This is a genomic window from Curtobacterium sp. MCBA15_007 (genome assembly GCF_001864905.1).
Taxonomy (GTDB): Bacteria; Actinomycetota; Actinomycetes; order Actinomycetales; family Microbacteriaceae; genus Curtobacterium; species Curtobacterium poinsettiae.
In genome coordinates, this window is sequence record NZ_MJGM01000001.1 from 283,338 (window position 1) to 338,928 (window position 55,591).

Consider the following 55,591-nt stretch of genomic DNA (forward strand, 5'->3'; position numbering starts at 1 on the left):
CCGGCGCTGGGTCATCAGCGACCATGGACCCGGATCAGGAACGGGGGGCACGTCGCCCGCCGCTGGAAGGGAACCATGCGTCCTGTCAGGAACGCACTCAGCACCGGGGCGATCGTCGCGATCCTCGCCGGGCTCACCATCACCGCAGCACCCGCCCAGGCGGCGACCCCGGGGACCGGCGCGAGCTGCGCCCCGGGGACCCTGTCGGTGCAGACGCTCGAGAGCGGCTGCACCGCGACGTCCGGCACGGTCGTCACGCCCGACGGCCGCACCTTCGCGCTCCCCGCACCGGGTGAGAGCGTGATGGCGAGCAGCACCTCGGCGCCGGGCGCGCCCGAGCTCGCCGACGTCCTCATCGCGAACAACGGCTCCGCCGGTGTCGCCGTCCGCGTCGACGAGGCCTGGACCGGTTCGGCCCCCGCCGTCCAGCAGGAACGTGCGCAGAGCCAGGCCGCGACCGCGCAGGAGCCCGCCGCGACGACCGCTGCGACCACGAAGTGCACGAGCACGGCGTGGAAGGCGTCCGGCTACAGCTGGGCGAGCACGGTCAAGTGGTACTACAACCAGACCGGCCAGAAGTCGACCTACGCCAAGGACGCCCTGCGCAAGGGCGCGAACGCGTGGAACGGCACCATCTCGGCCTGCGACCGCACGGTGACGTCGACGGCGAAGAACGACTACCTGCGCCTCGCGACCCAGAAGCCGAACCTCACCGACCAGGGCGGCTGCTCGCGCAACAACGGGTACAACGTGATGGGCTGGGGCAAGCTCCCCACCGGCACCCTCGGGGTCACGTGCGTCTGGTTCGACGGCAACGGCAACGCCCGTGAGGCCGACCAGCGCTACGCCACCGGCTTCAAGTGGAGCTCGACGGCCACCTGCTCGGGCGCCCGCTTCGACACCCAGGTCGTCGCGACGCACGAGTGGGGCCACCTGTACGGGCTCGACCACGTCGCCACCGGTACCGGTCAGGTCATGGAGCCGTCCGGCGGCTACTGCGAGCTCGGCGGCCGCACGCTCGGCCGTGGCGACATGACGGGCATCTCGACGCTCTACTGAGCTCGATGCGCTCCTGGGACAACGACGGGGTCGCGGCGGAGAACCGCCGCGACCCCGTTCGTCTGTCTGTGGGGCTGGAGGTCTTGCTCAGACCGCGTCGGCGCGCAGGAACTCCGCCACCGGGGTCGACCCCTCGTTGAACCGGAAGGTGTTGCCGGCCGTGCCCGGGTTCTCGACCGCGTCCGCGACCACGTGCGCCACGTCACCGCGCGGCACCTGGCTCGACGTGCCGTCCCAGTCGACGGACCCGGTCGGCTCGTCATCGGTCAGGGTGCTCGGGGCGACGATCGTCCACTGCAACCCGGAGTCGCGGAGCACGGCGTCGGCGATCATCTTGGACTGCGCGTAGGCGAAGAAGTCCTGGTCCTGCGGGACCCCGTGGTCGAGCTGCGAGCCGGAGAACGACACCATCACGTAGCGGTCGACCCCGGCCTGCTTCGCCCCCTGGATCGAGAGCACCGCGGCGTCGCGGTCGATGGCCCAGGTGCGGTCGACGGAACCGCCACCGGCACCGGCCGACCACACCACCGCGTCGTGCCCGCGCACGAGCTCGGCGAAGTCGTTCAGGGACTGCTGCTGGATGTCCGCGACGTGCGGTTCGCCGCCGTGCGCCCGGATCTCGTCGGACTGGTCGGCGTTCCGGATGACGGAGGTGACGGTGTGCCCGCGCTCGGACAGGATGCGGGTGGCGAGGAGTGCGACCTTGCCGTGGCCGCCGAAGACGATGACGTTGCTCATGGCCCGGACGCTACTCGGGGCGGCTCCGTGCCCGGGGAACGCGGGACGTCCGCTCGTCGCTCGTCGCTCGTCGCTCGTCGCCCGTCGCCCGTCGCCTGCGATGCTCGGAACACCCGGGGGCACCGTGCGTACCGTCGGGGGCAACACGACAGGAGTCACGATGAGCAAGCAGCACGAGCAGCACACCCTGGTCCGCACCCTGGTCCTCGGCATCATGAGCGGCGGCCGGAGCGCCACCCCGCTCGCCGTCCTCGCACTGAACCACGACCGGTCCTCGCTGAAGGGGTCGTGGCAGCAGTGGAAGGTCTTCAGCACCCCGCTCGGCCGTGGGCTGCTCGTGGCGTCCGCGGTCGGTGAGCTCATCGGCGACAAGCTACCGAAGACCCCGAATCGCATCGCCCCCTCTGCGCTGCTCGGTCGCGTCGCGTCCGGTGCCCTCGCCGGTGCGGCCCTCGGCACCACCGGCAAGCGCGACCTGCGCATCGAGGGCGCGATCCTCGGTGGCGTCGGCGCCCTCGTCGGCAGCTTCGTCGGCTGGGGCGTGCGCAAGCTCGTCGGGAGCACGGGACTTCCCGACCCGGTCGTCGCGCTCGCCGAGGACGCCGCGGTCGTCGCGGGCTCGGTGAAGGTCATCACCGCCGACTGAGGGGCGGGAGCGGCGGTCAGGACGTGCCGCTCAGGTCCGTGGGGTGGTCGCGATCTGTCGGTCGCCGGGTCGGTGGCCGACAGTTCGTGACCGGTCGGCATTCGCCTCCCGACGTGTCGTGACCGGCCGACCGACCGGCCGACGGACCGACGGACCGACGGACGGGAGGCGCGGTGCCAGGCCGCCACGGGCCTCCCGGCGGGCAGGTGCGAGCGGTCAGGACGTGCCGCTCAGGTCCGCGGGGTGGTCGCGAAGTGTCGGTCGGCGGGTCGGCGGCCGACAGTTCGTGACCGGTCGGCGTTCGCCTCGCGACGTGTCGTGACCCGCCGACCGACGGCCCGACCGACAGGCCGACAGCGGTAGGCACGGTGCCCGATCGCCACACCCGACCGTTCCTGCTCACGATCCGCAGGCCGCGGCCTACGGTGGCCCCATGCACATCGTCGTCATCGGAGCCACCGGCCACATCGGCTCGTTCCTCGTCCCCCGTCTCGTCCGCTCGGGTCACCGGGTCGTCGCCGTCACCCGCGGCACGAGCACCCCGTACGCCGACGCCCCGGAGTGGCAGCAGGTCGAGCGGATCACCGCCGACCGCGAGCAGGAGGACCGCGACGGCACCTTCGGCAGCCGCATCGCCGCGCTCGGTGCCGACGCCGTCGTCGACCTCGTCTGCTTCACCGAGTCCTCCGCCGCAGCGATGGTCGACGCGCTTCGTGGCACCGGCACGCACCTGGTGCACTGCGGCTCGATCTGGCGCGCGGGTGTCTCGCACGTGCTGCCGATCACCGAGCGGAACGCGACCCAGCCGTTCGGCGACTACGGCGTCCAGAAGGACGCCATCGCCCGGATGCTCAAGGAAGAAACTGCATCAGACGGTTTGGTCACGACGTCGCTGCACCCCGGGCACATCAGCGGGCCGGGCTGGACGCCGATCGGTCCGCTCGGCAACCTCGACACGTCGGTGCTGACGAAGCTGTCCGCCGGCGAACCGCTCGAGGTCCCCGGGCTCGGTGCCGAGACGATGGCCCACGTGCACGCCGACGACGTCGCGCAGGCGTTCCAGCTGGCGGTCGAACACCGCGACGCTGCGGCCGGCGAGGACTTCTTCATCACGGCCCCGACGGCGCTCACCGCGCGCGGGTACGCCCACCTGGCAGCGTCCTGGTTCGGCCAGGAGGCCCGGCTCGACTCCGTCACGTGGGACTGGTTCCGCGAGACCACGGCTCCGGAGCACGCTGACGCCAGCTGGGAGCACCTGTCCCGCAGCCAGGTCTTCAGCACCGAGAAGGCGAACCGGCTGCTCGGCTACGGCCCGGCGTTCACCGCCGAGGAGACCGTGCTCGACGCCGTGCGCTGGCTCGTCGACCACGGGGAGCTCGAGGTCGCGAACCCCCTGGTCCGCTGAGCACCGTGGTCACACCCGCTCCGGCTCGACCACGAGCCCGCGATTCCGGTGCACGACCCAGACCGTCGCGGCGAACCCGGTCAGCACCGCGGCACCGATCGTGACCGCCGTCCAGCCCCCGGCGTTCCACAGCACCGACGCCAGCGCGGAGCCGATCGCGCCGCCGATGAAGTTCGAGGTGACGAAGGCCGTGTTGAGCCGACTCCGCGCGGCCGGGTCGACCGAGAAGAGCCGGGTCTGGTTGAGCACGTTCGCGGCCTGCACGGCGACGTCGAGCAGCAGCACGGCGAGCAGCACCACGACGATCGAGTGCGCACCGATCCCGGCGACGACCAGGGAGACGAGCAGGAGCACGATCGCTCCCCCGGTGACGGGTACCGACAGCCCCCGGTCGTGCAGTCGCCCGACCCGCTGCGCCGCCACGGCACCCGCGAGCCCCACCAGGCCGACCAGCCCGATGCTGCTGGTGGAGAAGTCGTAGGGGTCGCTGCTGAGCAGGAACGTCAGGGCGGTCCAGAACATCGTGAACACGGCGAAGACCGACGAGCTGATCACGAGCGTGACCTGCACGGTCCGGTGGGTCCCGATGGCACGGAACACCGACAGGATGAGCTGCGGGTACCGCACCCCGCCGCGGGCTTCGAGCTCCGGGATGGCGCGCCGCAGCAGCAGGGCGAGGACCACCGCGACGACAGCGGCGAGCACGTAGATCGCACGCCACCCGAACGCGTCCGCGACCAGGCCGCTGATCGTCCGCGACACCAGGATGCCGGTGAGCACCCCGGACGCGATCGTGCCGACCACGCGTCCGCGCTGCGCGGGGTCGGCGAGGTCCCCGGCCAGCGGGATGAGGAGCTGCCCGGCGACCGTGGTCAGCCCGACCAGCGCCAGGGCGACCAGGAGCGTCGCGAAGGTCGGAGCGATCGCGGCGAGCAGCAGCGCGACGGCGGAGGCGACGAGCACCCAGGGGATGAGGCGTCGGCGGTCGAGGACGTCCCCGAGCGGCACGACGAGCAGGATGCCGAGGGCGTAGCCGACCTGGGTCAGCGTGACGAGCAGTCCGGCGAGCGACGCCGAGGTGCTGAGCGACGATGCGATGTCGTCGAGCAGCGGCTGCGACCAGTACAGGTTGCCGACCGCCGCTCCCCCGGCGACGGCGAACAGCAGTGTCCGGCCCGTCGACATCGAGTGCTCCGTGCTCATGCTCCGGGTGCTCCGAGCGAGGCGTTCCGCAGGGTCTCGTCCACGAAGTCGGCGTGGTTCCGGGTGAACTCGGGGTCGGTGTCGACGAACGGCATGACCTCGACGCTAGGGCCGACCGCGGGGCCGTGACAGGTGCTGTCTTCCCCCCTCAGCCGTCACCGCCGCCGGAACAGCTCCCCCAGGTGCCACGGCCCGGGCGCGAGCCGCACCGCTGCCTCGGCTCGGACCCGTTCCTCGAGTTCGCGGTCGCGGGTGAGTTCGTGGATCTCCTGCTCGGCACGCCACCGGAACCGCAGTCGACCGAGGAACCCGGTCGTCGGAGCCTGGACGACGGTCTCGACGGACTCGGTCTCGTTCACGCGTCCTCCCCGGCAGCAGCAGCGGCGGCAGCGCCAGCAGCACCAGCGGAGATGGTGTCCGTCGACACGGCCGTCGCGCTCGTCGCAGCGAGGTTCGCCAGCAGCTGCAGCCGTTCCTCGGAGGACGACCCGGGCTCGGTGCCGTACACGACCATGGTCAGTCCGGAGTCGGTGACGAGCTCCATCGTCTCGTAGGTCATGTCGATGTCGCCGACGTCCGGGTGGTGCACCCGCTTCACGCCGCTCCGGTGCCGCATCACGTCGTGCGCGGCCCAGCGTCGCCGGAACTCGTCGCTGCGGGTGGAGAGCTCCCCGATCAGGTCCGTCAGCCCCTTGTCGTACGGCGAGCGGGCCGCCTCGGCGCGCAGCGCGGCGACCACGTCCCCGGCGACCGAGTCCCAGTCGCGCCAGAACTGCTGCCCCCGCGGGTCGAGGAACGCGAAGCGCGCGGTGTTCGGGGTACCGGAGGGCGAGAGGAACAGCGGCGAGTACACCGCTCGGGCGAGGCTGTTGCCGGCCAGGAAGTCGAAGCGTCCGTTGCGGACCCAGGCGGGCGCGCTGATCGAGTCGAGCACCCGCTGCACGTTCGGCCGCACCTTCGACGTCGGGGTCGTCCGGCGCGAGGCCCCCGAGGCGTTCTGCAGGCGGGCCAGGTCGAACAGGTGCGCGTGCTCGGCGTCGTCGAGACGGAGCGCGCGGGACAGCGCTTCGAGGACGCCCTCGGACACACCGGTCAGGTTCCCGCGCTCGAGGCGGACGTAGTAGTCGACGCTCATCCCCGCGATCAGTGCGAGCTCTTCACGACGCAGTCCCTTGACGCGGCGGACCCCGCCGAAGTCGGGCAGCCCGACCTGCTGCGGCGTGACGCGCTCGCGGCGTGTGCGCAGGAAGTCACGCACTTCGCTCCTGGTGTCCATGCGTCCACGGTACGGCCGGCAGGGTGGCGGAAGCAGGGGCTGCTGGTACCCGTCAGGTGGCGCCCGGCGGTCTGACGCGACCACGAGCGGCCTGGAGGCGCGGTGCGGGCCGCGCTCGGCCGTGCGGTGGTCGCCACCTCCGCGTCAGGCGACCTGGTGCGAGCGAAGGGCCACAAGCCTCCCGTTCACGTGCGCGTGAACGGGACGGAGACGATCCGGTCGTCCCCGCTCGACGGCGTCCCGCGGCCGTCGGTGTTGTTCGTGACGAACCAGAGCGTGTCCGACGGCCCCTCGAGCACCGTCCGGATGCGGCCGAAGTCACCCGCGAAGTACTCGGTCGCGGTGCCGGGCTCGTCGGCGGGGACCGCCCGGAGCACCTCGCCCCGCAGGTTCGCGACGAACACGGTGTCGTCGACGACGGCGAGGCCGCTCGGGGACGCCTCGTCGGTGGACCACTGCTGCACAGGGTCGACGAAGCCCTGGTCCTGGCCGCCGGTGCCCTCGACCTCGGGCCAGCCGTAGTTCGACCCGGGTTCGATGACGTTGAGCTCGTCGTGTGTGTTCTCGCCGAACTCCGACGCGAACATCGTGCCGTCCGACGACCACCCCATGCCCTGCACGTTGCGGTGTCCGAGGCTCCACACCGGTGACCCGTCGATCGGGTTGTCGGCGGGGACGTCGCCGTCCGGGGTGAGCCGCAGGATCTTGCCCGCGAGCGAGTCCTCGTCCTGCGCGTCCGTGCTCGCACCGGCGTCCCCGACGCTCGCGTAGAGCATGTCGTCCGGGCCGAACGCGATCCGGCCGCCGTCGTGGAACGAGTTCTTCGGCAGGCCGTCGATGATCGTCGTCGCCTCGCCGAGCCCCCACGACCCGGTGTCCCCGGTCAGCTCGTACCGCTGGATCCGGTTGCCGTCGTCGGCCGTGGAGTACACGAACAGGTCGTCGTCGTGCAGTGCGAGCCCGAGCAGTCCTCCCTCGCCGCCGTGGCTGACACCGTCGACGGTGCCGACCTGGCGGGTGGTGCCGTCGGACCGCAGCTCGAGCACCCGGGCCGAGTCGCGCTCGCTGACCAGCGCGTCGCCGTCGTCACCGGTCAGGACCACCGACCAGGGGGCCTCCAGGCCGGTGACCACGTCGGTGGTGTCACCGTCGAGCGCCACCTGCCCGGCCGACAGGTCGGCGGGTGCGGTCGCGCGCGCCGACGGCGAGCCGCCGCGATCGGACCCGTCCTGCTCCGTTCCGTCGCTGCTCGTGCAGGCGGTGAGGGCCAGCGCCGCGACGGCGGCGAGGCCGGCCACCGACCAGAGGCGGCGGCTGCGGGGCGTTCCGGCGGGTGTGTCCACGATGATCCTCCCGGGGTCGTTGGTCGATCACACACGCTGCGTTCGGGAAACCCCTGAGGGGGTCTGTCGGCACCTCCCGACGGTGCGCACGGCGGCCTACCGTCGTCGGCATGCAGATCGAACCGAAGCAGCCGACCGTCAAGAACCCGCCCGAGCAGTTCACCGGCGACGTGTACCTCGACGCCATCGCCTCGCCGAAGGAGCCCGGTCAGACGATGACCGTCGCCAAGGTCCGGTTCCTGCCCGGCGCCCGCACCGCCTGGCACTCGCACGCCAAGGGGCAGACCCTGCACGTCACCGAGGGCGTCGCGCGGATGGGCACCCGGGACGGACACGTCATCGAGGTGCAGGCTGGACAGACCGTCACCACGCCGGCCGGCGAGGAACACTGGCACGGCGCGACCCCCACCGACTACATGGAACACCTCGCGATGCTCGAGGCCGCCGACGACCCGGCGACGACCACCACCTGGCTCGAGCACGTGAGCGACGAGGAGTACACCGCATGACCACCATCGCCATCGTCGGGGCCGGCAAGGGCCTCGGCCTCGCCGTCGCCGAGCGCTTCGCCCGCGAGGGCTTCGCCGTCGCCCTGATCTCCCGCAACCAGGACCGCCTGGACGGCCTCGCCGCGGAGCTGCGTGAGCGCGGCCACACCGCAGCCGGGTTCGCCGCGAACGTCCGTGACGGGGACTCCCTGCGCACCGCACTCGAGCGCGCCACCGAGCAGCTCGGCCCCATCGAGGTGCTGCAGTACAGCCCGCTCCCCGCCAAGGAGTACATGCGCCCCGTGCTCGAGACCACGGCGGACGACCTGGTCGGCCCGATCGAGTTCTCGGTCTACGGCTCGGTCAACGCCGTCCGCCAGGTGCTGCCCGGCATGCGCGCGATCGGCCACGGCACGATCCTGTTCGTGAACGGCGGCAGCGCGGTCCGACCGGGCGCCCGCGTCACCGGCACGTCCGTCGCCTTCGCGGCCGAGAGCGCCTACGCGCAGCTGCTGCACGACGCCGTCCGCGACGAGGACGTCCACGTCGGGCAGCTCATCATCCCGTTCGGCATCGACGACGGGCAGCCCGAGCACTCCGGGGAGTCCATCGCCGACCGCCTGTGGGCGATCCACACGGAGCGCGGCGACTTCCGCGCCTACGCGGAGGCGCTGCCCGAGCTCCCGTGAGCGGCATCGAGTGAGCAGAACGCGACGGGTCCGGAGACTCGACCCGTCGCCTTCTGCTCACTCCCTGACGGACTGGAGGCCCGTGGCGACGCCGCCACGGGCCTCCAGTCCGAGCAGCCGCTGGCGGTGGAGCTCACCGAGCAGCACGGTGCCGATCCCGAAGGCGTCGGCCACTTCGTGAGCAGAAGACGTCGAGTCCGAGCAGCCGACTCGACATCTTCTGCTCACCAAGCGAAGCCTCACGCAGCACGCGCGTCAGTGCGCCCGTCGCACCGCCACCCGCCGCCGACCCCGCGACGTCAGCCACGCCCCGGCCGTCACCACGAGGGGCAGGCCGATCGCGAGCAGCGCCAGCACCGGCCAGTCCGGCACGAACGGCATGTGGTTCACCCCGACCGGACTCTCGGTGAACCGCAGGGTCAGGGCGCGGATCGGCAGGAGGCCGAGCAGCGTGCCGATCACCGAGCCGACCGTGGCCAGGATCGCCGCCTGCCAGGTCGACACCCCACGGCGCAGACGCGGAGCGGCACCGATGGCGTCGAGCACCTCGTCGTCCCGACGCCCGTCGGACCGTGCGAGTCCGATCGCCACCGCCGTCGCACCGATGGTCACGGCCGCGGCGAGTGCGAGGACGATCGCCCGGATGAGCGCCTCGTTGTCGGTGGGACCGGCTTCGTACGTGAACGTCGGGCCGCTCCACCGTGCACGGTCGTCGCCGCCGAAGCTCTGCCACGCCGAGCTCAGCTCGTCCGCCTGGGCAGGGTCGAGGTCGTGCGGCAACGTCGTGACGAGCATGCCGTCGACCACGGGGACGCCGTACTGCTCGGCAGTGGCCTTCGTCATGAAGACGCCGACCTGGATCCGCGGGGTCTGCACGTCGAGCACCGCGGGGATCGAGACGCTGGCCGCCGGTCGGGTGCGCTCGGTGATGGGCTCGCTGTCCCACGTCCGGTCGTGGAACGTGTCGATGCGGACCGCGCCGTCGTGGGCGTACTCGGGCCAGAGCGACACGGCCCGACCGCCCTCGAGTGCGCTCCGGACGGCTGCGGACGGCTGGTGTCCGGTGAGCACGGCGTAGTCGTCGACGGTGCCCGTCCAGATGTGCGGCATCGACGCGCTCGCCGTGTCCAGGTAGTACGAGCAGCTCGTCGTGTCGTTCGCCGGGCAGTCGTACGCGCTCCAGCGGTGCGGGATCGTGACGGTCGAGGGGGTGTCGCCCGGCTGCTCCTGCGTGACACCGAGCACCCGGATGCGGTCCTGGTCGAAGACCCCGGACACCACCTTCGCGGCGTGGGCGGTCAGCTCCGCGTCGTGGCGACCGGTACTGCCGCCGTCCTTCGTCTCGGTCAGCACCTCGGACGTCGCCACCCCGACCGCCGTCGTGTACTCGTACCCGCGGACGTACTGGGCGTGGCTCGACGCACTCCACGTGATGACGACCGAGGCCACGAACACCACGCTCATCACGCTGGCGAGCACCGGCACCGTGCGGACCGGGTTGCGGCGGGCGTCGCGGGCGGCCAGTCGCGCAGACAGACCGGCCCGCGAGGTGAGCCGGGTGACCAGGGCGAGCAGCCACGGTGAGCAGATGGCGATGCCGAGCTGCATCAGGCACGGCCCGAGCGCGACACCGGCACCGACCACCCAGGCCCAGTGGTCGTCCTGCACGGGACGGTCGTTGAGCATGAGCACCCCGACGCCGCAGACCATCGTCGTCAGGGCCCCGAGGACCACGAGCAGCGGCCCCCAGATGCGCCGACGTCGGCGGGCCGGACGGCTGACGGGCACCGGACGGAGCGAACCCCGCAGGGCTGCGAGCACGTTGATCCGGGTGGCCGACCGTGCGGCGACGAGCGCGGAGACGAGCCCGGCGAGCACTCCCGCGGCGGCGATGGACAGCAGCAGGAGCGGCGGCACGTGCAACCCGGGGAACGACACCACGTTGCCGTTGTCGATGAGTCGGTAGGCGAGCACGCCGATCCCGGTGCCCACGGCCACGCCGAGGACCGCGCCGACGAGCCCGAGCACCAGGCCGGACCCGGCGACGATCGTGCGGACGAACCGTCTGTCACCGCCGACGCTCGTGACGATGGCGTACGAGCGGGTGTCCGCCCGGGTGCCGACCAGGAACGCCGCACCGGCGAGCAGGGCGACCTCGAACATCGCGAAGACGCCGAGCAGTGCCATCGCGCCGAGGTACCAGCCGATCGTCGAGCTCATCTGACCGCCGGGGAGCCGGGCGTCCGGCGGGTCGAGCACGACCGGACGCGACTGCACGACGATGCCGTGCGCGTTGAGCTGCCGGATCTCCGACCAGGTCGGGGCGTCCGACGGCAGGTACACGGTGACGTCGGTCAGCCCGACGTCGTCGGTGGTGTCGGTCGTCGAGAGCGTCGTGCCCCAGGGCAGGAAGATGCCCTGCGATCCCGGGTCGGTGCCCAGGTCGGTCATGGTGCCGGTGATCGTGAAGCGCTTGGTGACGGGGTCGGTCAGGTCCACCGTGTCACCGATCCGCGCCCCGAGGCGGTCGAGCGTGGCCGGCGTGACCATGAGCTCACTGCGTGTGGTCGGCCGGGAACCCTCGAGCACGTGCCAGTGACCGTCGAGCGACGGGTCCCAGACGCTGCCCTCGACGGCGGTCAGCCCGACCGGACCCTTCGGCCCCTGGAGCACGACGGGCGTGCTGCCGACCGGGATCGACAGCGCACCGTCGGGCACGTGTGCCAGGACGTTCGCGAACGGGGAGTCCTGGTCCGACTTCGTGACCGGGCTGTTCCGCTTCGAGTCGGTGAACTCCCACTGCACCGGGTCCTGCACCATGCCGGGCAGGTCCGGGCCGGACACCCGCATCTGCGCCGATGCGTGCCCGAGGTCGTGGTCGAGCCGCTCGGTGGCGGTGGCCTGCGTCGACTGCACCACGACGGCGACGGCCGCGAACCCCGCGGTGGGGATCCCGATGAGCGCGATGATCAGTGCCGCGCGGCCTGCCTTCGCGAACGCCAGCCGACGCCCCAGACGGAGCGCCGGTCGGAGGGCGAACGGCGTCCGGGCGGTCCCGGAACGCCGGCCCCGGCTCACGACGCGGTCCGGTCCGTCAGCGCGGTCTCGACGCCCGAGTACACGGTCTCGTCGACGACACGTCCGTCGCGCAGGAACACGATCCGGTCCGCCCAGGCCGCGTGCCGGGCGTCGTGGGTCACCAGGAGGGCGCCGGCTCCAGCGTCGACGTGTCGACGGAGCATGCGGAGCACGACCTCGCCGGTCTGCGAGTCGAGGGCGCCGGTCGGTTCGTCGGCGAGCACGAGTCGACGTTCACCGACCACGCCGCGGGCGATCGCGACGCGCTGCTGCTGCCCGCCGGACAGGTCGTCCGGGTAGGCGTCGGCACGGTGCGACAGCTCGACGTTGTCCAGCGCGAGTTCCGCGGCGCGGCGGGCCTGCGAGGCCTTCCACCCGTCCAGTTCGAGCGGCAGCGCCACGTTCTCGACCGCGGTCAACGAGGGGATCAGGTTGAAGTCCTGGAACACGAACCCGATCAGCCGGCGCCGCAGCGCTGCGAGTTCCCTGGCGGGACGGTCGGAGACGAACGCGCCGTCGATCAGGACCTCGCCGCTCGTCGGCGGCAGCAGGGTGCCGGCGCAGGCGAGCAACGTCGACTTGCCCGACCCCGAGGTGCCCATCACGGCCACCATCTCGCCGCGCTCGACCCGCAGGTCGATGCCGGCCAGGGCGGTGACGGCCTTGGCGCCGGAGCCGTAGTGCACGCTCACGGCGTCGAGCTGCAGGAGCGGTGCGGCGGTCACCGTGCGCTCCGGGGAGCGGCAGCGGAAGCGGAGGCGTCGGCACTGGCCGGTGCCGCCGGGTGCTCGTCCGGCCGGTACCGCGCGACACTCGACTCCACGTGGTCGAGCCAGCGCACCTCTGCCTCGGCCTGGAACACCATCGACTCGAGCACGAGCGACCACGCCAGGTCCGACGACGGGTCGGTCGTCCGCTTCAGCCGCGTCAGGTCCTGCAGGTTCCGGATCGCGGCACCACGCTGCACCTGCACCAGCCGGGCGACGTCGACCCCGGGCACGGTCACGGCGAGGGCGAACTTGATCGCCAGCTCGTCGCGGCCGCGCTTCGCCGGCACGGGCTCGCTGAACCAGCGGGCCACCTCCGCCCGCCCCGCGTCGGTCGCCGTGTAGACGACGTGGCCGTCGTCGTCGGCGTCGCCGCGGGCGACCAGGCCGTCGCGTTCCAGGCGGTCCAGGGTCGTGTAGACCTGGCCGATGTTCAGTGGCCAGCTCCCGCCGGTGCGGTGCTCGAACTCCCCCCGGAGCTGGTACCCGTAGCCGGGTCCCCCCACCAGCAGCGCGAGTACGCCCATCCGAACGCTCATGACACTTCCCCTGTCCCGGGCCACCGTGGCCATACCGAGTATGCACATACCCGGTATGCGCACGCAAGCGCGGATCTGGACAGGGCGAAAAACGGACGGGAGGCGCGGTGCCAGCTGGCACCGCGCCTCCCGTCCGTCGGCTGGTCGCGTTCGCGACCCGCGTTCGCGTCCGAAGGGTCAGTGACCCAGCTTCGCCAGCTCCTCGAACTCGTCGTCGGTCAGCTCGACCGTGGCACCCGCCAGGTTGTCCTCGAGGTGCGCGACGCTCGACGTGCCGGGGATCGGCAGCATCACCGGGGAGCGCTTGAGCAGCCACGCGAGCGCGAGCTGCGCCGGGGTGGCGCCCTTGCGCTCGGCGATCTCGGTGAGCGGCGAGTCCTCGCCTGTCAGGCCACCCGTGGCCAGGGGGAACCACGGGATGAAGCCGATGCCCTGCTGCTCGGACCAGTCGAGCAGCTCCTCGGCGTCACGCTTCTGCAGGTTGTAGAGGTTCTGCACGGAGACGATCGTGGCGATCTGCTGTGCGGCCTTGACCTCGTCGACGGAGACCTCGGACAGGCCGATGTGGCGGATCTTGCCCTCGTCCTGCAGCTTCTTCAGCTCGCCGACCTGGTCCTCGAGCGGGACCTTCGGGTCGATGCGGTGCAGCTGGAACAGGTCGATGCGCTCCAGGCCCAGGCGGCGGAGGCTCATCTCCGCCTCTTGCCGCAGGTACTCGGGGCGGCCGACGGGCGGCCAGACGTTCGGGCCGGTGCGGGTCAGGCCGGCCTTCGTCGCGATGACGACGTCGTCGCCGTAGGGGTGCAGGGCCTCCTTGAGGAGCTCCTCGGCGACGTAGGGGCCGTACGAGTCGGCGGTGTCGAAGAAGTTCACGCCGAGCTCGACGGCGCGCTTGAGGACGCGGATCGCCTCGTCGTGGTCCTTCGGCGGTCCCCAGACGCCGGGGCCGGTGAGCTGCATGGTGCCGTAGCCGAGCCGGTTGACCTCGAGGTCGCCGCCGATGCGGAAGGTGCCGGAGGACGCGGCCGGACGGTTCGTGGTGTCAGTGCCTGTGGTCATGTCCCCGGTCTACGCCCGGTGCGTTGCCGGTCCCTGAGTCGGTGTCCCCCGACCGCTTGCCGTGTTCGCAGAGTCCACGGACGGGTTCGTGCGCACCGTGGCGTTCGGAGCGGTGGTGCTGCCGTTCAGGCCGCGCTGCTGCTGATCCGGGTCGCGCTCGCCCAGTCGTGCACCCAGTCGGGCAGGGTGAGGTCGCGGTCCGCGCCACCCGCAGCCTCGAGCAGGTCCGCGGTCGGCACGGTCCCGCCGGCACGCCGCAGGAACCGGGCCTGCACCACGGCGCGGGCCATCACGGCACCCTGTCGCACGAACGTCTGCTCCAGGTACACGGCACGGTCGTCGACCCCGAGCACGTGGGTGCGGAGCTCGAACCGCTGCCCGAGCGTCAGCGACCGCTTGTACGTGATCGTCTGCGCCGACACGACGGGGTACCAGCCACGTTCGGACAGCACCGCCCAGTACCCGGAGCGGAGCATCAGGTCGAGCCGACCCAGGTCGAGCATCGACAGGTACTTGCCGTTGTTGACGTGCCGCAGCGGGTCGAGGTCGGTGGGAGCGACCCGGAACGGCGTCCGCACCTCGTCCCAGAGCGAGGCCCGGCGGCGTCCACCGACCCGAGCGCGCAACCGGGTGCGCAGCTGCAGCAGGAGCAGTCGGAAGTACAGGTTCACGGGACGATCACACCAGTGGACCGCGTGCTCGTGCCAGCACCTTGGAGGAACCTCACCAAGCGCGCGGGCGACCGGTGACCCGGAACGCCTGGTCCCGACAAGCGGCGCGAACGGCGGCGCGCAGCCCAACTCGGCCGGTTCAGCCGGGGATGCCGCCGCCGGCGCCGGTGATGCCGGGGTGCGCTGACTTGGCGAGCCCCTCGGTCCTGGAGTGCGCCGCATCGGCTTCGGCCGCGGCGCGTGCGCTGTCACGCGGATCCGACAGGTCTTCGATCGATTCGAGCGCCCGCCGACGACGACGGTTCTGCACCTCGAGCACGGTCAGCAGGGCGCCGATGACGACGACCACGGCGATGACGATCCACATGACGACCACGACACTCCCCCGAACCCGGGGCCCCTGCCCCGTCCCTGGCAGCGTAGCGATGACGAGGCGGGTACAGCCAGTGCCTCCCGCCGTCCCGGGGACCGGGAGTAGACCTGCAGCATGCACACACGCAAGCTCGCAGACCTCGAGGTCGGACCCATCGGCCTCGGAACCATGGGCATGAGCGCCTTCTACACGGGCGCCGGCACCGACGACGACGAGTCGATCCGCACCATCCACCGCGCGATCGACCTCGGCGTCACCCTGTTCGACACCGCCGAGGCGTACGGCCCCTACACGAACGAGGAACTCCTGCGCCGCGCGCTCGAGGGCCGTCGCGACGACGTCGTCATCGCGACCAAGTTCGGCCTGTACCGCCACGAGGCCGGTGAGGAGACCCCGACGCAGCAGCGCGGTCTCTCCAGCCAGCCGGAGTCCGTGCGCGAGGCGCTCGAAGGCTCCCTCCGTCGCCTCGGTACGGACCACATCGACCTCTACTACCAGCACCGCGTCGACCCCGCCGTCCCGATCGAGGACGTCATCGGCCAGCTCGCCGGCTTCGTGCAGGAGGGCAAGATCCGGCACATCGGGCTGTCCGAAGCCGGAGCCGAGACCATCCGCAAGGCCCACGCCGTCCACCCGATCACCGCACTGCAGAGCGAGTACTCGCTGTGGACGCGGGACCCCGAGGGCGACGTGCTCGACACCCTGCGCGAGCTCGGCATCGGCCTGGTGCCGTACTCGCCGCTCGGCCGCGGGTTCCTGACGGGTGCCATCACGAAGCCGTCCGACCTGGACTCCGACGACTTCCGCCTGGCGAACCCGCGCTTCCAGCAGGAGGCGTTCGCGCAGAACATGCGCATCGTCGACGCCGTCAAGGACATCGCAACCGAGGCCGACGCCACTCCGGCGCAGGTGTCGCTCGCCTGGCTGCTGGCCCAGGGCGACGACATCGTCCCGATCCCCGGCACGAAGCGGGTCTCGCGCCTCGAGGAGAACGTCGGCGCAGCCGACCTGACCCTCACGACGGACCAGCTGTCGCGCCTGTCGGCGCTGCCGGTCCCGACCGGCGACCGCTACCCCGACATGTCGACCATCGGTCGCTAGACGCGACCGGTTGACGGACGGGAGGCCCGGTGCCAGCTGGCACCGGGCCTCCCGTCCGTCGTCAGTCGCGTTCGCGGACGCGAGACGCCGGCGTCAGCGCGTGACGCCCCCGAATCCGGCGGCGTCTCGCTGACTCGGCGGCGTCTTGCGAGCACGCCGGCGTCTCAGACCTCGGCGGCGAAGGACGCGGCCCGGACCTGCAGGTCCTCGATGCGCCGGAGCCGCGCTGCCTCGACGTCGTAGCCCTCGTAGGCGGGCGGCGGCAGCTTCCGGACGTTCCGCGAGCACTGGAAGTCCTGGCACACCAGGGTGCCGACGGTGTTGCCGTTGCGACCGGCCGGCCCGGACCGCTTGGCGCTGTAGAACGTGACGTCGTTCGGCAGCTTGACGTCCTGGCACCACGAGCACTGGGCGCGGGAGCGCGGCGAGGCCTCGGCCTGCCGGAACAGGATGCCGATCAGTTCGCCGTCCAGGGTCGGCACGACGGCGTACGCCCGCCGACCGATCTTCGGGTCGCGCCAGCCGAGGTAGTCGAGCGCGTCCCAGTCGAGCGTCTCGAAGCCGGCGGGCAGTGTGATGTCGGTCGTCTCCTTGCGGGAGGCGTTGACGAAGGACGTGCGGAGGGTCTTCTCCGTGACGGGGAGCATGGGTGATCGCTTTCGAGCAGGCCCGGGGTGTGCGGACGCACACCGCACCGGGCGGAGGAGGTCAGGGTTCGACGAGGACGGCCGCGCCCGAGGGCACGACCGGGGGCCTCACGCCCTGATGCCGGCGATACGGGCGCCGACCACCTCCTGGAAGCTCACCCGACCAGCCTACGACCGGGTGTCAAGCCCGCCCGCGGTCAGTTCGGCGTCGCCGTGACCAGGACGACGGAGCCCTCGTACGTCGGGCGGATCCGGAGCGACCCGTGCCGTCGGTCCCACTCCCCCGATTCCAGCGCGGTCCGGAGCGCAGCGACCGACCGCCGGACGGTGAACTCGTCGACCAGGTCCCATGCCGGGTCCGCGCGGCGCACGGCTGGGTCGAGCAGGCGTTCCGGGCGGGCGTAGTACGCCTCGGAGAACCCGTCGACGCACGTGAACGGGATCGGCAACGGGGTGCTCGTCACGGTGTCGTCGCCGAGCGCGTCGGTGATCCGGGGCAGTGCCGGGTGGCGACGGGCCTCGGCCGCCAGCACCTCGGGGGCGTACTCGGCGAGCCAGGAGCGCTCGATGCGGTCGGGGTCGAACGTCACGATCACGATCGGCCCTCGGGTCACCCGACGCACCTCGGCGAGCCCGCGCTCGAGGTCGGCCCACCCATGCAGCGAGAAGGTCGACACCGCGGCGTCGAAGGTCTCGTCGGCGAAGGGAAGGTCCTCGGCGGCCTGCACCGCGGTCACGTCGCGGTCGGTCGGCGCGTAGGACCCGGCGGCACCGGCGCCGGCACCGGCACCGACGTCGAGCACGGTCCGGGCGTCGCCGAGGGCCTTCGCGACCGCACGGGCGAACGCGGGTTCGGGCCGGCGGTGCTGCCGACGGTCCGCATCCCCTGCTGAGCCGTCCGTCGTCCTGGTCACGTCCCCACCCTACGAACCCGCGCTGCTATCTTCGGCAGATGCTCGCAGACAGTGGTCTCGGATTCGTCGTCGTCCTGTACGCCCTGTTCGTGCTGGCGCTCGCCGTGCTGGCCGTCGCCCTCATCGTGCTCGTGTTCGCCGCGATCCGCGTGCTGCGGCTGTCGGCGACGGAGCGTCAGCTGCGCATCGAGCGGATGCGCTCACCGGAGCTGTTCGACGGCGACGTCCCGCCCCAGGCCTGACGGTCCGATCGCGGCGCTGACGCACCTGCCCGTCGGCGGGCCGGGTCAGTCGACGGACTCGGACTCTGACTCCGACTCGCGGACGGCCGCGTACTGCTCGGCCCGTTCCGTCGCGGCCCAGCTGCCGAGCAGTGCGAGCGACCGCTCGGAGTCGCTGCCCGGTTCGGCCGAGTACGAGAACAGCGTCAGACCGGGGTCGGCGACCAGGTCGAGCGCCTCGTAGGACAGCCGGAGTTCCCCCACGATCGGGTGGTCGATGCGCTTCTTGCCGGTGCGCTGCATCCGGACGTCGTGTGCGGCCCACCAGCCGCGGAACTCCTCGCTCCGGGTGGAGAGCTCACCGACGAGCGTGATGAGCCCCGGCTCGCAGGGGTTCGACACCGCGGCGGTCCGGAGCACGGCCACGGCGTCCTTCGCGGTCTGTGCCCAGTCCGGGAAGAAGTCGCGGGCCGCCGGGTCGAGGAACGTGAAGCGCGCGGTGTTGACCGGGCGCCCGGGGCCGGCGAAGAGCGGTGCGTACAGGGCACGGCCGAGTTCGTTCGTCGCGACGACGTCCCCGCGCTCGTTCCGCACCCAGGCCGGGGCGCCGGTGATCGCGTCGAGCAGGCGCTGGACGCCCGGGCGGACGCGGGTCGGCACGTTCCGGTGCATGACCTTCGCGCCGGAGTTCGCCAGGCGCGTCAGGTCCCACAGGTGCGCACGCTCGTCCTCGTCGAGCTGCAGGGCGCTCGCCAGACCCTCGAGCACACTGTCCGAGACGCCCTTGAGCGAGCCGCGCTCGAGCCGCGTGTAGTAGTCGACGCTGACGCCGGCGAGCATGGCGACCTCGTGCCGACGCAGCCCGGGGACCCGCCGCACCCCGCCGCCGAACGACGGCATGCCGACCTGCTCGGGGGTGAGCCGCGCCCGCCTGGAGGACAGGAAGTCGCGGATCTCGTTGCGCACGTCGATACCCATGCGACGAGCGTACGTGCCCGGGCCGTGCGGCACGCGGGCGGGAGGGCCGTGGCGGGGTCGCCGGCCGTCGCCGACTGGTCACGACGCGTCGCGTGCTGCCCGCCGGGTGGTCGCGACCTGTCGGCTGGTGGCGCCGCAGGCGACGGCCTGTGACCGCTCGTCGGCGTCTGGCGGGGTGTTGTGACCACCCGGAGCGGACGGGAGGCGCGGGACGGCCCCGCCACGCGCCTCCCGTCCGCCGTCTGGTCGCCTTCCGTTGCGTGACCGGCCGTGCCCGACTGGTCACGAAACGTCGCGTGCTGCCCGCCGGGTGGTCGCGACCTGTCGGCTGGTGGCGCCGCAGGCGACGACCTGTGACCGCTCGCCGGCGCCCCGCGGGGTGTTACGACCGCCTGCCGCCACGGGCCTCCCGTCCGCCGTGGGGCCGCGATCAGGGCGCGGCGTCGGCCCCGATGCGCACGCGCGCAACCCGGTGACCGTCCATGGCGGTCACCTCGAGGCGATGGCCGCCGGCCACGACGACGTCGCCGACCTCGGGCACGCGGTCCAGCTGCACCTGCACGAGCCCGCCGACCGTCTCGTAGTCGCCGTCCGGCAGCACCGGTCCGCCGTCCGCTGCCAGGTCCTCGAGCACCGTGGCGCCGTCGACGCCGTCGTGCGCCAGCACGGACTCGTCGTGCTCGGCGGTGTCCCACTCGTCCCTGATCCGACCGACGAGGTCTTCGAGCAGCGCCTCGAGCGTGACCATGCCCGCGCTGCCGCCGTACTCGTCGACGACCAGGGCGATCTGGTGGCCGTCGGTGCGCATGTCCGCGATCGCACTCGACAGCGACTTCGTCTCGGGCAGGGCGAGCACCGGCCGGACGAGCGTGGCGACGGGGGCCGCGGGGTCGACCGGACGCAGCAGGTCACGGAGGTGCACGAAGCCCTGCACCTCGTCACGCCCGCCCGAGGTCACGAGGTACCGCGTGTGCCCGGCCGCGATGGCCTGGTCGGTGGCCTCGGCGACGGAGAGCCCGGTGTCGAGCGTCGACACGTCGTACCAGGGGCGCATCGACTCCCGCAGGATGCGGTCGCCGGCGTCCAGGGCGCTGCGGGCGATGCGGCGGCCCTGCTCGTCGACGCCGGTGTGCTCGTCGACCAGGACGCGGAGTTCCTCGGTGCTCATCGACTCGCTGCGGGCGTCCGGGTCGCCACCGAGCAGCCGCACGACGGTGTCGGTGGACTTCGAGAGCAGCCAGATCACCGGGCGCATGAGCACCGCGAAGCGCTCCAGGGTCGGGGCGACGGCCATCGAGAAGCCCTCGGCACGCTGCAGGGCGAGGCGTTTCGGCACGAGTTCGCCGAACACGAGCGACAGGTACGCGATGACCAGGGTCATGAGCACGAGGGCAACTGCCTCGGACGTGCCCCGCTCGAGCCCGAGTCCCTGGAAGAGCGGCGCGACGTCGGGCGCGATCGACGACGCTCCGTACGCGGCGGAGAAGAACCCGGCGACGGTCACACCGATCTGCACGGCGGACAGGAACCGGTTCGGGTCGCGGCCGAGCTCGGCGACCCGCACGCCCCGGGGGCCGCGGCGTTCGAGCTGCTGCAGCTGCGATTCACGCAGGGAGACGAGTGCGATCTCGGCGGCCGCGAAGACCCCGCCGACGACCACGAAGAGGATGACGAGCCCGAAGGCGATCCAGGTGTCGGCGCCCATCAGCGGGCAGCTTCCTCGGATCGACGACGGGCGGGCGGTCTGTGGGGATCGTCCATGCCTGTGAGTCTGCACAGGACGACTGGGACATCACCGTGCTGGTGCTCGACAACGGCTGTGGATCGTCGCGCGGCGACGGGGTGTGGTCGCTACAGGGTGAGCGAGCGACCGATGCGGGCCTCGAGCCACGCCTTCGGGTCGATCGGCGTGACCCCGTCCATCAGGACCTCGAGGTGCAGGTGCGCGCCGGTCGAGACGCCGGAGGACCCGACGAGTCCGATGAACTGTCCGGCCGCGACGGTGTCGCCGACCTTGAGCGGCGACGACCCGGGGATCATGTGGCCGTACAGCGTGGACACCTGACGGCCGTCGACCACGTGGTCGATGATGACCGCGTTGCCGTACGAGAAGTACGTGCCGGAGACCCGGACCTTGCCCGCGGCGACGGCACCGATCGGCGTCCCCATGCCCGGGGTGAAGTCGAGGCCCTGGTGCAGCGACGAGCACGCGCCGCACGGTGCCGAGCGGTAGCCGAAGCCGGAGCTCATCTGCACGGGGCCGGGGAACGGCGAGCGGACCGCGCCGCCGAACGACACGGCGCCACCGGCGGTGCCGGAGGACCCTGCCGTCTTCGTCGTGACGGTCGACCCGCCGCCGACGGTGAACCCGTCGCGGTCGGAGCCGGCGGCCGCGACCGCCTGGGTCACGGCGTAGTCCTGGGTGCGCACGATCGGCGCGATGGTCGAGGTGGCCATCGAGGTGCCGGCGCTGGCGTGTGCGGGCATCGCCGACGCGGCGAACATCGCGATGGCGGCGGCGGCGCTGGTGAGCGTGATGCGTCCGGCGCGGGCCGACCGGGAGGCCCTGGGTGCGGTCGCCGTGCGGGTTGCCCGGGGTGCGGGGCGGCGGACCACGCGCTGGATGCGGCCGTCGACGTGCTCGGTGGTGGCGCGCGCGGCTGCGGCGCGGCGGCCGGTCGGCTCGGTGGTGGCGAGGACGAGGGGCTTCGCTGGCTTGGCGGCCTGCGCGACCTGCGCGACCTTGGCCGGCTTCGCGACCTTCGCCACCGGAGCCGCCTTGCTGCGACGCTGCGGTCCGCGGGCGGCTGCGCGCTCGGCTTCGAGGGCGGCGCGACGGGACAGGTGCACCACCGGGGTCGCCGGGTGCTGTTCGGGTTCGGGTGCAGTCGTCATGGCCGCCAACCATTCTGCACGACTCTGTCGCTTTGTACAGGCCCTTCCGTGATCTTTTCGTTACCGAGTCGGCTGGGAGGGGCCTGATCACCCTGTGCTGCCGCGTCCCCCGGGCCGCCCCGATCAGTACGGTCGAGGGAAAGCGACGGAAGGACCCGCACCATGGCCCGAACGCCGCGCGAGCGGTACGGAACGGTCGACCTGTCGTCGGCCGACGTCGTGCTGGCCGGTACCCAGGAACTCCTGCCCGTGCTCCGGGCCGCGGCCGTGCGCGCCGGCATCGACGCCGCACGGATGCGGGTCATCGGGGTCGACGACCTGCCGGACCCCGAGGAGACCTGGGATGCCGCGCTCGCCGTCATCGCGATCCGTCGCCCCGGTGACGACCCCGCGTTCCACCGGGCCCAGGCGGCGGCCGAGCTCATCGCGCCGCTGCTCGCGCCGCACGCCGTGCGCATCGTCGTCACGGTGTCCGGGGTGACCCGCCTCGCACCGAATCTCGAGCGCACCCTGACGTCCGAGGTCCTGCACCAGATCGACGCGGCCTCGGCGTCGTCCGGGTTCCGACGCCCCTTCCGGCCCCTGCGCATGCGGCTCGGCCTCGCCGGGCTCCGTGCCGCGGGCGTCCGGGTGTTCCGCGTCTCGCTCGGCGACTGACGCGCTCACGCCCCACTCTGGGGGGCGATGTATCTTGATGTCGAGACATCCCGCGCCACGAGTACCGTGGACGTACCGACGGTCGAACAAGGGAGTACCCGCCAGCATGGCCAAGATCATCTACACCCTCACGGACGAGGCGCCGTTCCTCGCCACCCACTCCTTCCTCCCGGTCATCCAGGCCTTCGCCGGCACCGCGGGTGTCGACGTCGAGACCCGCGACATCTCGCTCGCCGGCCGGATCATCGCCCAGTTCCCGGAGCGGCTCACCGACGAGCAGCGCCTGGACGACGCCCTCGCCGAGCTCGGCGACCTGGCGAAGACCCCCGAGGCGAACATCATCAAGCTGCCGAACATCTCGGCGTCGATCCCCCAGCTCAAGGTCGCGATCAAGGAACTGCAGTCGCAGGGCTACGACCTGCCCGACTACCCGGACGAGGCCACGACCGACGAGCAGCGCGACGTCCGCGCCCGCTACGGCCGCGTCCAGGGCAGTGCCGTCAACCCGGTGCTGCGCGAGGGCAACTCCGACCGCCGCGCACCCCTGTCGGTCAAGAACTACGCCCGCAAGCACCCGCACCGCATGGGCGCCTGGTCGCGTGACTCGAAGACGAACGTCACCACCATGGGCGTCGACGACTTCCGGTCGAACGAGAAGTCCTGGATCGCCCCCGCCGACGACGTCCTGACGATCACCTTCGTGGCCGAGGACGGCACCGAGCAGGTCCTCAAGCAGTCGATCCCCGTGCTGCAGGGCGAGGTCGTCGACGGCACCGTGCTGCACGTCGCCGCCCTCGAGTCGTTCCTGCGGAAGCAGATCGAGCGTGCCGCGGCCGAGGACGTCCTGTTCTCCGTGCACCTCAAGGCCACCATGATGAAGATCTCCGACCCGATCATCTTCGGGCACGTCATCAAGGCGTTCTTCCCGTCGGTGTTCGAGCGCTACGGCGCCGACCTCGCCGCCGCCGGCCTCACCCCGAACGACGGCCTCGGCTCGATCCTCGCCGGCCTCGGTGCGCTGCCGAACGGCGCCGAGATCGAGCGCGCCTTCAAGCAGGGCATCGCCGACGGCCCCGAGCTCGCCATGGTCGACTCGGACAAGGGCATCACGAACCTGCACGTGCCGAGCGACGTCATCGTCGACGCCTCGATGCCCGCGATGATCCGCACCTCGGGGCACATGTGGGGTCCGGACGGCGACGAGCACGACACCCTCGCCGTCATCCCCGACTCGAGCTACGCCGGCATCTACCAGGCCGTGCTCGACGACTGCCGCGCCCACGGCGCCTTCGACCCGTCGACGATGGGCTCCGTGCCCAACGTCGGGCTGATGGCGCAGAAGGCCGAGGAGTACGGCTCGCACGACAAGACCTTCGAGCTCCCCGGCGCCGGTGTCGTCCGCGTCACGACCGCCTCGGGCGACGTCGTCATCGAGCACGACGTCGAGCCCGGTGACATCTGGCGCGCCTGCCAGACCAAGGACGTCGCCATCCGCGACTGGGTGAAGCTCGCCGTCACCCGTGCCCGTGCCTCCTCGACGCCGGCCGTGTTCTGGCTCGACGAGACCCGCGCGCACGACGCCAACCTGATCGGGCTCGTCCGGAAGTACCTCGGCGAGCACGACACCGACGGCCTGCAGATCGAGATCCTCGCGCCCGAGGACGCCATGCGCTTCTCGCTCGAGCGGATCCGCCGCGGCGAGGACACCATCTCGGTCACCGGCAACGTCCTGCGCGACTACCTGACCGACCTGTTCCCGATCATGGAGCTCGGCACCTCGGCGAAGATGCTCTCCGTCGTCCCGCTGCTCGGCGGCGGCGGCCTGTTCGAGACCGGTGCCGGTGGTTCCGCGCCGAAGCACGTGCAGCAGCTCGTGCAGCAGAACTACCTGCGCTGGGACAGCCTGGGCGAGTTCCTGGCCCTGGCGGTCAGCCTCGAGCACCTGGCCGGTGTGACGGGCAACGAGCGGGCGAAGATCCTGGGCGAGACCCTCGACCGTGCCACCGGGACCTTCCTGGAGCAGGACAAGTCCCCTGGCCGCAAGCTCGGCTCGATCGACAACCGCGGCAGCCACTTCTACCTGGCGAAGTACTGGGCCGAAGAGCTCGCCGCGCAGACCCAGGACACCGAGCTCGCGGCGTCGTTCGCGGACCTCGCGGCGAAGCTCGGTGAGCAGGAGCGCACGATCGTCGAGGAGCTCGTCTCGGTGCAGGGCCACCCGGCAGACATCGGTGGCTACTACCGCCCCGACGACGCCAAGACGAGCGCGGTCATGCGCCCGTCCGCCACGCTGAACGCGGCGCTGGCAGCGCTCTAGCAACGCCCAGCCCACGGACGGGAGGCCCGGTGCCAGCTGGCACCGTCCCTCCAGGCTCGGCCGTCACCCCGCTGGCGCGGTGCGCCGGTACCGGCTGGTGGGGCCCACCTCCAGGCTCGGCCGTCACCCCGCTGGCGCGGTGCGCCGGTACCGGCTGGCGGGGCCCACCTCCCGTCCGCCCGTGGTCGCGACCACAGCCGCGTCGAGGGAGCAGAAGACGTCGGGTCCCGCTTGTGAACTGGACGTCTTCTGCTCACTCGTTGATCAGCCGGGGGGCGCTCGTCGCCTCAGCCGCGCGACGGCACGGGCGGGCCGACGGCCAGCAGCCCGGTGAAGACCAGGGCGACGGCCACGACCCCGATGCCGGCGGCCACCGCGGGACGACGCACGACGAAGAACAGCAGGCGGTCCCAGAAGCCCGAGTGGGCGTCCGGCGAGCGGCGCCACGACCCCTCGAGCATGCCGCGGCGGGCGACCGCGACCTCGAACGGCACGGTGGCGTACGGCACGACGGCACTGACCCAGCCGAGCACGAGCGCCCCGAACGACCACCGCTGGTTCACGGCGACGACCGTCGTGACCACCAGGTACGCCAGGAACACGAAGCCGTGCACGCCGCCGCCGATGCGGACGCCCCAGTCGCCGGCGTCCAGCCCGTACTTGAGCACCATCCCGGCGATGAGCAGGGTCCAGGTCACGAGTTCGGCCACCGCGGCGGCGCGGAACAGGGAGCGCGGAGTCATGCCGTCAATCGTGGCGGACCCGGTTGACAGACAGCAGAACGCCCCGGATCGTCCGACCCGGGGCGCGCTGCAGGTCTGCTCAGTGCTGTACGACCACCGTCTGACCGAGGCGGTTCACGCCCGTGCTCGCGTCCCACGTGCCGGTGTTCGCCGTCTGGATCGCGAACGCGGGGTCCGCCGCCACCGAGGCCTCCGGTGCGGGCAGGGCCAGTGCGACGCTCCAGCGCCCGTTCGGCACGTCGGCGAGGGACGCCCGGACGGTCACGGTCCGTCCCGGCTGCCAGGACGACGCGTCGGCGGCCACGGGCACGGTCACCCGGCGGTCGCCGTCGGTCAGGACGAGGTGCACCGGGCGGCTGTTGTACGGCGCCGCCCAGCCGTCGTTCCGGATCGACACCGCCACCGACGCCTTCGCGCCCGAGGTGGCGGTGCTCGAGGTCATGGTGAAGCGGTAGCCGAGCTTCTTCGCGGCGTCGGTCATGCCGTCCGTGCCCCAGGTCGCCAGGACGTCCTTGTTGTAGTCCAGGTTGAGGTAGCTGTAGTGGTACTTCGCCATCTCGGCCGAGGCGGACGGGTAGTCGGTCCGCGGCGTGTTCACGGCGCAGGTCTCACCGCCGACGGGGACGTACCGCGACTCCGCCGCCAGGTAGTCCTGGTCGAGGGACAGCGGGTTGCTCAGGAACGTGCCGAAGTCGTCCGCCGAGGCGAGGAAGCAGTCGTTGTGGTGCCCGATCCGCGACGCCGGGGAACCGTCGTGCGCCTGCTCCGGGGTGAGCGCCCCGGCCGTGCCGGACGGGGTGCGGAGCGCGTCCTGCTTCATCTGCATGGTGCGGACCTGGACCGATCGGCTGGACGGCAGGGCGGCGAGCTCGGCCTGCAGGACCTGGCGTCTGGCGTCCTTGTCGGCCTCGGTCAGCACCCCCGGGTTCGCCGGGTCGCTGGCGAAGTGGTCGGTGTAGTAGCCCTCGCCCCAGAGCCCGATGAAGCCCCCCTGCAGGGTCGGGATGACGTCGGCGTTCCGGCGGAGCGTCGGGGTGAGCTGCTCGATGTGCGCGAGCACGGTCGGCAGGTCGGCGTCCCCGTAGGGCGCCGAGTACGGGTACGAGCCGCCCTGGACGTACGCGAACCGGGTGATCACACCCACGCCGGCTGCACGTGCGGTGTCGTAGTCGTGCTGCACGAGCGCGAGCCAGGCCGGGCTGAGCTGCCGCTGCTGGACGAACGCCTCCATGTAGAACACCCGGACGACCTGCGTGACGCCCTCGGCCCGGTAGCCCCGGAGCGTTGCGGCGTCGAGCGGCGTGTACCCGGTGCCGTCGGCGCGGTAGTGCGTCTCGGTGGTGTGGTCGAACCCGCGCGAGGGGTTCGGGATGACCGCGTCGCTCGCCGTGTAGGTCACGGTCGAGGTGGTCGCGGTCCGCTGCTGGTGGTGACCGGTGGGCGATGCCCACGCGGTGGTCGGTACGGCGAGTGCGAGCACCGCCGCGAGCGCGACGGTGGTGATGGTTCGGTGCTGCATCGGACGAGCCCCTGTCCTCGGCGCGGACGGGGATCGGTACCCCCTGGTACCGCCGTCTGCGCGTTTGTGATCTGAAGCTAGGCGAAACGATCAGAAAACGCCAGTGTCTGCGCAATCCGATCACGGGTAGCGTTGGTCCCATGTCGCCGTCGACCGAGAACCGTCCCCTGAACATCGTCGTCTGGAACGAGAACGTGCACGAGACCCGCGGTGACGCGACGGTCGCCGGGCACTACCCCGACGGCATGCACACCGTGATCGCCGAGGCGCTCCGGCAGTCGCAGCCCGGGGCCGACGTCTCCACCGCCACCCTGCAGGAACCCGACCACGGCATCACCGCCGAACGACTGGCCACCACGGACGTGCTGTTCTGGTGGGGGCACGTCGCCCACGACGAGGTGCGCGACGCCGTCGTCGACCTGGTCGTCGACGCCGTGCACGCCGGCATGGGGCTGGTGGTGCTGCACTCCGGCCACTACTCCAAGCCGTTCAAGCGCCTGATGGGTACGACCTGCTCGCTGAAGTGGCGGAACGACGGCGAGCGTGAACTCGTCTGGACCGTCGCGCCCGAGCACCCGATCGCCGCCGGGGTCCCGCACCCGATCGTCATCGACCGGCAGGAGATGTACGGCGAGTACTTCGACATCCCGCGCCCCGACGAAGAGGTCTTCCTGTCGACCTTCGCGGGCGGCGAGGTCTTCCGCTCCGGCGTCGCGTACCGCCGTGGTCTCGGCCGGGTCTTCTACTTCTCGCCGGGCGACCAGGAGTACCCCGTGTACCACCACCCGGACATCCAGTGCGTGCTGTCGAACGCCGCCGCCTGGGCTGCACCGGTTTCCGAGCGCCGCGCGCTGACCGCCGACCCCCACCCGAGGGACTGGTTCCTGGCGGACGATGCGGGTAGACAGGCCGGGTGACCAACCATCTCGCCGATGCGGACCGCCGCACCGCGGTGATCGAGGCGCTCGCCATCTTGGGATCAGGACCCGAGGAGCGCTTCGACCGCATCACCCGCATGGCCCACGAGGCGTTCGACGTCCCGTTGACCTTCCTCAACCTCGTCCACCACGACCTCGTCACCACCCAGTCGACCTTCGGCTGGCACCAGGGCTCGAGCGTCCCCGCGAGCGAGCAGTTCTGCGCGACGACCGTCCTCTCCCGCGAACCGATGGTGATCCCGGATGCGTCGCTCGACGCCCGCTTCGCCGACACGGCCGCGGTGGCGGAGCACGGCATCCGGTTCTACGCCGGCGCACCACTGACCATGATCGACGGCACCCGGGTGGGCACGCTGTGCCTGATGGACGCGGTGCCGCGCACGTTCTCCCCCGAGGACGTCGCCCTGCTGCGTGACCTCGCCCGGTGGACCGAGCGGGAACTCGGCGTCGCCATCGACCTGGGACGGGTCCGTCGGGTGCTCGACGGGCTGGTGCCGGACCCGGTCGCGGTGCCGGGGTACGCCCTCGACGTCCTGGTCGCCCAGCACGACGGTGGCGGGGGTGACGTCGCCGACTGGCGCCTCGCCCCGGACGACGCCCTGCACGTCACCGTCGGCCGGGTGAGCGCCGCCGGACCGGCGTCCGGCCTGCTCGCCGCGGTGGTCCGCGGCGCCGTGGTGGCGCGGACCGGTGCCGAGGTGCAGGACACGATCGTCGGCCTGGAGGCCCAGGTCACCGCCGACCTGTCGGCCGCGGACGCCGTCGGCTCGCTCTTCCACCTGCGGCTCGACCCGACGTCGGGGCACGTCGACTTCGGCGACGCCGGCCACGGGCTCGCGGTGCTCGTCCCCGCGGACGGGCCCGCTCGGGTGCTGCGCCCGGTCGACCTGCCGCTCGGGTTGCAGCCGGTGTCGATCCCCCGGTCGTCCGGCTCGCTCGACCTGGCACCCGGCGACCGGTTGGCGATCTGCACGCAGGGTGTCCTGACGCTGGACGGGACCCGCCGCCTGGACGACCTCGCCGCGCTGGTGCGGTCCGCTCCGGACGGGGCGGGCGTGATCGAGCGGGTGCGCACGGCGGTCACCGTGGACGCCGAGGTCGACGTCACGCTGGTGGTGCTCACCCGACTCTGAGCGCGGAGCACGTCCGGGCGCCGAGCGTTGCCACGGGGGCGGTCAGGAGCGGAAGCGGTCCTGCCGGGGGCGTGGCGTGCCGGTCAGCGAGACCACGAGCAGGGTGGCGAGCAGGCCGAACCCGGCGAGCTCGATGCCCAGGCCGGCGAGCTGCCAGTAAGCACTGCCGACGGTCTGCGGCTGCGTGATCGACTCCGGCCACCACGACGCGATGAGCGGGAACGAGCCCGGGAACGGGTCGAGGCCGAACACCACCAGGCCGCCGAGCAGCAGCACGACCCCGAGGGCGGCCATGGCCCCACGGGACCGACCGAGCATGTGCACCACCAGGGCCGCTGCCATGCCGGCGAGCCCGACGACGGCGATCAGGAACGCGAGCACCACGATGGTCTGCGGCGCGAGCGCGACCCAGTCGAGCACCGCGATCGGCAGCAGCAGCCACCGGCCCGTCCGTGCCCAGCGCGCAGGGTTCCGCCATCCGTCCATGGCGACCGACCGTAGGGCACGCGGCCGAACGCCTGCCGAATGCGGCCAGGGCTCCCCGGCGATCGCGTGCGCTGACTACGATCGGACCCCATGGCGCAGGACCGACCGACCCGGCAGCAGCGGTCGCTCGCGACCCGCACCGCGATCATCGAGGGCGCGGCCGCGGAGTTCGACGAACGCGGGTACGTCGGAGCCTCGATGGACGGCATCGCCGAACGCATCGGGATGACCAAGGGTGCGCTGTACTTCCACTTCACGTCGAAGGCCGACATGGCGGGGGCCGTCGTCGCCGAGCAGCACGCGATCTCGCGCCGGTACGGCGAGGCCGCGGTGGCGCGGGGCACCACTCCGCTCGAGTCGATCATGTGGCTGTGCCAGGGGCTCGCCGTGCAGATGACCACCGAGGTCGTCGTGAGCGCCGGGGTGCGCCTGTCGACCGACGTGGCGGCGAGCGACGTGGACCGGCGGGACCCGTACACCGACTGGGCCGCGGTGGTCGCCGGGTTCGCGCGGCAGGCCGTCGGCGCGGGAGAGCTCGATCCGCGGTGGGACCCGGAGCTCGTCGGCCGGGTCGTCGTCCGTGCCTACACGGGCGTGCAGACCGTCTCGGACGTGATGACGCGGCGGGCCGACCTGTTCGCGGGCCTGCGGGAACTCTGGACGGTCCTGCTGGACGCGTTCGTCACCGAACGGCTGCGTCCGGAGATCCCGCGACTCGTCGCGCTCATCGCTCCGGAGTGACGCGGGTCCCCCCAGGGAAACACCCACGTCACCTCGCCTCTGAGACTACCGAGAAGCCGGTCGCGCCACCGGCCCCAGTTCGCGGGCATGTGTCCGGCGGCCCACTAGCCTGACGCGGTGCCCACACCCGCTGCCGAGGTCGACGTCGACGTCCCGCTCGTCCGCTCCCTGCTGCGTGACCAGCACCCCGACCTGGCCGGGCTGTCGCTCGAGGTCGTCGCGAACGGGTGGGACAACGTCGTCCTGCGTCTCGGTGACGACCTGGCCGTGCGGGTCCCCCGCCGGCAGCTGGCCGCACGCCTCGTCGAGCACGAACAGCGCTGGCTGCCGGACATCGCCGCCCGGGTCGGGTCGGTCGTCCCGGTGCCGGCTCCGGTGCGGACCGGCCGACCCGCCCTCGGGTACCCGTGGTCGTGGAGCATCGTGCCGTGGCTCCCCGGCACCCCGATCGGCGCACGCGCGGCCGGGGTCCCCGTGGCCGAGGCGCTCGCCGCGTTCGTCGGGCTCCTGCACGTGGCGGCCCTGGCCGGTGCCCCGGCGAACCCGTTCCGTGCGGTGCCGCTCGCGTCGCGGAGCGACGCGGTGCTGGCGCGACTCGATGGCCACGACGTGCACCGGGCCGGCGAGCTGGCCGCGCTCTGGCGGGCCGCAGCCGCGGCGCCGACGCACGCCGGGCCTCCTGTCTGGGTGCACGGCGACCTGCACCCCTTCAACCTGCTCGTCGACTCGTCATCCGCAGGCGTCGACCACCTGTCAGCCGTGATCGACTTCGGGGACGTCACCGCGGGCGATCCCGCCGTCGACCTCGCGACCGCCTGGTTGACGTTCGACCAGCCTGGGCGACGCGTGTTCCGTGCCCGCGTCGCAGCCTCGGACGCCACCTGGCAGCGCGCCCGCGGGTGGGTGGTGGCGCTCGCATCCGCCCTGGCGACCGCCGACGAACGCGCCTTCCGGAGCGTCGCCCGACGGAGCATCGACGCGGTGCTGGACGACTGAGTCTCCCCGGGGCTATCGTGACCGCACCATCCGTGCACAGTCGATCGGAGGGGCCGCCATGACCCTCGAGCTCCGCGTCCAGCACGACGTCGCCACCGACGCCTCCCCCGCCCCCGTCCGACGCGGTCTCCGCGGCCTGGTCGACCGACTCGCGGACCGCCGCGCCACCGCACGCGCGCGACGGGTCGACGACCGGGTGCGCGAACTCGGCGAACTCGTCCACCTGCTCTCCGACGCCCGCGCCGTCGTCGAGCGCGGCTGGGTGCAGCACGCCTGGTTCGCCTACCTCGACGAGCACGGCCACGAGCGGAAGGCCTCCAGCGCCGCCGCGATGGACGTGCAGGGCCGACCGCTCGTCGGCGCGTGCCTGGTCGGTGCGGTCGTGTCCGCAGCCGGTGGGCCGCTCGCGGTGCACGCACCGCGGGTCCAGCACGCGCTCGACGTCGTCTGGCACGCCCTGGCCCGCGACGAGGGCGAGCCCGTGCTGTGGTGCCCCGCGCCGGACATCCGGATGGGGCGCGTGCGCGACCTGACGAGCTGGAACGACGCCCCGGCACGCTCCGGTGCCGAGGTCGCGGGGCTGCTGCTGACGGCCGAACGGGTCGCGGTGCAGGAATCGACACGCCTGCAGGAGCTCCGGGTGGCACGATCGGGGGCATGAGCGACGTCGAAGCGGTCCCCGAGGTGCACCCCGCGAGCACCAGCACGCTGGCGGCCATCGGCAACGCGCTGCTGTCGGACGAGGGGTCCGCGCCGACCCCCGACCAGGCGGCTGCCGACGCCGCGGTGAAGCAGACGCTGCACCGGTACCTGCAGAAGCACCGAGCAGCACTGCTGGCCAAGCTCGACGGGCTGGCGGAGCGACAGGCACGCTGGCCGGTGACGCCGACGGGCACGAACGTCCTCGGGCTGGTGAAGCACGTCGCGGGCGTGCAGGCCGGCTACTTCGGCGAGGTGTTCGGGCGCCCGCTGCCGGACCCGCCCGCGTGGCTCGAGTCGGAGGACGGCGACGACATGTTCGCCCCGCTCGACGAGACGATGGCGGACGTCGTGGCCTTCCACCACCGGAGTGCCGCCCACGCCGACGCGACCATCGAGGCGCTCGACCTCACCGCGACGGGCACCGTGTCGTGGTGGCCTGAGGAGCACCGGCACGTCACGCTGCACCGGATCCTGGTGCACATGGCCTACGAGACCGCGCGGCACGCCGGGCACGCCGACATCGTGCGCGAGATGCTCGACGGCCTGGCCGGCGACGGCGACGGCAACCTGGCCGACAAGACGCCGGACGAATGGGTCCGGTGGCGCGAGCAGCTCGTCGACATCGCGGAGCGTGCCGGGTTGCGTGACCTGAGCGCATAGCCGGGCACCCAGCCCGATCGTTACCGTTCTCCCAGGCTTGCCCTGGTGTTCCCCCTCTGACCAGGGGTTGTCCTCATCGCAACTGCGAGGGAAACTGCCGCCTCGGCAGGGTTGCGTTGTACAACCGGTCCAGGTGCTGCGTAGCTTTGGCCGAGCTCGTGCCCCGATCTGTGGGCAGTTCAGCCGACCGGAAGGGGAGCGCCCACCCGTGTTCCAGTACGTCGTGGAGCGATGGAACCAGATCTGGTTCGCATCGTGGCAGCACTTCTCACTGGTCGTCCAGTGCGTCGTCCTCGCCACGGTCATCGCCGTGGTGCTCGCCACACTCGTCTACCGCAGCCCGCGCTTGACCGCGTTCGCGAACGGGGTGTCGGCCATCGGCCTCACCCTGCCGTCGTTTGCCGTCATCGGCCTGCTCATCGTCCCGCTCGGCTTCGGCGTCCTGCCGTCGGTCGTCACGGTCGTCTTCTTCGCCGCACTGCCGATCCTGCGCAACGCGGTCGTCGGTCTCGCCGAGATCCCGCCCACCGTCGTCGAGTCGGCGCGCGGCGTCGGCATGAGCCGGTTCCGCACCCTGCTGCAGATCGAACTGCCGATGGCGTGGCCGATCATCCTGAGCGGCGTCCGCGTCTCCGCACAGATGGTGATGGGCATCGCCGCCATCGCCGCCTACGCGCTCGGCCCCGGACTCGGCGGCTTCATCTTCTCCGGGCTGTCCCGCCTCGGCGGCGCCAACGCCCTGTCCTCCGTCGTGGTCGGGGTGGTCGGCGTCGTCCTGCTCGCCCTCGTCCTCGACCTGCTCCTCATCGGCCTCGGCCGCCTGACCATCTCGAGAGGTATCCGTGTCCAGCACTGACTCCGCCACCACCACCGCGCCCGACGGGGACGTCACCGGGCGCAGCATCCTGCTCGACGAGGTCACCAAGCGGTACCCCGGGCAGTCGAAGCCCGCCGTCGACGGCATCACGCTCGAGATCCCGGCTGGCAAGATCGTCATGCTCGTCGGCCCGTCCGGCTGCGGCAAGACGACGACGCTGAAGATGATCAACCGCCTGATCGAGCCCACCCAGGGCCGGATCGTCGTCGGCGACGACGACGTCACGGGCATCGACGGCGACGAGCTCCGCCGCCGCATGGGCTACGTGATCCAGGCCGGCGGCCTCTTCCCGCACATGACCGTCGCGGCGAACATCGCGATCGTGCCGAAGATGCTCGGCTGGTCGAAGGAGAAGATCGCGGCGCGCGTCGACGAGCTGCTCGACCTGGTCTCGCTCGACCCCGACACCTACCGGGACCGGTTCCCCCGCGAACTCTCCGGCGGCCAGCAGCAGCGCGTCGGCGTGGCCCGTGCGCTCGCCGCGGACCCGCCCGTCCTGCTCATGGACGAGCCGTTCGGTGCCGTCGACCCGATCACCCGCCAGCGCCTGCAGGACGAGCTCCTGCGCATCCAGGAGGAACTGCACAAGACGATCGTCATCGTCACGCACGACTTCGACGAGGCCGTGAAGCTCGGCGACTGGATCGTCATCTTCACCGAGGGTGCGCACATCGTGCAGTACGACACCCCGGAGCGGATCCTGGCGGAGCCGGCGAACGAGTTCGTCGAGAACTTCATCGGCTCCGGCGCCGGTCTGAAGCAGCTCACGCTGAACCGCGTGCGCGACGTCGAGGTCGAGTCGGCCGTGACGTGCTCGCCCGGCGAAGAGGTCAAGGCCGTGCTGCAGCGGATGAACGAGGCCGGTGGGCACCAGCACGCCGTCGTCGTCGACCACCGCCAGCGGCCGATCGGGTGGCCGTCGCGCCGCCAGCTCGAGCGCCTCGACCGCATCCCCGACGGCGTCGAGCCCGGCCTGCCCGTCGTGGGCGAGGCCGCGACCCTCAACGACGCGCTCGACACCATGCTCGTCTCGAGCGCGGGTGCCGCACTGGTCACCGGTCGTCGCGACGCGTTCCGCGGGGTCATCACCGTCGAGACCGTGATGGAGGCGATCACCCGCTCCCGCGCGACCGCCGCCGGCGACCAGGCCTACACGCCCGTCGGCACGAACACGAACCCGATCGAGACCATGCCGTCGTCGCCGGTGTCGGCGATGCCCACCGGAGAAGACCTGTGAGCGCAGTCGCCGTCGCCGGTCCCGCCACCGGTGCGAGCACCTCGTGGAAGGGCCTGCTGTTCCAGCCGATCGCGATCCTGGTCGTCCTGGCCGGCTTCGCGGTGTGGCTCGCGACGGCTGACCTGACCCCGACCGAGCGCACGACGCTCAACCCGGCGGACATCCTCTCGCTGACCGGCCAGCACCTCGTCCTGACCCTGCAGTCGACGGTGCTCGTGCTCGTGATCGGGATCCCGCTGGGCGTCCTGCTCACCCGCGGTGCGCTGCGCCGGGCGAGCCCGTACGTGCTCGCCGTCGCGAACTTCGGGCAGGCTGCACCGGCCGTCGGCCTCATCGTGCTGCTCGCCGCCTGGCTCGGCCTGAACACGCGGTCGGCCGTCATCGCGCTCGTCCTCTACGCGATCCTGCCGGTGCTCCGGAACACCATGATCGGCGTGCAGAGCGTCGACGCCCGACTGGTCGAGGCCGGTCGCGGCATGGGCATGAGCGCCTTCAGCGTGCTGATGCGCGTCGAACTGCCGCTCGCGGTGCCGGTCATGCTCTCCGGCATCCGGACCGCGCTCGTGCTGCTCGTCGGCACGGCGAGCCTGGCCACCTTCGTCGGTGCGGGCGGACTCGGTCTGCTCATCACCACGGGCGTGACCCTGTTCCTGCCGAAGGTGCTCGTCTCGGGTGCCCTGCTGGTCGCCCTGCTCGCCCTCTCCATCGACTGGCTCGGCCGCGTGGTCGAGACGGTCGCACGACCGAAGGGACTCCGATGACCCGCAGCACCCGCAGCACCCGCCGCACCCGCACCCGGGTCGGAGCCGCCGCGTTCGTCGCCGGTGCCACCGCCCTCGTCCTGACCGGCTGCGGCCTGCAGCCCGCCACCTCGTTCGTGCCCGAGGCCGGTGCCGGTTCCATCCAGCGCATCGACGACCTGCCGGCCGGCGCCCACATCACCGTGACGTCGAAGAACTTCACCGAGCAGCTCGTGCTCGGCAAGATCGCCGTGCTCGCCGCCAAGGCCGCCGGGTTCGACGTCACCGACGAGACGAACGTGCCCGGCAGTGTCGCGGTCCGTGAGCTGATGACCTCGCACGCGGCCGACTTCACGTACGAGTACACGGGCACCGCCTGGCTGACCTTCATGGGCCACGCGAAGGGGATCCCGGACAAGACCGAGCAGTGGACGGCGGTGAAGAAGGAGGACGCCGGCAACGGGCTGACCTGGCTCAACCCGGCGCCGATGAACAACACCTACGCCTTCGCCGTCCGTGACGAAGCGGTCAAGGAGCTCGGGAACGTCAAGACGCTCTCCGACATCACGAAGCTGCCGGTCGACCAGCGCACGTTCTGCGTCGAGTCGGAGTTCAACTCGCGTGCCGACGGCTTCAAGCCGATGCTCAAGAAGTACGGCTTGGAGCTCGGTGGCTCGGGGGCGAACGGCGTGCCGAGCAGCAACGTCAGCATCCTCGACACCGGCACGGTCTACACGGCCACCGACCGCGGCAAGTGCAACTTCGGTGAGGTGTTCACCACCGACGGCCGCATCAAGTCGCTCGGTCTGACGGTGCTCGAGGACGACAAGGGCTTCTTCCCGGCGTACAACGTCGCGCCCGTCATCGACTCGAAGACGCTCAAGGAGTACCCGCAGCTCGAGGGGATCTACGACCAGATCTCGCCGAAGCTCACCGACGCGGTGCTGCAGGAGCTGAACCGTCAGGTCGACGTCGAGGGGCGCGAGCCGGCCGATGTCGCCTTCGACTGGATGGTGAAGGAGGGCTTCATCACGAAGCCCTGACCGTTCTCGACGCATCCACGTCACGGACGGGAGGCACGGTGCCAGCTGGCCCCGTGCCTCCCCTGCGTTCGTGGTCGCGTCTCAGGCCCCGGCGATGCGCGCCGCCGTGTCGCGGATCGACGCGACCACCGCCGCCCGCACCTGTTCCGGGTCGGAGCCCTCGCGCCGAGCGGCACTGCGCAAGCCCGTCATGCACATGCCGAGGAGCATCTCGGCCGCCTGCGGGGTCGCGGCGTCCGGCCCCCAGGCCGGGTCGCGTTCGAGGATCGTGCGCACCGCGCCGGTCATCGCCTCGGCGACCGTGGTCATCCGCGCGACCTGCCGACGCATCAACTGCGGGAACCGCACGATGACGGCCTTGCGCTCGAGCCGCTCGTGCTCGTCGCCGAACGACGACCCGAACACCAGGAACGCCAGGTCGACGACCGCCTGCGCTGCCGGCTCCCCCGAGACGGCTGCCAGGTGTGCCTGGAGGGTGGCGGGTTCGAGGTCGAGTTCGGTGTGCCCGAGGACCGCGTCCTCCTTGCTCTCGAAGTAGTTGAAGAACGTCCGCGGGGACACGTCGGCGCGGGCGGCGACCTGCTCGATCGTGGTGCCGTCGACGCCCTGCTCGAGCGCCAGGGACCGAGCGGCCTCGGCGATGCGGTTGCGGGTCTCGATGCGCTTGCGGTCACGGAGACCGAGTTCTGACGGCGTCGCGGAGTCGGTCATGGCCCGACTGTAACCGGAACGTCACATGATCTACAGCAAACGCAAACTTGCAGTCGTGCACCGGACACTACGGTGAACCCATGACCACTCCCGTGCTCGAGGCCCGTGACCTCGCCAGGACCTACGGCCGCGGCGCGACGCGGTTCGACGCGCTCAAGGGGGTGTCGCTGGCGGTGCACCAGGGCGAGAGCCTGGCGATCGTCGGCAAGTCCGGCTCCGGCAAGTCGACGCTGATGCACCTGCTCGCACTGCTCGACAAGCCGTCGGCCGGACAGGTGCTGCTCGACGGCACCGACGCCGCGACGCTCGGTGCCCGCCAGGTCAACCGCACCCGGAACAGCACGTTCGGGTTCGTGTTCCAGCAGTTCTTCCTGACGCCGAAGACCTCGGTGCTCGACAACGTCGTGCTCCCGCTCAAGATCGCCGGCGTCTCCGCGGCCGAGCGGAAGCGACGGGGCATGGCGGCGCTCGACGCTCTCGGGCTGGCCGACAAGGCGAAGAACGACGCCAACGACCTGTCCGGCGGCCAGAAGCAGCGCGTGGTCATCGCCCGCGCGCTGGTCGGTGAGCCGAGCGTGATCTTCGCCGACGAGCCCACCGGCAACCTCGACACGAACACCGGACAGGTGGTCGAGGACATGCTGTTCGGGCTGCAGCGCGAGCGGGGGATCACGCTCGTCGTGGTCACGCACGACGAAGAACTCGCCGCGCGCTGCGACCGCAGCGTGAACGTCCGCGACGGCCTGATCGTCGGCGGACCCGACGACGCGGTCGACGCGTCCGCCACGCACGGAAGGCACTCCGCATGAACTTCCTCGACCTCCTGCGCACCGCGGTCTCGAACACCTTCCGCTCGAAGCTGCGCACGACCCTGACCGTCATCGCGATCTTCATCGGCGCCTTCACGATCACGCTCACCTCGGCGATCGGCACGGGCGTCAGCAACTACATCGACACCCAGGTCTCGTCGATCGGCGACACCGGTTCCCTGACCATCACGAAGGCGGTCGACACCAGCTCGACCGACAGCGGCCCGGCGAAGTACGATCCCGAGGCCTCTGGTCAGAGCGTCGACCGTGGCCCGGCGTCGTTCTCGTACCTGTCGCAGTCCGACGTCGACGCGATCGAGAAGACCGACGGCATCAAGAGCCTCCGCCCCGCGGTCGCTCTCGCGCCGAAGTACGCCGAGTACGGCGACCACGGCAAGTACGTCGTCTCGCTCACGGCCAACGCCGGCGAGCTCGACGCCGACCTGGCGAGCGGCAAGCAGCTCGACGACCAGACCGACGCCAACCAGGTGATGCTGCCGACCGACTACCTGAAGAACATGGGCCTCGGCAGCGCCTCCGCCGCCGTCGGCAAGGAACTCACGATCGCCGTCGACGACTACCAGGGCAAGGCGCACACGCTCACCGCCACGGTCGTGGGCGTGCAGAACGAGTCGCTGTTCGGCAGTGGGGCCGGGGCGAACGCCGCGCTGACCGACGCCATGCAGGCCGCGCAGGAGATCGGCAAGCCCGACTCGATCGCGACCTCCTACGCCAGCGCCACCGCGACGCTCGATCCGGGCGCCTCCGTCACCACGGTCAAGAAGTCCCTGGCCGACGACGGGTTCCTCGGCCAGACCATCCAGGACCAGCTCGGTCAGTTCCAGACCGTCATCAGCGGCATCGTCGGGGTCCTGAACGCCTTCGCCGTGATCGCGCTCATCGCCGCCGGCTTCGGCATCATCAACACCCTGCTCATGAGCGTGCAGGAGCGCACCCGCGAGATCGGCCTGATGAAGGCGATGGGCATGGGCGGCGGCAAGGTCTACACGCTGTTCTCGCTCGAGGCGGTCTTCATCGGGTTCCTCGGCAGCGCCATCGGCGCCGGGGTCGCGATCGCGCTCGGCACCGGGATCTCGAACGTCCTGGCCGGCACGCTCCTCAAGGACCTGCCGGGGCTGCAGATCATGCAGTTCGCGCCCGGGTCCGTCGCCACGATCATCCTCGTCGTGATGTTCATCGCGTTCCTGGCGGGCACCCTGCCGGCACGACGAGCCGCACGGCAGAACCCGATCGAGGCGCTCCGGTACGAGTGACAGGCAGGGCTGCCTAGTGTCGGAGCGGTGACGACGTTCGGACGCGACCTCGGTGACGGCTCCACGCTGACGCTGCGCGACCTGACGACGGTCGACCAGGTGCTCGCACTCGTGCACGCCAACACCGATCGTCTGCGGGCCGCCGAGCCCTGGGCGTGGGACCCGCAGACACGCGAGGCCATCGCCCTGCACACCGAGCGGCTGCTCGGGCAGTACGCGATGGACCGCTCGCTCCCCTGCGTCATCCGCCACGACGACCGCGTGGTCGGGGTGGCCTCGCTGACGTTCGACCCGTACCTGGGGCAGGCATCGCTCGGCTACTGGGTGGACGCCGGACAGGAGGGCCGTGGTGTCGCCCGGCGGGCCGCCACCGTGCTGATCGGGGTCGCCCGGGCCCGCGGCGTGGCCCGGGTGGAGATCCGGACGGCGGTCGACAACGTGCGGAGCCGGCGGCTCGCCGAGCGGCTCGGCTTCACCCACGAGGGCACCCTGCGTGGCGCCTTGCCGCTCGGCCCCGAGCGGGTCGACGTCGCCGTCTACGGCCTGCTCCTCTGACGTCCGCCGCCCTCGTGCAGACGGACCGACACCGGTCGCCGGTATCGTCGGAGCATGGCCTTGTTCGGACGACGCAACCACGACGTGCGCGATCGACCCATCAGCCAGGTCGAACTGAAGCGTGCGGTCGACGAGGGCTTCCTCATCGCGAAGGCCGCCGTCACCATCGCGGTGGCCAACCGCATCATCACGAACGCCTTGCGTGACCAGGGGTACTTCGACCACGCACTCATCGCCGAGGCCACGCGCGAGGAACTCCACCGCATGGCCGAGGAACAACGGGGTGACGCCGCACGGATGCGCGACATCCGTTCCACCTCGAGCAAGCAGAAGGGCCGTTCCCGCCACCAGCACGACTACCGGCGCGGCGACGACCTGAAGCTCCGGATGCGCGAGGCCACGTACGAGCAGCTCGCCGCCATGCTCGACAAACGCCGCGACGACCAGCACTTCGTCGACGGGATCGTCCTCGCAGCGCGGGCCCGTGCCTGGGACGACATCGGCACCACCGTCGTCGGACGCCTCGGCTGGGCACAGCGCCCGGCGGACGACTACGAGATCGGCCGCGACGACCGGTTGCAGCAGATGCTCGACGAGGACTTCGCCGAGTTGCTCGCCGAGCACCCCGTCGGGTCGACCCCGGTCGACGCCGACGAACCGGACGACGCCGACGGTGACCAGGATGAGTCCGACCCGGCCGACCCCGACACCTTGCGCACCTGACCGACACCACACGCAGTCACGAGTCCCTAGGCTCGGGGCATGGTGGATGCGGTGGTCGTCGGAGCGGGACCGAACGGACTCGCGGCGGCGGTGACCCTGGCCCGCGCCGGCCTGTCGGTCGAGGTCGTCGAACGGAACGACACGATCGGAGGCGGTGCCCGCACGGCTGAGCTCACCCTGCCCGGGTTCCTGCACGACGTCTGCTCCGCCGTGCACCCGATGGCCCTGCAGTCCGAGTTCTTCCGGCGCTTCCGCATGGAGGACCGCATCGAGCTCCGCCTGCCCGAGGTGCAGTACGGCCACCCGCTCGACCACGGTCGCGCCGGCATCGCGTACCAGGACCTCGACCGCACCGCCGCTGAACTCGGGGTGGACGGACCGGCCTTCCGGCAGCTGATGGCGCCGCTGGCGGAGAACGCCGACCAGGTCGCGGACTTCGCGACCGACGCGCTGCTGCACGTGCCGCGGCACCCCCTGACCGTCCTGCGGTTCGGGCTGCGGGCGCTCGAGCAGGGCACCGCCGCGTGGAACCTGCGCTTCCGCGGCGAGGCTGCCCCGGCGATGGTGTCCGGCGTCGCGGCGCACTCGATCCAGCACCTGCCGTCCCTGTCCACCGCGGCGGCGGCACTGTCGCTCGGCTCGTACGCGCACGCCCGCGGCTGGCCGGTGCCGATCGGCGGCAGCCAGGCGATCGTCGACGCGCTCGCCGCCGACCTCGTCGCGCACGGCGGTCGCATCGTCACCGGACACGAGGTCCGGTCGCTCGGTGACCTCACCCCGGCGAAGGTGGTGCTGTTCGACACGAGCGTGCCCGGCATGCTCCGGATCGCGGGCAAGCAGATCCCGACCCCGAAGCGCGGTGCACTGCGACGCTTCCGGTTCGGCAACGCGGCGGCGAAGGTCGACTTCGCGCTGTCCGACCCGGTGCCGTGGACCAACGAGTCGCTGCGGAAGGCGGGGACCGTGCACATCGGTGGCACCCGGCAGGAGATCGCGGCCGCCGAACGTGCCGTCGCGAACGGGCAGCACGCCGAGCGTCCGTACGTGCTCGGCGCGGAGCCCACGGTGGTGGACCCCACGCGCGCCCCGAAGGGCAAGCACGTCTTCTGGGCCTACGCGCACGTCCCCGCGGGCTCGGACGTCGACCCGACCGAGGCCGTCACCCGTCAGATCGAGCGCTTCGCGCCGGGGTTCCGCGACACGATCCTGTCGTCGAGCTCCCGCACCGCCGTGCAGATGGGCGAGTACAACCCGAACTACGTCGGTGGCGACATCGCCGCCGGTGCCGCGAGCTTCTGGCAGCTCGTCAAGCGCCCCGTCCTGTCGAGCGACCCGTGGCGGATGGGCGGCGGCATGTACCTGTGCTCCGAGTCCGCGGCACCCGGCCCCGGCGTGCACGGCATGGCCGGCTGGCACGCGGCGAAGAGCGCGCTCCGGCACACCTTCGGACTGCCGGAGGACGTCGACCTCACCCCGGAAGGCTGAACACCATGGCGAAGAACGTCCGCATCCTGCACTGCCGTCCCGAAGCCGTCTTCGACGTGCTCGGCGACGGGTGGCTCTACACGACCTGGGTGGTCGGGGCGTCGCGTATGCGCAAGGAGGAATCCGGGTGGCCGCAGGTCGGCACGCGGCTGCACCACTCGTTCGGCGCCTGGCCGATCGTCATCGACGACGTCACGACGTCGCTGGTCTGGGAGCCGCCACACCGCATGGTCATCCAGCCCAAGGGCTGGCCCATCGGCGAGGCCCGCGTCGAGCTCACGGTCGAACCGCACCGGCACGGCAGCAAGGTCACGATCACCGAGAACGCGGTGGCCGGGCCGGGGTCGCACGTGCCGGACTTCCTCATGCAGCCGCTCATCTGGATCCGCAACCGCGAGACGCTCCGCCGCCTCGAGTGGGTGGCCGTCGGGCGCGCGGCGAACGCCTGAGACGTCCCCACGAACGGACGGGAGGCCCGTGGCGGCGCCGCCACGTCCCTCCCGTCACGGCCGTCGTGCCGCTGGCGCGTCACGCCGGAACCGGCGGGTGGGGCCCACCTCCCGTCCGCCCTGTGGGTGCGTCGACTACTCGGCGCGCGAGAACTCGCTGGCCCGCGCCACCTGGTCGTCGGTCAGGGCGACGCCCGTGTACCGCTCGAACTGACGGGCTGCCTGCAGGGCGATGACCTCGGCGCCGGTGATGACGTGCTTGCCGGCGTCGCGGCCCGCCCGCACGAGCGGGGTCTCCGACGGGAACGCGACGACGTCGAAGACGGTGTGGGCAGCCTCGATCCGCTCCGGCGCGAAGGCGAGTGCGTCCTGCTGGTCGCCGCGCATGCCGAGCGGGGTGACGTTGACGACCAGGTCGGTCTCCCCCGCCTCACGCTCGTCGGCGACCCACTCGTAGCCGTACTGCGTCGCCAGGGCCGGGCCGGTCTGCTCGTTGCGGGCGACGACCGTCAACCGGTCGAAGCCGGCGCCTCGGAACGCCGCCGTGACGGCCTTGGCCATGCCGCCGGAGCCGCGGAGCAGCACACGCGAAGCCGGGTCGACCCGGTGCGACCCGAGCAGTGCGGCGATCGCCTCGTAGTCGGTGTTCGACGCGGTGAGCACGCCGTCGTCGTTCACGACCGTGTTGACCGACTGGATCGCGGCGGCGGAGTCCTCGATGTGGTCGACGAGCGGGATGATCGCCTCCTTGAAGGGCATCGACACCGAGCAGCCGCGGATGCCGAGCGCGCGGATGCCGGCGACGGCGCCGGGCAGATCCGTCGTGGTGAAGGCCTTGTACAGGAACTCGAGACCGAGCTCGTCGTACAGGAAGTTGTGGAAACGGGTGCCGATGTTGCTCGGTCGCGCGGCCAGCGACATGCAGACCTGCATGTCCTTGTTCAGGATGGGCATGCTCTCAGTCTCGCACTGTCGCACGCTCACACTCTCCTGCTCTTGCAAGGATGGAGCGGTCCAAGCAGGCCGGGTGCGGCGCTCCGGGGTACCGTCGGTCCCGATGACTGAGATCCCGGAGACCATGCGCGCTGTCCGCTTCGACGAGTGGGGTGACCGATCGGTCCTGCACGTCGCCGAGGTGCCCGTGCCCGACGTGACCGCCGGGCGGGTGCTCGTCCGCGTGCGCGCTGCCGGGATCAACCCCGGTGAGTCGGCGATCCGCCAGGGCGCGTTCGGCGGCGACCTGCCGTCCGGGCAGGGCACCGACTTCGCCGGCATCGTCGTCGCCGTCGGAGCCGAGGTCGACGGCGTCGACGAGGGCGAAGAGGTCATCGGCTGGTCGTGGGACCGCGCGAGCCAGGCCGAGTACGTCTCGGTGCCGGCCGTGCAGGTCGTCCAGAAGCCACGCCTGCTCGACTGGACAGTGGCGGGTGGCCTCGACGTCATCGCGACCACCGCGGCGGCGGCCGTCCGCGCGGTCGACCCGCGTGCCGGTGAGACCGTCGTGGTGTCCGGTGCCGCGGGCGGGGTCGGCGGCTTCGTCACCCAGCTGCTCGCGAACGAGGGCATCGACGTCATCGCCGTCGCGTCCGAGGTGAACCACGAGTGGCTCCGCTCCAAGCGCGCACGACCCGTCGCGTACGGCGACGGCCTGCAGGAGCGCATCACCGAACTCGCGACGAACGGTGTCGACGCCGTGATCGACACCCACGGCGCCGAGTACGTCCGGCTCGGCATCGCGCTCGGGGTGCCGGTCGACCGCATCGAGACGATCATCGCGTTCGACGAGGCCGCCGAGGTCGGGGCGAAGACCTCGGGCAGTGCGGACACGGCCGATCCGGAGATCCTCGGCGCGCTCGCACTCGAGGTCGCGAACGGCGCGATCGAGGTGCCCGTCGCCGCGACCTACCCGCTCGACCGCGTGCAGGACGCCTTCGAGGAGCTCGAGCACGGCCACACGCGCGGCAAGATCGTCCTCATCCCCTGACCCCTCGACCACGCGGGTCCGGGGGTTTCCCCCACCACGCTCGGGGTGCGTCCCGGATGCGCCGGACCGGCGGCGTTGCGTAGCGTCGTCGGTATGAGCACACTCTCCCGTCCCCGCAACGGTCGTCTGCTGGCCGGTGTCTGCGCCGGTCTCGCCGACCGCTTCACCCTGTCCCGCACCCTGGTCCGGGTGATCTGGGTCATCCTGAGCCTGTTCCCCGGGCCGCTGTGGATCGCCTACGTCGTGCTGTGGTTCGTGATGCCGCCCGAGGGTGGTCGGCGGCGCTGAGCACCGGTCCGTCCGGACGGGTTAGTGTGGCGGCGTGCCGGTCTCCGTCTTCGATCTGTTCAGCGTCGGTGTCGGCCCCTCGAGCTCGCACACCGTCGGCCCGATGCGGGCCGGTGCCGAGTTCGCGAGCCTGGTGCGTGGCCTGCCCGTCGCCTCCGTGGAGGTCGACCTGTACGGGTCCCTCGCGTCGACCGGGCAGGGCCACGGCACGCTCGGCGCCGTCGTCGCGGGGCTCATGGGTTCGCACCCCGAGACCGTCGACCCGGATGCCATGGTCCGCGCACTCGAGGCACTGGAACGCGACGGCGTCCTGCGGCTCGACAGCGGTGCGAGCGTGCCGTTCCGCCTCGCCGACATCGTCCTGCACCCCCTGACGATGCTGCCCCGCCACCCGAACGCCATGCGGCTGCGAGCCCGTGACGCCGCGGGTGTCGACCTGGCCGACGAGACCTACTACTCGATCGGCGGCGGGTTCATCGCGCGGGACGACGAGGCCGAACCCGCCGTGGACGCACCGGCTGCCGTCGCCGGCGCCGCGATCCCCGTCGACGACGCCGTGCCGTACCCGTTCTCGAGCGGTGCCGAGCTGCTCGCCGCCTGCGCGGATTCGGGCCTGCCGATCAGCGGCGTCGCCCTGGCGAACGAAGCCGTCACCCGGACGGACACCGAGGTCCGCTCGGGGCTGCTCGGGATCCACGGCGTGATGGAGTCGTGCGTCGACCGATCCGTCCGCCGGGGCGGGTGCCTGCCCGGCGGGCTCGACGTCCGTCGTCGCGCGGCCACCTGGCACGAGCAGCTCACCCGCGAGGACCCCGACCACGACCCGCTCTTCGCGATGGAGTGGGTGAACCTCGTCGCCATGGCGGTCAACGAGGAGAACGCCACCGGTGGCCGCGTCGTCACCGCCCCGACGAACGGTGCCGCCGGCATCATCCCCGCGGTGCTGTACTACGCGCGCACCTACGTCCCCACGGTCGCCGACGCCTCCGCGGACGAACGGGACGACGCCGTCGTGCGGTTCCTGCTGACCGCCGGGGCGATCGGGTCGATCTACAAGGAACGGGCGTCGATCTCCGGCGCCGAGGTCGGCTGCCAGGGCGAGGTCGGTTCGGCAGCGTCGATGGCGGCTGCGGGGCTCGCCGAGGTCCTCGGGGGCACGCCGGAGCAGGTCGAGAACGCCGCCGAGATCGCGATGGAGCACAACCTCGGGCTGACCTGTGACCCGATCGGCGGGCTGGTGCAGATCCCGTGCATCGAGCGGAACGCGATCGCGGCGAACAAGGCGATCAACGCCGCCCGGATGGCCCTGCGTGGCGACGGGGTGCACCACGTGTCGCTCGACCAGGTCGTCGAGACGATGCGGCAGACCGGGGCGGACATGTCCTCGAAGTACAAGGAGACCGCGATGGGCGGGCTCGCGGTGAACGTCCCGCTCTGCTGAGCGTCGCGGTCGCGCGTGCTCGTCTGCTCCGCTCGCTCGTCAGGCGTGCAGGAGCGTCAGCAGCCGCGCCGTCTCGGTGGCGATGGCGTCCCGGCCCGCTGCGACGTACTTGCGCGGGTCGACGACGTCCGGCCGCTCGTCGAGCACGGTGCGGAGCGCACGGGTGAACAGGCCGTTCAGGTGCGTCGAGATGTTGATCTTCGTCATCCCCGCGTGCACGGCGCCGCGGAGTTCGTCGTCGGACAGGCCCGAGGAGCCGTGCAGCACGAGCGGCACCGGCACCGCGGCACGCAGGCGCTCGACCAGGTCGCGGTCCACCGACGCCTCGCGGGTCTGCATCGCGTGCGACGTCCCCACCGCGACCGCCAGGGCATCGACGCCGGTGTCGGCCACGAACGCGGCGGCGTCGGTCGGATCGGTGCGGACGCCGGGTGCGTGCACGCCGTCCTTGCCACCGACCTCGCCGAGCTCGGCCTCGATCGCGACCCCCGCGGCGTGACACCGAGCAGCGAGTTCCCGCGTTGCAGCCACGTTCGCGGCGAAGTCCAGGTGCGAGCCGTCGTACATGACCGAGTCGACGCCCAGGTCGACGCCGGCCGCCACCAGCTCGGGGTCCTCGATGTGGTCGAGGTGCACGAGGACCTCGACGTCGGCCGCACGTGCGACGGCCTGGGTCGCGGTCGTGATCGGTGCGAGGCCGCCGTGGTACCGGACGCAGTTCTCGCTGATCTGCAGGATCACCGGCAGCCCCGCCAGCTCGGCACCGGAGACGATCGCCTCGGCGTGCTCGAGCAGCACCACGTTGAACGCGCCGACCCCGCTGCGTGCCGTGCGGGCGGTGTCGAGCAGGCCGGTGAGGGCGAGGTCGGTGATCATGCGGAGGTCCTCGTTCGGTCGTGTGCGGGAGCAGGAGCGGGCGGGGTGGACAGGAAGCGGTCGACGTCAGCCGGGTCGACCGTGCCGGCCACCGGCTGCAGGACGGCGGCAGCCCCGTGTGCGGCGGCGGACCGCAGCGCGCGGAGCAGGGTGGCGTCGTCGGGGGCGCTGACACTGCCCTCGGGCGTGGGGAGGCCGGCAGCGACGAGCGCACCGACGAGTCCGGCGGTGGCTGCGTCGCCGGCGCCGGTGGGGTTGCCCGAGACCCCGGGGACCGCAGGCACCTCGAGCACGTGGTCGGCGGTGTGGGCGGCGATGCCCTCGGAACCCCGGGAGACCACGACGACCGCGGCGCCGAGCCCGAGGAGCCGGAGCGCCCCCGACCGTTCGTCGTCGGCGCCGGTGGCCTCGAGCAGTTCCTCGCGGTTGGGCTTGCAGACCGTCGCCCCGGCCGAAGCGGCAGCCAGCAGCGCGGTGCCCGAGCAGTCGACCACGGAGAGCACACCGCGGCGGCGGGCGGCGGTGACCCAGCGGGCGACGACCGCGGGGTCGGTGTCGCGGGGCAGGGAACCCGACACGACCAGGGCCGCGGCGTGCGGGGCATCGGCGGCACCGTCGGCACCGCCGACATCGCCGTCGAGCAGTGTCTCGACCGCGGTGGTGACGGTGTCCCACTCGCCGGGGCTGAGCACGGGCCCGGGCTCCCCGAACATCGTCGGGTGCGCGGTGTCGTCCACCACCGTCACGGTCGTGCGGGTCTCGCCACGGACAGCGACGTCGGTGTGGACGAGCCCGAGGCCGTCGAGGGCGTCGGCGATCCAGTGCCCGCCGTCGCCGCCGAGGGGCAGCACGGCATGGGTCGGGACACCGGTGGCGGCGAGGACCCGGCCGACGTTCAGCCCCTTGCCGCCGGGGCGTCGCTCGACCCCGAGCACGCGCTGGGTCTCGCCGATGCGCTGTTCGGCGACCCGGTAGGTCACGTCCACGGCGGGGTTCGGGGTGACGACGAGGATCACGCGACCACCGCCGTCGGCAGGGCTCGGACGCTGCCGTGCTCCGGGTCGAGCACGAGCAGATCGGCGGGGGCGCCCACGCCCAGGGGTGCCGGTGCCCCGAGCAGGCGTGCCGCACGCGCCGCGGAAGCAGCGACGACCTCGGGCAGGTCGGTCCCCGCGTCGAGCAGGCGGCGGACGGCGTCGGCGACCGTGATCGTGCTGCCCGCCAGCGACGAACCGTCGGCGAGCACGGCGAGACCGTCGCGGACGGTCACCGCCGATCCGCCCACCGTGTACGCCCCGTCGGGGCAACCGGTCGCGGCCATGGCGTCGGAGACCAGGACCATCCGGCCCGGTGCGCTGCGCTGGACGACGTCGACGGCGACCGGGTCGAGGTGGTGGCCGTCGACGATGCACTCGAGCAGCACCCGGTCGTCGGTGAGCGCGACCCCGACCGGCCCGGGCGCGCGGTGGTGCAGCGGTGGCATCCCGTTGAACAGGTGGGTGACGAGCGAGGCGCCGGCGTCGACCGCGCGGCGGGTCTGCTCGGCGGTGGCGTCGGTGTGGCCGATGGCGACGACGACCCCGGCTCCGACGAAGCGGGCAACGGCGTCGAGGGCACCGGGCAGCTCCGGCGCGAGCGTGACGATCCGCAGGGCGCCACCCGCGGCGTCGCAGTAGGCGTCGACCTCGGCGGGGTCCGGGGCGTGCAGCAGGTCGACGCGGTGCGCCCCGCGACGGGCGGGCGCGATCCACGGCCCCTCCAGGTGGAGCCCGGCGAGCGTGCCGTCCGCGACGAGCGGTCGGAGCCGGGTGAGGGCCGCCACGGTGTCCGTGCGCTCACCCGTGGCGATGGACCCGACCAGGGTGGTCGTGCCCCGTGACCGGTGGTGCCCAGCGGCGGCGCGGGCGTCCTCGGCGGAGCACCCGGCGAAGTCGTGCCCGAGTGCACCGTGGGCGTGCAGGTCGACGAACCCGGGCACGATCGCACCGTCGACGGTGACGGCGGTGTCCGTGCGCATCGGGGATCCGGTGCCGGTCGCCAGCACGGTGTCGTCGTCGCCGATGACGAGCCAGCCGTCGTGCAGGTCTGACTGGGCCGTGACGATGCGATGGGCCCGGACGAGTGTGGTCACAGCAGGACCCCGGTCTCGGTTCCGACCAGCTCGCGTGCGAGGATCCCCGCACCGATGGCGCCGGCTGCGTCGCCGTGCCGGGCGGGGACGATGACGGGGACACGGACGCCCTGCAACCGCTCCGTGACGGCAGCGCGCAGCGGGTCGAGCAGCAGCGGTCCGGACTCGGCGAGTCCCCCGCCGACGATGATCGTGTGGTTCCCGGCGACCGCGGTGGTCCAGGCGAGCGCATCGGCCAGGACCGCGACGCAGTCGTCCCAGACCGCACGGGCGGCTGGGTCGCCCTGGCGGACCAGGAGCATGGCGGCGTGTGCGGACGGAGCAGCGGCACGACGTGCGACTCCCCCGGCGGACGCGATCTCCTCGACGCGGTGACCCGCGTGCGGGCCGGTCTGGATCCGGACCTGCCCGATCTCCCCCGCCCAGCCACCACCGGACACGACGACACCGTCGACCACCAGGGCGCTCGCGAGCCCGGTGCCGACCGGCACGAACGAGACCGACCCCCGAGACAGTGCCGGGTCGCCGGCCCGGACCTCGGCCAGGGCACCGGCGCGGACGTCGTGGCCGAAGGCGAGCGGGACGTCGATCGACTGTCGCAGGAGCTCGGCACGGACGAGGTCACGCACCGGGACGTCTCGCCATCCCAGGTTGACGGACAGGTCGACGGTGCCGCGGGTCTCGTCGACGACGCCGGGGGTCACCAGCCCGATCGCTCCGAGCGGCGCCCGTCGCGTGGCCTGGGCAGCCAGTCCGGCGACGACCACGGCGAGGCGTTCGGCGTCCGGGTCGTCACGCGGCGTCGGTACCCGGGTCTCGTCGAGGACGAGTCCGTCGGCGGTCGTCAGACGGGTCTTGATGCCCGTGCCGCCGACGTCGACCCCGAGCACCGCGCCTGCGCCACCCATCAGGTGAGGATGACCGACCGGGTGAGCGACCGGGGGTTGTCCGGGTCGAGCCCGCGTCCCTCGGCCAGGGCGACGGCGAACCGGTGCACGACGACGAGTCCGGCGATCGGGTCGAGGTCGTGCTGGACGAACCGGGCCCCGGTGGCGGCGACCTCGGCGGCCAGGCCCTCGGGTGCTGCGCCGAGCGACCAGACGAGCCGGCCGGGCTGGGCGATCGCGATGGGGCCGTGCCGGTAGTCCATCGCCGGGTAGGACTCGGCCCAGAACTGCGCGGCCTCGCGCGTCTTGAGCGCGGCTTCGAACGTCAGACCCACGGCGGGCCCACGACCGACGAACGAGACCTGCTCGGCGTCGAGCAGGTCGTCGATCGGCACCGTCAGTGCGGTCTCGGCCTGGGCTGCGAGCGCGTCGACGTCGTCGCCGATGGACGCTCGCAGCAGTGCGAGCGTCGTGGTGGCGAAGCGGGTCTGGACGACCGAGCGCTCGTCGGCGAAGGGCAGTGCGACCACCTGGTCGGCCACGGCCGCGGCGGGGCTGTCGGCGACGGCGGTGACCAGCACGGTCCGCTGGGACGGCAAGGCCTGCAGCAGGTCGACGATCTCGGTCGTCGTGCCCGAGCGGCTGATCATGAGCACGCGGTCGTACTCGCGTGACGCGGGGTACTCGGACCCGGCGAAGGCGTCGGTCACGCCGAGGCCCGCCTGCTCACGGGCGACGGCGTAGCTCATGGCGATGAACCAGCTCGTCCCGCAGCCGATCACGGCCACGCGTTCGCCCGGCTGGGGGAGCGCGTCGGCGAAGGTCGGCAGGAGCGTGGCGGCTGCACGCCAGGTCTCCGGCTGCGAGGCCAGTTCAGCGCTCACGAAGGTGTCGGTCATGGGAGCCTTCCGGGTCCGGATCGATCCGGGTGATCGATGATCAGGAAGCGTAGCGAGCGATCGTGCGCAAGGGAAGGGCAAAACGTCATTTCCGATCACCGAGGGACGGCGGCGACGCCGTAGGATGACCGTCATGACCCCCCAACAGCGGCTGAACGCCCTGCTCGAACTGGTGAGCGAACGCGGCAACGTGTCGATCGCCGAGATCGGGGAGCTGCTGGGGATCTCCGCCGCGACTGCCCGCCGCGACCTCGCGATGCTGGCCGACCAGCGACTCGTCACCCGCACGCACGGGGGAGCAGCCGCACTCGGTGCCGGCTACGAGCTGCCGCTGCAGTACAAGATCGCCCGGCAGGCCGAGGCCAAGACCGCGATCGCCCGTGCCGCCGCCCGGCTCGTGCAGCCCGGCGAGACCGTCGGGCTCAACGGCGGGACGACCACGACCGAGGTCGCGCGCGAACTCGGCAAGAGCGAACGGTTCATCCGCGCCGACGGCGAGTTCGGCATCACGATCGTGACGAACGCCCTGAACGTCGGGTACGAGCTGTCCGTCCGTGCCAACGTGAAGATCGTGGTCACCGGCGGCGTGGCCCGGCGCCAGTCCTACGAGCTGGTCGGGCCGCTCGTCCGGGACACCCTCGACGAGTTCGCCCTCGACCTGGTGGTGCTCGGCGTCGACGGACTCACCGGGCAGTACGGCGCGACGACCATGCACGAGGGCGAGGCCGAGGTCAGCAGGCACTTCGCCTCGGTCGGTCGACGGGTCGTCGTGGTCGCCGACTCCACCAAGATCGAACGCTCCACCTTCGCCCGGATCTGCCCACTCGACCGCATCGACGTCCTGGTCACCGACCAGCCCGTGCCGGCCTCGTTCGCCGCCGACCTGGCCAGCGCCGGCGTGGAGCTCGTCGTCGCCGACTGAGCCCTCCGTGCGTCCGGCCCCGGGTGGGCCGGACGTTTCGATCGTGTAAAACCCTTCCCTGCGCGGATGCGTGAGCGATCCGTGAGCGCCTATTGTGCATTCATGAGCGATTCGGCATCATGGACGTCACATTCACGCAAGGGAGCGATGAGCATGGGCGTCGACAACGCAGGACTCCGCGTCGCGGTGATCGGGATGGGCCAGCGGTCCGCCATCGCGCGCCACGTGGCCGAGGCCGCCGCCGCCGACGCGTCGCTGCAGGCCCGGGTCGTGGCCGTCGCGGACGTCACGGCGGCGGGCCGCCAGCGCGGACTCGACGAGTACCCGGATGCCCTGGTGGTCGAACACCACCTGGACCTCACCGGCCACGTCGACGCCGCCATCGTCACCACGCCGGACTGGACCCACGCCGAGATCGCGATCGACCTGCTCCGCGCGGGCATCGCCGTCTACCTCGAGAAGCCGCTCGCCATCACGGTCGAGGACGCCGACGCGGTGCTGAACACCGCGGCCCGGACCGGCACCCCGCTGTACGTCGGACACAACTTCCGGCACGCCGCCGTCGTCCGCCTGATGCGCGAGATCATCGGCCGTGGCGAGATCGGCCAGGTCAAGGCCGTCTGGTGCCGGCACTTCGTCGGCAACGGCGGTGACTACTACTTCAAGGACTGGCACGCCGACCGCAGCAAGGTGAACTCGCTCCTGCTGCAGAAGGCGAGCCACGACCTCGACGTCATCCACGCGCTCGGCGGGGGTGACACCGCCCGGGTCGTCGGGATGGGCTCGCTGTCGGTCTACGGCGACGTCACCGACCGCCGCGACCGCAGCGGTGAACTGATGGGGGACTGGTTCTCCCACGGCAACTGGCCGCCGCTCGCCCAGACCGGGCTGAACCCCGTCGTCGACGTCGAGGACGTCTCGATGGTGATGATGACGCTCGACAACGGCGTGCAGGCCAGCTACGAGCAGTGCCACTTCACGCCGGACTACTGGCGGAACTACACCGTCATCGGCACCGAGGGGCGCCTCGAGAACATCGGTGACACCGGTGGTGGCGTCGTGAAGGTCTGGACGCACCGCCGGGGCTGGGACACCGCGGGGGACCGCGAGTACCCGATCGACGGCGTCGAGGACGGCCACGCCGATGCCGACCTGCTCACCATGACCGAGTTCCTGCGGTCCGTCGCCCTCGGCGAACCGTCGGAGCTGTCCCCGATCGCGGCCCGTGCCGCGGTCGCCGCGGGCGCGCTGGCCACGCGCTCGCTCCGCAACGGGTCCGTCCCCATCGACGTCCCGCCCCTGCCGGCCGAGACCATCGCGCACTTCACGTCGAACGCCCTGCACTCCACCCCCTCCACCCCGCATCCCGCCCAGACCGTCGGCTCCTGACGGCCGTGCGAAAGGACACCCCGATGACCGCACACATCCCCACCCGAGGAACCGGCGTGCGCCGCGTCCTCCTCGGCGCCGTCGCCGCCCTCGGCGCGGCCGCACTCCTGGCCGGCTGCTCCTCGTCGTCCGGAGCGTCCGGCTCCGGCGGCGACTACGAAGCCGCGCCGAAGGACACCAAGGCGTCCCTGACCTACGCCGTCTGGGACGAGAACCAGGTGAAGGCGATCAAGGCCAACCTGAAGGGCTTCAACGAGGAGTACCCGGACATCAAGGTGAGCGTCGACGTCACACCGTTCGCCAACTACTGGACGAAGCTGCAGACCCAGGGGTCGAGCAACACGCTGCCCGACCTGTTCTGGATGAACGGCCCGAACTTCCAGCTGTACGCGGCCAACGGCAAGCTCGCGCCGATCACCGGCGAGGTCGAGTCCGGGGACATCGACGCGTCGAAGTACTCGAGCGCCCTCAACGACCTGTACACGTACGACGACACCCAGTACGGCGTGCCGAAGGACTTCGACACCATCGGCGTCTGGCTCAACAAGTCGCTGTTCGAGCAGGCTGGCATGGACCTGCCGTCCAAGGACTGGACCTGGGACGACTTCCAGCAGACCGGCGCCGAGCTGTCCGAGAAGCTCGAGTCGAAGGGCGCCTACGGAGCGGCCGGCGGCATGGACGGCCAGACGACCTACTACAACACGATCCTGCAGGCCGGGGGATCGGTCCTGAACGCTGACGGCACCGAGTCCGAGTACGCCACGAAGGCGTCCGAGGACGGCCTGCGGTTCTGGACCGACCTGATCGACTCGGGGGCATCGCCCTCGATCAAGCAGCTCACCGACACCACGGCCGACCAGTGGTTCACCTCGGGCAAGCTCGCGATGTACCAGGGCGGCAGCTGGTTCCGCTCCGCGCTGACCGGCACCGAGCTCGAGAAGGACGTCGTCGCCTACCCGCTGCCGAAGGGCAAGGAGCAGGCGACCGTCATCCACGGCGTCTCGAACGTCGTGTCCGAGGCCAGCAAGGACAAGGCCGCCGCCCAGGCGCTGCAGGTCTACCTCGCGGGCAAGACGGCCCAGCAGCAGCAGGGCGACATGGGCGCGGTCATCCCGGCGTACGAGGGCACGCAGGGCGCCTTCACGAAGACGATGCCCGACGCCGACCTGCAGGTGTTCCTCGACGCGGTGGACTACGCGAAGCCGCTGCCGGTGTCGAAGAACACCGCGGCCTGGAACACCCTCGAGACCACCCTGCTGCCGAGCGCGTTCGACGGGTCGAAGCCCGTCGACCAGGTGGCCGAGGACCTCGCACAGAAGATGGACGCCGCCCTCGCCAAGGAAGAGTAGGACCCGCGCGTGACGATCAACACCGAGCGGCCCCCGGCCGCAGCCGCCCCCGCCCGGACGACACGTTCGCCCGGGCGGGGTGCCCCGGCTCCGCGAGGCGGCGGCGGCCGAGCGCCACGACGGACCGACGGCTGGTGGCCGTGGCTCTTCGTGCTCCCGATGCTCGTCGGCGTCGGCACCTTCTACATCTGGCCGATCATCCAGACGTTCTGGTACTCGTTCACCAGCTGGGGCGTCTTCGGCGGTGCGACCTTCACCGGCGTCGCGAACTACGTCCGGCTCGTCGGTGACCCGCAGCTGTACCAGTCGCTGCTCAACACGGTGATCTACACGGCCGTCGTCCTGGCCGGGATCCCGATCGCGGTGTGGCTGGCCAGTCTGCTGAACACCCCGGGGCTGCGGTTCGCGCAGTTCTACCGGGTGCTCTTCTTCCTGCCGTACGTCGCCATGCCCGCGGCGATCGCGCTGGTCTGGCGCATCATGTACAACGGCGACTACGGCATCGTGAACTGGTTCCTCGGGAACGTCGGCATCGACGGC

At 71.8% G+C, this 55,591-nt stretch carries 58 protein-coding genes (1 of these 58 running past the window's edge); 32 read left to right on the forward strand and 26 right to left on the reverse strand.

Translation table 11 applies throughout. The features are described from left to right. Positions 1–75: 75 nt before the first annotated feature. Entirely contained in the window at positions 76–1,059 is a 984-nt protein-coding gene (locus BIU95_RS01340; protein WP_017887861.1) for a matrixin family metalloprotease, read from the forward strand. An 87-nt stretch (positions 1,060–1,146) separates the two neighbouring features. On the opposite strand, the gene BIU95_RS01345 is transcribed toward BIU95_RS01340, so the two are convergent. After that, a complete protein-coding gene (locus tag BIU95_RS01345; RefSeq protein ID WP_017887862.1) occupies positions 1,147–1,797 on the reverse strand; it encodes an SDR family oxidoreductase in 651 nt (216 codons plus the stop codon). Between the two features lie 160 nt (positions 1,798–1,957). Between BIU95_RS01345 and BIU95_RS01350 the strand changes: the two genes are divergently transcribed. Beyond that, on the forward strand, positions 1,958–2,443 hold the full coding sequence (locus BIU95_RS01350) for a DUF4126 family protein (RefSeq protein WP_017887863.1): 486 nt from the start codon (positions 1,958–1,960) through the stop codon (positions 2,441–2,443). Between the two features lie 433 nt (positions 2,444–2,876). After that, positions 2,877–3,848, forward strand: a complete 972-nt coding sequence (locus BIU95_RS01355; protein ID WP_071250008.1) for an NAD(P)-dependent oxidoreductase — start codon at positions 2,877–2,879, stop codon at positions 3,846–3,848. 9 nt (positions 3,849–3,857) lie between these two features. Here BIU95_RS01355 and BIU95_RS01360 read toward each other — a convergent pair whose 3' ends face one another. From BIU95_RS01360 to BIU95_RS01375, 4 genes are all read right to left on the reverse strand, one after another. After that, complete coding sequence (locus tag BIU95_RS01360; RefSeq protein WP_071250010.1) at positions 3,858–5,051, reverse strand: MFS transporter; 1,194 nt, start codon at positions 5,049–5,051, stop codon at positions 3,858–3,860. A 155-nt stretch (positions 5,052–5,206) separates the two neighbouring features. Further along, complete coding sequence (locus BIU95_RS01365; RefSeq protein WP_017887867.1) at positions 5,207–5,410, reverse strand: hypothetical protein; 204 nt, start codon at positions 5,408–5,410, stop codon at positions 5,207–5,209. Beyond that, positions 5,407–6,327, reverse strand: coding sequence for a helix-turn-helix transcriptional regulator (locus BIU95_RS01370; RefSeq protein ID WP_081612321.1), 921 nt, complete (start codon positions 6,325–6,327; stop codon positions 5,407–5,409). Before BIU95_RS01370 ends, BIU95_RS01365 begins: the two co-directional genes overlap by 4 nt. A 185-nt stretch (positions 6,328–6,512) precedes the next feature. Then, positions 6,513–7,670 (reverse strand): sorbosone dehydrogenase family protein, encoded by a 1,158-nt coding sequence (locus tag BIU95_RS01375; protein WP_017887870.1) that lies wholly within the window; start codon positions 7,668–7,670, stop codon positions 6,513–6,515. A 110-nt stretch (positions 7,671–7,780) separates the two neighbouring features. Between BIU95_RS01375 and BIU95_RS01380 the strand changes: the two genes are divergently transcribed. Next, positions 7,781–8,179 carry a cupin domain-containing protein gene (locus BIU95_RS01380; RefSeq protein WP_017887871.1) on the forward strand — a complete coding sequence of 133 codons (399 nt, stop codon included), beginning with the start codon at positions 7,781–7,783 and terminating at the stop codon, positions 8,177–8,179. Continuing rightward, complete coding sequence (locus BIU95_RS01385; RefSeq protein WP_017887872.1) at positions 8,176–8,847, forward strand: SDR family oxidoreductase; 672 nt, start codon at positions 8,176–8,178, stop codon at positions 8,845–8,847. Before BIU95_RS01380 ends, BIU95_RS01385 begins: the two co-directional genes overlap by 4 nt. Positions 8,848–9,102: 255 nt before the next feature. Here the strand turns inward: BIU95_RS01385 and BIU95_RS01390 are convergent, their stop codons facing one another. The 6 genes from BIU95_RS01390 to BIU95_RS01415 form a co-directional block, all read right to left on the reverse strand. Beyond that, positions 9,103–11,925, reverse strand: coding sequence for an ABC transporter permease (locus tag BIU95_RS01390; protein ID WP_071250012.1), 2,823 nt, complete (start codon positions 11,923–11,925; stop codon positions 9,103–9,105). Next, positions 11,922–12,650: an ABC transporter ATP-binding protein gene (locus BIU95_RS01395; RefSeq protein WP_017887875.1), complete on the reverse strand. Its 729-nt coding sequence runs from the start codon at positions 12,648–12,650 to the stop codon at positions 11,922–11,924. The genes BIU95_RS01390 and BIU95_RS01395 overlap by 4 nt, the downstream gene beginning before the upstream one ends. Beyond that, positions 12,647–13,231, reverse strand: coding sequence for a PadR family transcriptional regulator (locus tag BIU95_RS01400; protein WP_071250014.1), 585 nt, complete (start codon positions 13,229–13,231; stop codon positions 12,647–12,649). The genes BIU95_RS01395 and BIU95_RS01400 overlap by 4 nt, the downstream gene beginning before the upstream one ends. Positions 13,232–13,408: 177 nt before the next feature. Further along, positions 13,409–14,290, reverse strand: coding sequence for an aldo/keto reductase (locus BIU95_RS01405; RefSeq protein ID WP_017887877.1), 882 nt, complete (start codon positions 14,288–14,290; stop codon positions 13,409–13,411). A 125-nt stretch (positions 14,291–14,415) separates the two neighbouring features. After that, the gene (locus tag BIU95_RS01410; RefSeq protein WP_071250016.1) at positions 14,416–14,961 is read right to left on the reverse strand and encodes an acyl-CoA thioesterase; all 546 of its coding nucleotides are present in this window, start codon (positions 14,959–14,961) and stop codon (positions 14,416–14,418) included. Positions 14,962–15,100: 139 nt separating this feature from the next. Continuing rightward, complete coding sequence (locus BIU95_RS01415) at positions 15,101–15,328, reverse strand: hypothetical protein (RefSeq protein WP_139179590.1); 228 nt, start codon at positions 15,326–15,328, stop codon at positions 15,101–15,103. 120 nt (positions 15,329–15,448) lie between these two features. Between BIU95_RS01415 and BIU95_RS01420 the strand changes: the two genes are divergently transcribed. Beyond that, a complete protein-coding gene (locus BIU95_RS01420) occupies positions 15,449–16,435 on the forward strand; it encodes an aldo/keto reductase (protein ID WP_042537615.1) in 987 nt (328 codons plus the stop codon). Positions 16,436–16,599: 164 nt separating this feature from the next. Here the strand turns inward: BIU95_RS01420 and BIU95_RS01425 are convergent, their stop codons facing one another. Continuing rightward, positions 16,600–17,082, reverse strand: coding sequence for an FBP domain-containing protein (locus tag BIU95_RS01425; protein ID WP_056072225.1), 483 nt, complete (start codon positions 17,080–17,082; stop codon positions 16,600–16,602). A 197-nt stretch (positions 17,083–17,279) separates the two neighbouring features. Further along, complete coding sequence (locus BIU95_RS01430; RefSeq protein ID WP_071250018.1) at positions 17,280–17,996, reverse strand: methyltransferase domain-containing protein; 717 nt, start codon at positions 17,994–17,996, stop codon at positions 17,280–17,282. A 38-nt stretch (positions 17,997–18,034) separates the two neighbouring features. Here BIU95_RS01430 and BIU95_RS01435 point away from each other — a divergent pair, with 38 nt between their 5' ends. Beyond that, positions 18,035–18,238: a hypothetical protein gene (locus BIU95_RS01435; protein ID WP_017887883.1), complete on the forward strand. Its 204-nt coding sequence runs from the start codon at positions 18,035–18,037 to the stop codon at positions 18,236–18,238. Between the two features lie 45 nt (positions 18,239–18,283). On the opposite strand, the gene BIU95_RS01440 is transcribed toward BIU95_RS01435, so the two are convergent. The 3 genes from BIU95_RS01440 to BIU95_RS18065 all read right to left on the reverse strand — a co-directional run bounded on the left by BIU95_RS01440 (position 18,284) and on the right by BIU95_RS18065 (position 22,090). Then, on the reverse strand, positions 18,284–19,189 hold the full coding sequence (locus BIU95_RS01440) for a helix-turn-helix transcriptional regulator (RefSeq protein ID WP_056072367.1): 906 nt from the start codon (positions 19,187–19,189) through the stop codon (positions 18,284–18,286). Between the two features lie 436 nt (positions 19,190–19,625). Then, the gene (locus tag BIU95_RS01445; RefSeq protein WP_071250020.1) at positions 19,626–20,900 is read right to left on the reverse strand and encodes a hemolysin family protein; all 1,275 of its coding nucleotides are present in this window, start codon (positions 20,898–20,900) and stop codon (positions 19,626–19,628) included. A gap of 146 nt (positions 20,901–21,046) precedes the next feature. Further along, positions 21,047–22,090 (reverse strand): M23 family metallopeptidase, encoded by a 1,044-nt coding sequence (locus BIU95_RS18065; RefSeq protein WP_071250022.1) that lies wholly within the window; start codon positions 22,088–22,090, stop codon positions 21,047–21,049. A gap of 162 nt (positions 22,091–22,252) precedes the next feature. On the opposite strand from BIU95_RS18065, the gene BIU95_RS01455 reads away from it, so the two are divergent. Together BIU95_RS01455 and BIU95_RS01460 are read left to right on the forward strand one after the other, a co-directional pair. Continuing rightward, on the forward strand, positions 22,253–22,747 hold the full coding sequence (locus BIU95_RS01455; RefSeq protein ID WP_071250024.1) for a hypothetical protein: 495 nt from the start codon (positions 22,253–22,255) through the stop codon (positions 22,745–22,747). A gap of 106 nt (positions 22,748–22,853) precedes the next feature. Continuing rightward, positions 22,854–25,064, forward strand: coding sequence for an NADP-dependent isocitrate dehydrogenase (locus tag BIU95_RS01460; RefSeq protein ID WP_071250026.1), 2,211 nt, complete (start codon positions 22,854–22,856; stop codon positions 25,062–25,064). Between the two features lie 287 nt (positions 25,065–25,351). Here BIU95_RS01460 and BIU95_RS01465 read toward each other — a convergent pair whose 3' ends face one another. Next, positions 25,352–25,807: a DUF3817 domain-containing protein gene (locus BIU95_RS01465; RefSeq protein WP_017887889.1), complete on the reverse strand. Its 456-nt coding sequence runs from the start codon at positions 25,805–25,807 to the stop codon at positions 25,352–25,354. A gap of 79 nt (positions 25,808–25,886) precedes the next feature. Further along, complete coding sequence (locus BIU95_RS01470; RefSeq protein WP_017887890.1) at positions 25,887–27,326, reverse strand: DUF4832 domain-containing protein; 1,440 nt, start codon at positions 27,324–27,326, stop codon at positions 25,887–25,889. A gap of 140 nt (positions 27,327–27,466) precedes the next feature. Between BIU95_RS01470 and BIU95_RS01475 the strand changes: the two genes are divergently transcribed. Then, positions 27,467–28,243 carry a ThuA domain-containing protein gene (locus tag BIU95_RS01475; RefSeq protein WP_254783238.1) on the forward strand — a complete coding sequence of 259 codons (777 nt, stop codon included), beginning with the start codon at positions 27,467–27,469 and terminating at the stop codon, positions 28,241–28,243. Next, positions 28,240–29,397 carry a PP2C family protein-serine/threonine phosphatase gene (locus BIU95_RS01480; protein ID WP_017887892.1) on the forward strand — a complete coding sequence of 386 codons (1,158 nt, stop codon included), beginning with the start codon at positions 28,240–28,242 and terminating at the stop codon, positions 29,395–29,397. The genes BIU95_RS01475 and BIU95_RS01480 overlap by 4 nt, the downstream gene beginning before the upstream one ends. A 42-nt stretch (positions 29,398–29,439) precedes the next feature. On the opposite strand, the gene BIU95_RS01485 is transcribed toward BIU95_RS01480, so the two are convergent. Next, complete coding sequence (locus BIU95_RS01485; protein WP_017887893.1) at positions 29,440–29,883, reverse strand: hypothetical protein; 444 nt, start codon at positions 29,881–29,883, stop codon at positions 29,440–29,442. A 90-nt stretch (positions 29,884–29,973) separates the two neighbouring features. Here BIU95_RS01485 and BIU95_RS01490 point away from each other — a divergent pair, with 90 nt between their 5' ends. From BIU95_RS01490 to BIU95_RS01525, 8 genes are all read left to right on the forward strand, one after another. Next, the gene (locus BIU95_RS01490; protein WP_071250027.1) at positions 29,974–30,624 is read left to right on the forward strand and encodes a ScbR family autoregulator-binding transcription factor; all 651 of its coding nucleotides are present in this window, start codon (positions 29,974–29,976) and stop codon (positions 30,622–30,624) included. 117 nt (positions 30,625–30,741) lie between these two features. Continuing rightward, on the forward strand, positions 30,742–31,620 hold the full coding sequence (locus BIU95_RS01495) for an aminoglycoside phosphotransferase family protein (protein WP_071250028.1): 879 nt from the start codon (positions 30,742–30,744) through the stop codon (positions 31,618–31,620). A 58-nt stretch (positions 31,621–31,678) separates the two neighbouring features. Further along, the gene (locus BIU95_RS01500; RefSeq protein WP_017887896.1) at positions 31,679–32,281 is read left to right on the forward strand and encodes a hypothetical protein; all 603 of its coding nucleotides are present in this window, start codon (positions 31,679–31,681) and stop codon (positions 32,279–32,281) included. Beyond that, positions 32,278–32,982, forward strand: coding sequence for a DinB family protein (locus BIU95_RS01505; RefSeq protein ID WP_083389172.1), 705 nt, complete (start codon positions 32,278–32,280; stop codon positions 32,980–32,982). The genes BIU95_RS01500 and BIU95_RS01505 overlap by 4 nt, the downstream gene beginning before the upstream one ends. Positions 32,983–33,190: 208 nt before the next feature. Further along, complete coding sequence (locus tag BIU95_RS01510; RefSeq protein ID WP_017887898.1) at positions 33,191–33,838, forward strand: ABC transporter permease; 648 nt, start codon at positions 33,191–33,193, stop codon at positions 33,836–33,838. Beyond that, on the forward strand, positions 33,825–35,096 hold the full coding sequence (locus BIU95_RS01515) for an ABC transporter ATP-binding protein (RefSeq protein WP_017887899.1): 1,272 nt from the start codon (positions 33,825–33,827) through the stop codon (positions 35,094–35,096). The genes BIU95_RS01510 and BIU95_RS01515 overlap by 14 nt, the downstream gene beginning before the upstream one ends. After that, on the forward strand, positions 35,093–35,857 hold the full coding sequence (locus BIU95_RS01520) for an ABC transporter permease (protein WP_042537595.1): 765 nt from the start codon (positions 35,093–35,095) through the stop codon (positions 35,855–35,857). The genes BIU95_RS01515 and BIU95_RS01520 overlap by 4 nt, the downstream gene beginning before the upstream one ends. Next, a complete protein-coding gene (locus BIU95_RS01525; protein WP_071250032.1) occupies positions 35,854–36,879 on the forward strand; it encodes a glycine betaine ABC transporter substrate-binding protein in 1,026 nt (341 codons plus the stop codon). Before BIU95_RS01520 ends, BIU95_RS01525 begins: the two co-directional genes overlap by 4 nt. Before the next feature lie 81 nt (positions 36,880–36,960). Here BIU95_RS01525 and BIU95_RS18895 read toward each other — a convergent pair whose 3' ends face one another. Further along, positions 36,961–37,590 carry a TetR/AcrR family transcriptional regulator gene (locus tag BIU95_RS18895; protein WP_071250034.1) on the reverse strand — a complete coding sequence of 210 codons (630 nt, stop codon included), beginning with the start codon at positions 37,588–37,590 and terminating at the stop codon, positions 36,961–36,963. A gap of 80 nt (positions 37,591–37,670) precedes the next feature. Between BIU95_RS18895 and BIU95_RS01535 the strand changes: the two genes are divergently transcribed. The 6 genes from BIU95_RS01535 to BIU95_RS01560 are packed head-to-tail and all read left to right on the forward strand — an operon-like array spanning position 37,671 to position 42,885. After that, positions 37,671–38,399 (forward strand): ABC transporter ATP-binding protein, encoded by a 729-nt coding sequence (locus BIU95_RS01535; protein WP_071250036.1) that lies wholly within the window; start codon positions 37,671–37,673, stop codon positions 38,397–38,399. Further along, the gene (locus BIU95_RS01540; protein WP_017887904.1) at positions 38,396–39,673 is read left to right on the forward strand and encodes an ABC transporter permease; all 1,278 of its coding nucleotides are present in this window, start codon (positions 38,396–38,398) and stop codon (positions 39,671–39,673) included. The genes BIU95_RS01535 and BIU95_RS01540 overlap by 4 nt, the downstream gene beginning before the upstream one ends. 27 nt (positions 39,674–39,700) lie before the next feature. Next, entirely contained in the window at positions 39,701–40,228 is a 528-nt protein-coding gene (locus BIU95_RS01545; protein ID WP_017887905.1) for a GNAT family N-acetyltransferase, read from the forward strand. Positions 40,229–40,282: 54 nt separating this feature from the next. After that, positions 40,283–40,951 carry a hypothetical protein gene (locus tag BIU95_RS01550; protein ID WP_071250038.1) on the forward strand — a complete coding sequence of 223 codons (669 nt, stop codon included), beginning with the start codon at positions 40,283–40,285 and terminating at the stop codon, positions 40,949–40,951. 39 nt (positions 40,952–40,990) lie between these two features. After that, entirely contained in the window at positions 40,991–42,436 is a 1,446-nt protein-coding gene (locus BIU95_RS01555) for an NAD(P)/FAD-dependent oxidoreductase (RefSeq protein ID WP_071250040.1), read from the forward strand. A gap of 5 nt (positions 42,437–42,441) precedes the next feature. Continuing rightward, a complete protein-coding gene (locus tag BIU95_RS01560; RefSeq protein ID WP_071250042.1) occupies positions 42,442–42,885 on the forward strand; it encodes an SRPBCC family protein in 444 nt (147 codons plus the stop codon). A 135-nt stretch (positions 42,886–43,020) separates the two neighbouring features. Here BIU95_RS01560 and BIU95_RS01565 read toward each other — a convergent pair whose 3' ends face one another. Then, on the reverse strand, positions 43,021–43,839 hold the full coding sequence (locus tag BIU95_RS01565; RefSeq protein WP_042537588.1) for a shikimate 5-dehydrogenase: 819 nt from the start codon (positions 43,837–43,839) through the stop codon (positions 43,021–43,023). Positions 43,840–43,942: 103 nt separating this feature from the next. Here BIU95_RS01565 and BIU95_RS01570 point away from each other — a divergent pair, with 103 nt between their 5' ends. From BIU95_RS01570 to BIU95_RS01580, 3 genes are all read left to right on the forward strand, one after another. Next, positions 43,943–44,869 carry an NADP-dependent oxidoreductase gene (locus tag BIU95_RS01570; RefSeq protein ID WP_031260148.1) on the forward strand — a complete coding sequence of 309 codons (927 nt, stop codon included), beginning with the start codon at positions 43,943–43,945 and terminating at the stop codon, positions 44,867–44,869. Between the two features lie 93 nt (positions 44,870–44,962). Continuing rightward, positions 44,963–45,157, forward strand: a complete 195-nt coding sequence (locus tag BIU95_RS01575) for a PspC domain-containing protein (protein ID WP_017887911.1) — start codon at positions 44,963–44,965, stop codon at positions 45,155–45,157. 34 nt (positions 45,158–45,191) lie between these two features. Beyond that, positions 45,192–46,598, forward strand: a complete 1,407-nt coding sequence (locus BIU95_RS01580) for an L-serine ammonia-lyase (protein ID WP_071250044.1) — start codon at positions 45,192–45,194, stop codon at positions 46,596–46,598. Positions 46,599–46,637: 39 nt separating this feature from the next. On the opposite strand, the gene BIU95_RS01585 is transcribed toward BIU95_RS01580, so the two are convergent. The 5 genes from BIU95_RS01585 to BIU95_RS01605 are packed head-to-tail and all read right to left on the reverse strand — an operon-like array spanning position 46,638 to position 51,391. Further along, positions 46,638–47,474 (reverse strand): class II fructose-bisphosphate aldolase, encoded by an 837-nt coding sequence (locus BIU95_RS01585; protein ID WP_175470700.1) that lies wholly within the window; start codon positions 47,472–47,474, stop codon positions 46,638–46,640. Further along, positions 47,471–48,490 carry a 1-phosphofructokinase family hexose kinase gene (locus BIU95_RS01590; RefSeq protein WP_071250049.1) on the reverse strand — a complete coding sequence of 340 codons (1,020 nt, stop codon included), beginning with the start codon at positions 48,488–48,490 and terminating at the stop codon, positions 47,471–47,473. Before BIU95_RS01590 ends, BIU95_RS01585 begins: the two co-directional genes overlap by 4 nt. Further along, positions 48,487–49,605, reverse strand: a complete 1,119-nt coding sequence (gene nagA / locus BIU95_RS01595; RefSeq protein WP_071250051.1) for an N-acetylglucosamine-6-phosphate deacetylase — start codon at positions 49,603–49,605, stop codon at positions 48,487–48,489. The genes BIU95_RS01590 and nagA overlap by 4 nt, the downstream gene beginning before the upstream one ends. After that, the gene (locus BIU95_RS01600) at positions 49,602–50,513 is read right to left on the reverse strand and encodes an ROK family protein (protein ID WP_071250053.1); all 912 of its coding nucleotides are present in this window, start codon (positions 50,511–50,513) and stop codon (positions 49,602–49,604) included. The genes nagA and BIU95_RS01600 overlap by 4 nt, the downstream gene beginning before the upstream one ends. Further along, the gene (locus tag BIU95_RS01605; RefSeq protein WP_071250055.1) at positions 50,513–51,391 is read right to left on the reverse strand and encodes an SIS domain-containing protein; all 879 of its coding nucleotides are present in this window, start codon (positions 51,389–51,391) and stop codon (positions 50,513–50,515) included. The genes BIU95_RS01600 and BIU95_RS01605 overlap by 1 nt, the downstream gene beginning before the upstream one ends. 133 nt (positions 51,392–51,524) lie before the next feature. Here BIU95_RS01605 and BIU95_RS01610 point away from each other — a divergent pair, with 133 nt between their 5' ends. The 4 genes from BIU95_RS01610 to BIU95_RS01625 form a co-directional block, all read left to right on the forward strand. Then, positions 51,525–52,313, forward strand: coding sequence for a DeoR/GlpR family DNA-binding transcription regulator (locus tag BIU95_RS01610; protein WP_031260150.1), 789 nt, complete (start codon positions 51,525–51,527; stop codon positions 52,311–52,313). Positions 52,314–52,460: 147 nt separating this feature from the next. Continuing rightward, a complete protein-coding gene (locus tag BIU95_RS01615; RefSeq protein WP_071250057.1) occupies positions 52,461–53,702 on the forward strand; it encodes a Gfo/Idh/MocA family protein in 1,242 nt (413 codons plus the stop codon). 23 nt (positions 53,703–53,725) lie between these two features. Beyond that, complete coding sequence (locus BIU95_RS01620; RefSeq protein WP_052481654.1) at positions 53,726–55,051, forward strand: sugar ABC transporter substrate-binding protein; 1,326 nt, start codon at positions 53,726–53,728, stop codon at positions 55,049–55,051. A 9-nt stretch (positions 55,052–55,060) separates the two neighbouring features. Next, positions 55,061–55,591 carry the 5' portion of a carbohydrate ABC transporter permease gene (locus BIU95_RS01625; protein WP_071250059.1) on the forward strand. Its footprint extends 447 nt past the window's final position, so 531 of the gene's 978 nt are visible here — the first part of the coding sequence; it begins with the start codon at positions 55,061–55,063; its stop codon lies off the right edge, out of view.

Bases quoted from the DNA above. Each gene is read 5' to 3' on its own strand.
- BIU95_RS01425 (WP_056072225.1), bottom strand. From the start codon at position 17,082: ATGCTCCCCGTCACGGAGAAGACCCTCCGCACGTCCTTCGTCAACGCC.
- BIU95_RS01550 (WP_071250038.1), top strand. From the start codon at position 40,283: ATGGCCTTGTTCGGACGACGCAACCACGACGTGCGCGATCGACCCATC.
- BIU95_RS01485 (WP_017887893.1), bottom strand. From the start codon at position 29,883: ATGGACGGATGGCGGAACCCTGCGCGCTGGGCACGGACGGGCCGGTGG.
- BIU95_RS18065 (WP_071250022.1), bottom strand. From the start codon at position 22,090: ATGACGACTGCACCCGAACCCGAACAGCACCCGGCGACCCCGGTGGTG.
- BIU95_RS01585 (WP_175470700.1), bottom strand. From the start codon at position 47,474: ATGATCACCGACCTCGCCCTCACCGGCCTGCTCGACACCGCCCGCACG.
- BIU95_RS01540 (WP_017887904.1), top strand. From the start codon at position 38,396: ATGAACTTCCTCGACCTCCTGCGCACCGCGGTCTCGAACACCTTCCGC.
- BIU95_RS01405 (WP_017887877.1), bottom strand. From the start codon at position 14,290: ATGACCACAGGCACTGACACCACGAACCGTCCGGCCGCGTCCTCCGGC.
- BIU95_RS01465 (WP_017887889.1), bottom strand. From the start codon at position 25,807: ATGACTCCGCGCTCCCTGTTCCGCGCCGCCGCGGTGGCCGAACTCGTG.
- BIU95_RS01605 (WP_071250055.1), bottom strand. From the start codon at position 51,391: ATGACCGACACCTTCGTGAGCGCTGAACTGGCCTCGCAGCCGGAGACC.
- BIU95_RS01370 (WP_081612321.1), bottom strand. From the start codon at position 6,327: ATGGACACCAGGAGCGAAGTGCGTGACTTCCTGCGCACACGCCGCGAG.
- BIU95_RS01525 (WP_071250032.1), top strand. From the start codon at position 35,854: ATGACCCGCAGCACCCGCAGCACCCGCCGCACCCGCACCCGGGTCGGA.
- BIU95_RS01555 (WP_071250040.1), top strand. From the start codon at position 40,991: ATGGTGGATGCGGTGGTCGTCGGAGCGGGACCGAACGGACTCGCGGCG.
- BIU95_RS01415 (WP_139179590.1), bottom strand. From the start codon at position 15,328: ATGTGGATCGTCATCGCCGTGGTCGTCGTCATCGGCGCCCTGCTGACC.
- BIU95_RS01620 (WP_052481654.1), top strand. From the start codon at position 53,726: ATGACCGCACACATCCCCACCCGAGGAACCGGCGTGCGCCGCGTCCTC.
- BIU95_RS01575 (WP_017887911.1), top strand. From the start codon at position 44,963: ATGAGCACACTCTCCCGTCCCCGCAACGGTCGTCTGCTGGCCGGTGTC.
- BIU95_RS01565 (WP_042537588.1), bottom strand. From the start codon at position 43,839: ATGCCCATCCTGAACAAGGACATGCAGGTCTGCATGTCGCTGGCCGCG.
- BIU95_RS01400 (WP_071250014.1), bottom strand. From the start codon at position 13,231: ATGAGCGTTCGGATGGGCGTACTCGCGCTGCTGGTGGGGGGACCCGGC.
- BIU95_RS01560 (WP_071250042.1), top strand. From the start codon at position 42,442: ATGGCGAAGAACGTCCGCATCCTGCACTGCCGTCCCGAAGCCGTCTTC.
- BIU95_RS01435 (WP_017887883.1), top strand. From the start codon at position 18,035: ATGCTCGCAGACAGTGGTCTCGGATTCGTCGTCGTCCTGTACGCCCTG.
- BIU95_RS01500 (WP_017887896.1), top strand. From the start codon at position 31,679: ATGACCCTCGAGCTCCGCGTCCAGCACGACGTCGCCACCGACGCCTCC.
- BIU95_RS01355 (WP_071250008.1), top strand. From the start codon at position 2,877: ATGCACATCGTCGTCATCGGAGCCACCGGCCACATCGGCTCGTTCCTC.
- BIU95_RS01570 (WP_031260148.1), top strand. From the start codon at position 43,943: ATGACTGAGATCCCGGAGACCATGCGCGCTGTCCGCTTCGACGAGTGG.
- BIU95_RS01340 (WP_017887861.1), top strand. From the start codon at position 76: ATGCGTCCTGTCAGGAACGCACTCAGCACCGGGGCGATCGTCGCGATC.
- BIU95_RS01505 (WP_083389172.1), top strand. From the start codon at position 32,278: ATGAGCGACGTCGAAGCGGTCCCCGAGGTGCACCCCGCGAGCACCAGC.
- BIU95_RS01470 (WP_017887890.1), bottom strand. From the start codon at position 27,326: ATGCAGCACCGAACCATCACCACCGTCGCGCTCGCGGCGGTGCTCGCA.
- BIU95_RS01600 (WP_071250053.1), bottom strand. From the start codon at position 50,513: ATGGGTGGCGCAGGCGCGGTGCTCGGGGTCGACGTCGGCGGCACGGGC.
- BIU95_RS01535 (WP_071250036.1), top strand. From the start codon at position 37,671: ATGACCACTCCCGTGCTCGAGGCCCGTGACCTCGCCAGGACCTACGGC.
- BIU95_RS01445 (WP_071250020.1), bottom strand. From the start codon at position 20,900: ATGGGCGCCGACACCTGGATCGCCTTCGGGCTCGTCATCCTCTTCGTG.
- BIU95_RS01345 (WP_017887862.1), bottom strand. From the start codon at position 1,797: ATGAGCAACGTCATCGTCTTCGGCGGCCACGGCAAGGTCGCACTCCTC.
- BIU95_RS01490 (WP_071250027.1), top strand. From the start codon at position 29,974: ATGGCGCAGGACCGACCGACCCGGCAGCAGCGGTCGCTCGCGACCCGC.
- BIU95_RS01460 (WP_071250026.1), top strand. From the start codon at position 22,854: ATGGCCAAGATCATCTACACCCTCACGGACGAGGCGCCGTTCCTCGCC.
- BIU95_RS01360 (WP_071250010.1), bottom strand. From the start codon at position 5,051: ATGAGCACGGAGCACTCGATGTCGACGGGCCGGACACTGCTGTTCGCC.
- BIU95_RS01615 (WP_071250057.1), top strand. From the start codon at position 52,461: ATGAGCATGGGCGTCGACAACGCAGGACTCCGCGTCGCGGTGATCGGG.
- BIU95_RS01350 (WP_017887863.1), top strand. From the start codon at position 1,958: ATGAGCAAGCAGCACGAGCAGCACACCCTGGTCCGCACCCTGGTCCTC.
- BIU95_RS01385 (WP_017887872.1), top strand. From the start codon at position 8,176: ATGACCACCATCGCCATCGTCGGGGCCGGCAAGGGCCTCGGCCTCGCC.
- BIU95_RS01380 (WP_017887871.1), top strand. From the start codon at position 7,781: ATGCAGATCGAACCGAAGCAGCCGACCGTCAAGAACCCGCCCGAGCAG.
- BIU95_RS01475 (WP_254783238.1), top strand. From the start codon at position 27,467: ATGTCGCCGTCGACCGAGAACCGTCCCCTGAACATCGTCGTCTGGAAC.
- BIU95_RS01455 (WP_071250024.1), top strand. From the start codon at position 22,253: ATGGCCCGAACGCCGCGCGAGCGGTACGGAACGGTCGACCTGTCGTCG.
- BIU95_RS01610 (WP_031260150.1), top strand. From the start codon at position 51,525: ATGACCCCCCAACAGCGGCTGAACGCCCTGCTCGAACTGGTGAGCGAA.
- BIU95_RS18895 (WP_071250034.1), bottom strand. From the start codon at position 37,590: ATGACCGACTCCGCGACGCCGTCAGAACTCGGTCTCCGTGACCGCAAG.
- BIU95_RS01420 (WP_042537615.1), top strand. From the start codon at position 15,449: ATGCACACACGCAAGCTCGCAGACCTCGAGGTCGGACCCATCGGCCTC.